Below are 57671 nucleotides of genomic sequence, written 5' to 3'. Positions count from 1 at the left end.
GCTTACAACAAAGGATACTTTATTTTTTACCAAACGTGAAAATAATTTTTACAAAGATGAAGAAGGAATTAAACGCATTTTAAAAAAATTAATTACTTATGAAACTCTAAAAGATATTGCTCTAATTAGTAAAAATAAAGATTCATTAAAAATGCATTTTATTGAGTTGTCGAACAAAGCAAAAATAAAAACGTTTGACACCTATAAATGTAAAATTCTAAATCTTTTAAAAGATGAAAAAGCATTTGAAGAGGAAATAAAGAATACTTTTTTTAAATCGTTTTGTAACTACTTTGATCCACATACAGATTATTTTTCTTATGATGACAAATCCAGTTTCCTTTCTAATGTAAGTTCTAATAACAGTTCCCTAGGTTTGCTATTTGATGCTAATGAAAATGATGAGATTTTTGTCAATGAGATTATTCCTGGTAGTTCGGCTTTTGAAAATGACAAAATTGAAACTGGTGATCAAGTACTTAAGATTAAATACAGAGAAGATGAGTTTTCTGTGAGTTGTAGTTCTATAGAACAAATATCAAATTATATAGCCTCTGATAATTACAAAGAACTTGAAATTACCTTTCGAAAAAAAAATGGAGAAATTTTCAGTGCTCTCATAGAGAAAAAAATAATGAAAGCTATTGAAAACTCTGCCTATAGTTATGTTTTAAATCAAGAAAATAATTTTGGATACATTAAAATTCCTAGCTTCTATTCTACTGAATTCAGTATAAACACATTATCAAATGATGTAGCCAAAGAAATTATAAAGCTAAAAGAAGATAAAGTAAAAGGATTAATAATTGACTTGCAATACAATGGTGGTGGAAATGTAGATGAAGCTATAAAATTAGCAGGAATGTTTATTGATGCTGGTCCAATAGCAGTTGCAATAGATAATGAAAAAAACCAAACTATTTTAAAAGACTATAATAGAGGTGCTATTTTTAATGAACCCATAGTTGTTTTAGTCAACGGAATGTCTGCATCAGCAAGTGAATTATTTGCAAATGCTTTACAAGACTATAAAAGAGCTATTATTATAGGAAATCCTACATATGGAAAAGCAACAATGCAAAGTATTATTCCTGTGGAAGACTCTAATTTAAATAAAGATTTTATAAACTTAACCATACAAAAATTCTATAGAATAACTGGAAAGAGCCATCAAGCAACAGGTATAATTCCTGATATAGAATTACCTTATTTATTTGAACATATTGTTCCGAAAGAAAGTAGATATAAAACTGTTTTAAATAATGATGAAATTATAACAAATACGCGTTACAAAGTATATAATAATGATTTTTCTGAAATTATAGCTTCGAGTAAAACTAGAATAAACACTAATTCTTATTTCAAAAAAATTCTAGCTATCAATAAAGACATTGATTCTTTTGTAAACAATAAAGAAGATAGAGTTGTAGTATTAACATTTGATGGAGTTTTTAAAGAAATTAATGAAACTTCCTTTATTTTTGACAAAGTAAACGAACTTACCAAAGAAAAATTTGATTTTTCAGTAGAAAAAAACACGTATGATATCGAGAATACTACCGTTAATGATTATTCAGAAAAGTATTTACAAAAACAAAAAGAAGAAATTCAATCAAGTGCAGTTGTATTTGAAGCATTAGAAATACTAAATAATTTAATCAAATAATTCATAAAAATAGAGTACGATTAAACAATTGAAATCTTTGTTAAAAAAGAAAGATTTAAAACAGATCAATTTACTTATAATCCTGATAATATAGCACTTATCAATTTTTCTGTATTTTACAAAGCTATTTTCAATAAATCTTCAAGAGAAATTGGTTTTGTCAAGTATCCTTTTATATCTGGATTATTATCTACTTTTATTTTATCCTCATGAGCAATAGAAGAACTTGACATAAAAATTTTTATATTTTTTTCTTCAATTTTTGGTTTTAAAGTATCTATTTCTGACATAAACTCCCAACCATCCATTAAAGGCATTTCAATATCTAGAAGAATTATATCTGGTAATTGAGTCATTAAATTCAGCTCATTTTTCAGTGCTATTGAAGCTTCTTCTCCATTTGAAAATGTTTTTACATTTTCAAATAAATCAGTTTTAGCTATTAACTTTTGAATAACAAATTTATAAATTGAATCATCATCAATTATCCATATTGATTTTTTTTTCATAAAATATAGATTTTAAAAGTTGTTCCAATATTAAGCTCACTTTCAACAGTAATACTTCCTCCCATAGCTTCAATTTGGTATTTAGTTATAAATAATCCAATTCCTTTTGAATCATTATTTGCACTAAAAGTTTTATACATCCCAAAAATTTTATCTTTATTTTTCTCTAAATCTATTCCAATACCATTGTCAGAAATCTCAATAAATTTTCTTTCTTTTTCAATCTGATATTTTATAGTTATGATTGATTTTCGTTCTTTGTGACTATACCTTATACCATTAGAAATAATATTAAAAAGTATACTTTCCATGTAAGCTGGATTATAATTTATTTCAATATCATTAGGAATTTCATTAATAATAGTTACATCATTGGATTTAATATTGTTCGACAAAACTTTTAATGTTACCTCAACATAATTTACTAAATTTATCTTTTCTATTGATAATGAAAGATTAGTTTGAATATTTACAACTTCATTTAAATTTGTCATAGTATCATTCAAAGAATTTGACACCGATTTTAACAAACCTAACATCTCTTCTCTTTCTTCCTTATTTTCAGTAGTTTCTATCAAACCAATTAATGAACTAATATTACTAGTATGAGATCGTAAATTATGTGAAACAATATAAGAAAAATTTAAAAGACGCTTATTTTGTTCAGAAACCAAGTTAAAAGAATTATTTAAATCTTTTTCGATTTCTTTATTTTTAGTTATATTAATCATAATTCCTCTTAAACTAACAGCTTTATTGTTATTACTAACAACATTTACAATATCTCTCAACCAAATTACTGAACCATCTTTAGCAATCATTCTGTATTCAAAATCATGATCTAAATTATTATTTGTTTTTTCAGAACAAAAATTAATAACATTTTCTCTGTCTTCATGATAAATGTGATCTTTCCAGAAAGTTCTATTAGACAACCACTCTTCTGCTGTATATCCTAAAATATTTTCAACTTTCTTGCTAATAAATGTAAATTCAAAAGTTATAGCATCACATTCCCAAACAATTCCATCAATTGTATTAATTAAAGATTCTATCCTTTTTTGTGAGTTTACTCTTATTTGTTCATTAATTTTCCGGTCTGTTATATCTTCATTAGAAACTATTACCCTACTTAAAGATTTTTCATATCCTCTAATTATATTCCATCTTAAATCAATATTTCTTAATTCGTCATCAGATGTTCTAATTACTGTATCAAGTGCATATTGTTTTTTTCCTTGAGTAATCGCAATTAGTTGATTTTTAAAATCTAAAAATGATTTCACGTTAAATAATGCAGACTTTGTTGGAATAAGATCATTTATAGAATCTACTTTATATAGATTTAAACATGCTTTATTTGCATTATTTAGTTTTATTAATGAATAAGCTTCTTCTACTTGACTTCTATTCTGATTTAAATAATTATTTACATAGTCAGAATCTTTATCCATTAAATTTAACTTTTCAAGATATAATTTTACCTTGGAAAAATCTTCTTCTCTTAGAGGTAAAGGAGAGTCTTCAAACAGGCTTTTAAAATGATTTTCACTCTTTTTTATTAACTTTTCCGTTTCCTTTTTCAATGTAATGTCCTCTACAATTGAAATTAATGTAAACTCTTTAGAATTATTAATTAATAAAGGTGCAACTGTTAAATTTACCCATATCAATTTCCCTTCCTTTGTAAAATATCTTTTTTCCATAGAGTATTGCTGAATAGCTCCATGGTTTATTTTTTCCAATAATTCCAAATCTTTATCTAAATCTTCAGGATGTGTAATAGATTGAAAGTCTTTGTCTTTCATTTCATTTTCGGTATACCCTAAAAGCTTACAAAATTTCTCATTAATTTCAATAAACTTTCCCGTTGAACTATCAACATTTGCTATTCCTATTGCTGCTTGTTCAAAAATAGTTTTGAATTTTAGCTCACTATTAATTAATTTATCCGCTTGATCATATACTAATTGTTGTAATTGTTCAGGTTTTCTTAATAACAAAACAATAAAAAAAGTAACTATAAATGCTGATAGAAATCCTAAAAAAACATTAAATAAAAAATTATTAGTTAAAGCACTTGCCTTTTTATCAATTACATATAAATTCCAATCACCATCTGGAATAAAACTACTTACGTAATTATCCTTTTTAAATTTCACCTTTTGAGGTAAAAAATAAACCTCTTTTGAAGTAGTTGGACTTATCTTTGATAATTGAAAACTAAAATTTTTATTATTTATAGCATTTATTCCAGAAGTTTCCAAAAGTCTATCCATTTTTATAATAACTGCAGAAAAGCCCCAAAATTCATTCTTTAAATAGACAGGAAGTCTTCCTACTATCGCTTGTCCACCTTGTTTTAATTCAAATGGTCCTGCAAAATACATTTTTTGAGTCTGAATAGATTTTAATGCTTCATCTTGAAGTAATTTAGAATTTAAAATATCCAATCCCATTGCTTCTTCATTACCAATCATAGGATAAGTATACTTAATGACTCCATTTGGCACCATTTGAACAGCATTTATACTACTATTAGATTCTAAAAGTTTTCTGCCTATTAAATTAAAATCTTGTGGAATACCTTCATTATCTATTGTTAAGGCTAAAGTAAGGACAGTTGTATAACAATTTTTAAGAGTTTGATCTATATTTTGAGAAATCGCATTTAACTTGTTAGTCATTTCTATCCTTCTATTTTCTTTATCAATCTTATATTGTTGAAAAGCAATATAAGTAAAAACTAAAAATAAGCTAACAAATACTATAATTCCTGAAGTTCTTGGTCTTTTAAAAAACCAATTAATTAAATTGTAACTATTTTTACCCATTCATTTTATATTTATAAAGATTTATCTGGTAATACTATAAAATTATTTAAAAAAAATGGATTATTTGCATTTAATCTTTTATACCTCTAATAATATAATTATTCAATATAAGTTTAAACTTATATATTCGTCGTTTATTCTTTAACTAATTTTGATATTGATTGTAAAAAAATTATTTTTGCTCAGATTAAAACAATTTAGAAATGGGAAGAGCATTTGAATTTAGAAAAGCACGCAAAATGAAACGTTGGTCTGCAATGGCAAAAACGTTTACAAGAATAGGAAAAGATATTGTTATTGCTGTTAAAGAAGGTGGTCCAAGTCCAGAATCTAATGCAAGATTAAGAGCTGTAATACAAAATGCAAAGGCTGCAAACATGCCTAAAGAAAATGTAGAACGAGCTATTAAGAAAGCATCAGACAAAGATACTGCAAACTATAAAGAAGTTTTATTTGAAGGATATGCTCCTCACGGAATAGCCATTCTTATTGAAACAGCTACAGATAACAACAATAGAACCGTTGCTAATATTAGGAGTTATTTTAATAAATGTAATGGTACTATGGGAACACAAGGTTCTGTAGAGTTTATGTTTGATCATACTTGTAATTTTAGAATTCCAGCTGAGGGTCAAGATGTAGAAGAATTAGAACTAGAAATGATTGACTTTGGTGTAGAAGAAATTTTTGCAGATGAAGATGGTATTTTAATGTATGCTCCTTTCGAAAGTTTTGGTGCTATTCAAAAAGAATTAGAAAACAGAGGATTAGAAATACTCTCATCTGGATTTGAAAGAATTCCTCAAGTAACCAAAGAACTAAATGAATCGGAAGCGGCTGACGTTGAAAAATTATTAGAAAAAATAGAAGAAGATGATGATGTGATGAATGTTTATCACACCATGCAAGAAAGTGCAGAATAAAATCAATTTATAACTACACAAAAACTCTGAGAATTTCTCAGAGTTTTTTTTATCTACTAAGTTTAATAATAATATTTAAGAATCATCTTAAAATAAATTAAAATAATTTTAGATGTATTTGGCATTTCAAGAGAGGATTTCACCTCATTCAAAAACAGTATAATAGCAAAAACCAATATTAAATTCATACATTTGCATATATCAATATAAAAACAGAGTGTTTTGGAATTAAAACAAGTAGAAAAAATAGCAAAGGCATTGAGTGATATTAACAGACTTAAAATTTTACAACATATGCAAAGACATCAAGGAAAGATGGAATGCAATGAAACTTGTTCACTCTTAAATCTTGCCCAACCATCTATTAGTCATCACATCAAAAAATTAGTTGAATCAGAATTAATAAACCAACATAAAGAAGGTCGTTATTATAACTATTCTTTAAATGATAAGGTTTGGGAAGCTTATTTAAATACATTAAAAAAGTTATGAGCTTTTTTATTTAAACAATACATTGAAACTTTTAAATATATAAATATATAAAAATGAAACAAACTGCATATTCAATTTTAGAACTTGCAATAGTTACTAAAGGACATACAATAAAAGAGGTTTTTGAAAATGCTACTATTTTGGCTCAAAAAGCTGAAAAATATGGCTACAAACGATTTTGGTTTGCAGAACATCACAATATGGCAAGTGTCTCTAGTAGTGCTCCATCAATATTAATTGGTCACATAGCACAAGCAACAACAAAAATAAGAGTTGGATCTGGAGGAATTATGCTTCCAAACCACTCTCCTCTCATTGTTTCTGAACAATTTGGAACATTAGGGAATTTATACCCGAACAGAATTGACTTAGGACTAGGAAGAGCTCCTGGTACAGATCAAGAAACTGCACATGCAATTAAATCAGATTTTTTTAAAGCTGCTCAATCATTTCCTGAAGAAATAAACAAAATTGAAGCTTATTTTTCAAACGAAAATAAAAATGAAAAAGTTAGAGCAACCGTTGCAGAAGGCGTTAATGTTCCTCTTTACATCTTAGGATCTAGCACAGATAGTGCTCATTTAGCCGCAAAAAAAGGATTACCTTATGCGTTTGCTAGTCATTTTGCAACAGCTCAACTATTTAATGCTCTTGACATTTATAGAAATGAGTTTAAACCATCTAAGAATATAGAAAAACCATATATAATTGCTGGAGTTAATATCTTTATTGCTGATACAGAAAAAGAAGCTCAAAAAATGGCTACCTCTTTTATAAAAATGATTGTTGGTTTATTAACTGGTAAAAGAAAAGATTACTTAGAAGAGCCATCTGAGATGAGTGCTGAATTGGAAGAAATATCACAACATCCTTCGGTACAACAAATGATTAAATATTCCTTCATTGGAAATAAAGAAAAAGTTAAGAAACAAATAAAAGATTTCATTGGGCAAACTAATATTGATGAACTTATTGCTGTTACTAATGTATATGAAAGTAATGATCGCTTAAAATCTTATAAATTGTTTGCAGAAATTATGAAAGAATTAAATGAAAATAATAAAGAGAACTACTTATAAAATTTATATTTTGTTTAACTATTTTTAATTAATTGATAAACAATATTTCCGTATCTTTGAGTTAAAATAAATTGCTATGGCAAAGAAAATAAACCTCAGTAAAGAACTAATCTTATCAGAATATTCAAAATTTATATTAACAGAGGGGGGAAAACCTAGCTCTATTTACCTTTTCTGTAAAGGACTCAAAATAGAAGAAAATGAATTTTATCAATTTTTTACTAGTTTTGAACAAATTGAAGAAACTGTATTCACTTCTTTTTTTGAAAATACAGTTAAATTACTCAACTCAAGTGAAGAATATGCCACTTACGATGCAAAAACGCAGTTGTTAAGTTTTTATTTTACTTATTTTGAACAAATGACTGCTAATAGAAGTTTTGTGATTCATTTGCTTCATGAAGACAAAAACCAACTTAAAAATCTTAAAAAACTAAGTAGTTTAAGAATTCTTTTCAAAGATTTTGTTGATTCATTAGAAATTGAACCTTTAAAAATTCCTCAAGAAACTATTGAAAAAATCCAGCAAAAAAGCATTTCTGAATTAGCTTGGGTTCAATTTTTAATGACGTTTAAGTTTTGGATAGATGATACTTCTTCTTCTTTTGAGAAAACAGACATATTCATTGAAAAATCAGTTCATGCTAGTTTCGATTTAATGGATATGACTCCTTTGAAAAACATTATTGATTTTGGTAAATTTCTTTGGAAAGAGAAAGTAAAAATGTAATATTATTAAATAAACACATATGAAATCACTTGATAGTATTCCTACATCAAAAATTCAACGCGCTTCAAAATTAATTCAAACGGGTGCAAAAGTAGGTGTAAATTATTTAAAATATTATGGTGACAAGCTTACCAAAACAGAAGAAGAAGCAAAAGAGAGTTTAAATCTCTCCAATGCTGAAGACATTTACGATGGTTTAAAACAAATGAAAGGTAGCGCTTTAAAAGTGGCTCAAATGCTTAGCATGGAGAAAAGCATTTTACCTAGAGCTTATGTTGAAAAATTTTCGTTATCGCAATTTTCAGTTCCACCACTTTCTGCTCCTTTAGTCTTAAAAACATTTAAAAAATATTTTGGAAAAAGTCCAAATGAGATATTTGATACATTTAATCTAGAATCTATTAATGCAGCTAGTATTGGTCAAGTCCATCAAGCAGAATTAAATGGTAAAAAATTAGCAGTTAAAATTCAATATCCTGGAGTTGCTGATAGTATTTCTTCAGATTTAGCTTTGGTTAAACCAATAGCCATTAAAATGTTTAACATAAAAGGAAAAGATTCCGATAAATATTTTAAAGAAGTCGAACATAAATTAATTGAAGAAACGGATTATTTAAATGAAGTAAAACAAAGCAAAGCAATCGTAGCAGCTTGTAAACATTTACCTCATTTAGTTTTTCCAAATTATTATGAAGAATGGTCTTCTGAAAGAATCATCACCATGGATTGGATGATTGGAAAACATTTATCTGAATTCACAGCAGTAAATACAAATCAGGAATTGGCAAACACAATCGGACAAGCTTTATGGGATTTTTATATGTACCAAATGCATGTCATTAAAAAAGTACATGCAGATCCACACCCAGGTAATTTTTTAGTTTCTGAAGAAGGCAATTTAATTGTTCTAGATTTTGGTTGTATGAAAGAAGTTCCAAATGACTTTTATGTACCTTATTTTGATTTAGCCAAAAAACAAAATATTGATAACCCAGTATTCTTTGAACAAAAACTATATGAATTAGAAATCCTTAAACCAGAAGATACAGCTACTGAAAAAGTGTTTTTCTCTAATTTATTTCACGAGATGTTAAGTTTGTTTACCCAACCCTTTCACAAAGAAACATTTGATTTTTCAGACGAAACTTTCTTTGGCAAAATAGCTGAATTAGGAGAGCGTTATTCTAAAAGTACAGAAATTAGAAATATGAATGGTAACAGAGGTTCTAAACACTTTATTTACATCAACAGAACCTTCTTCGGATTATATAATTTAATGCACGATATTAAAGCAAAAAACATAAAAATAAATAATTTCATTAATTATTAATCATGTTATTTAATACAACTTATGTAGACAATGAAGTTACCCGAAAGATTAATAGTCTTTTGGGCAAACCCTACTCTTTTATTAAAGCCATTCAAATGAACGGAACAGGTTCACATAGAATGATGATACAGGAGGTAAGTCCGCATTTTAGAAATGTGTTAAATACTAATTCTGATATTAATTATGCCAATATAGAATTGAGACCAAAAGGAATCATTTTCCATATTAATAAAGGGTTGCAAAATTATTCTTGGATTATTCCTTACTACAAATTAATAGTATTTCAATCAGAAACGCTATCTATTCATGCAAATGGAATGTTTATTAAATTGAGAAGAAATCAATATATTCAAAAGAATAATAAATTCATAGCTAAAGTATTAGCCTTAAAAGAAGAATTTCTAAATAGCAATTATGGACCACAATTTAACAGTTGAACAAATAAATAGAGTAATAGAAATGGCATGGGAAGATAGAACACCTTTTGAAGCCATTTTATTTCAATTTGGTCTTTCAGAAATGAATACGAAAGCTTTGATGCGAAAAGAATTAAAACGCTCTAGTTATAAATTATGGAGAAAAAGAGTTGCAAATCGGAAAACGAAACACGAAAAATTACGTTCTTTTTCAGAAGGAAGATTTAAGTGTAAATTACAAAGACAGATTACCAATAATAAAATTTCGAAAAGATAGCTTACTTTAAACTATCTTTTCTGCTTTTATAATTAAAGAGATAATCACCTTTTGGTTTACCCAAATCAAAGGAACTCCATTTTGTTAAAAAACGGGTATTCTGTCTAGCCTCGTTTGGATCCATTCCTTCATATTCGATTCTATATAAAGCCGAATACATTTCTGCTCTTCCTACACCATGATAACAATGAATCAAAACAGGATAATTATCAGGATTGTCCATAATCTCAAAAAACATCTTTAAATTATGTTCTTTTGGGACTTGATCGGAACCGTTATTAAAATAGTTTATACCATCCAATTTAGCAATAGCCTCTTTCTCTGCCGTTAATTCAGCAGGAATTTCAGGGTTATTTACATCGTCTCCAGTACCTGGAAAACGTAAATCAACTACACTTTTAATATTATGTTCTTTTATATATTTAGGTAATTCATCAGGAGGAATAACACCACTCTTGTATACTTTTCCTTCAGTAATCGTTTCAAAATTATGATTAAGGTTCATATCATAATAGTATTTACCTCCAAAAATGGCTCCTATTACTATTACAAGAATTAAAATTTTCTTTTTCATTTTCTTTATTTAACTGTTGAAAGGTTTTTATCTAAAATTCTATCAAAATAATCTTGAATAAACCCTTTACACTGAAGTTCAAGGTCATTCATTTTTTGATTTCTATTGGCTATTAAATTATTTGACAATGTTACATCTTTTACATCATAAAAGCCAATGGCATTAACACCATCAAACAAGCAAATATAACCTTCTTTCATGAAATAGTAGATGTTAGAATTATAATTAATCAAATAAGGTTCTATATCATTTTGTTTGGTTACTAAACTTCTTCCCCAACTCCTAAAAGGTTTATTATACCCAATCATGTCCATAACTGTAGGATAGATATCAATATGTTGAGCAATTTCATTGTTCTCACCTATTAAATTACTATTTGGTTTATAAATTAGAATAGGAACAGCATTTCTATTCATAATATTATCATAGAAATGTTCCTTATAACTTACCTGATTACAATGATCCGCTGTTATTATAAAAATAGTATTAGAGAACCAGGGCTCTTTCTTAGCTGCCTCAAAAAACTTCTTAAACGCAAAATCCGTATAACCTACACATTGATGCATTTGAACATTTCCTTTTGGAAACTTACCATCATATTTTTCAGGAATAACATAAGGTTCATGAGAAGTAACTGTAAAAACAGTACTAAAAAACGGTTGCTTTTTTTTACTTATTGTAGCATTCATAAATTGTAGAAATGGTTCATCCCAAATTCCCCATGAACCATCAAAATCAGCATCATTACCATATTCTGTCTTACCATAATAATGATCGAAACCTAATATATTACTATATCCTAAAAAGCCCATTGAACCATTTGGTGCACCATGAAAAAAAGAAGTATCGTAACCTTCACTATTTAAACAAGAAACCATAGATTCAATCTTTTGTTGTGCATAAGGAGAAGAAGTAAAAGCATCTTTAAAAGAAGGTATTCCTGAAATAATAGAAGACATTCCATGAATCGATTTATAACCATTTGAATAAGCATTAGTATAAATCATACTATGTTGTGCCAAAGAGTCTAAAAAAGGAGTATAACTTACATAGTCTTTTATACCTGCATTTTTATTAAATGCTCCAATATACTCTCTACCCATACTCTCTGTTATAACTAAAACAATATTAGGTTTAGAAGGATCATTTGAATTATAAAATTTAATAGGCTTAAAATTTTCCTCAATCACTTCTTTAGAAACATTGAAATTTTGTTTTTTAAAAGAATTTACTCGAATTGTTCTTAAAAAAGTAAACGGAGAATTTAAAACTAAATCAGCTTGTTTGATTTTTTTTACATGTCTATTGGCATCAACTAAATTAATAGGCCTAGTACTTTTTTTAAAGTCTCCCCTTATTCCTCCAACACTTAAAGTTGCAATTATCAAAACTCCTATTACTGATTTTATTATATATTTAAACCTAGAATCTTCTCTCAAGTTATGTTTAATTTTTACTTTTTTGTATAAAAATATCCATAGAGCAGCAACTATAACATAGATTACAAACACGTGCCAATAAGTCAATAAAAAACGAAAAAACATATCTCCTTTTGATTCTTCATGCTTAACAATATCCCAAGCAGCTAATGTTAATCTCGAAAAATTATATTTATAATATATAAAGTCTATATAATTTAATGCGTAAAAAATCAAATTACTTATGAAATACAACCAAAATAGTAAATTTTGATAAAATGGTTTCGTATTTATAAAAAATGGTAAAATTGATAATAAAATAAAAAGTCCGTTTATATATAAGATTGCAGTTGTATCAAATGCTAATCCATGATAGGTAATTTTTAGAAACTCAAAAATAGAACTTACTTCAACTATATCTGAATTATAAAAATAGAATAGTATTCTTGCTACAAAATAAAAAAAATAAACTAACAAAATTCTATACAATAAAACTTTATACTCTTCTAACCTAAAAAATGATTTCATCAATAACTCTTTAATAAAAATTTATTGCAAAAATAACAATAATATGGCGGAAGATAAACTTTTAACATTGTATTTGATTTTTTTAATAAATTTAGATTTGTGAATTCTAACCTATTTTTATATTTAGAAAAAAAATAGGTGTAAGACAGAGCAAATTTTTAAAAAAATTGCAAAAAAAAGTTATAAATAGATTAAAAAGAGTTTTCTTTAAGGCACTTAATAACAAAAATCAAAATCAAAACAATATATTATGCATGCATAATATATTAACTTTCAAATAATTAATTAAAAGATTTAACATATTCACAAATAATTGGTTAATTAATAATAATTTTATAATTTGCATACTATAAAAAAAGTAAATATATGTCTACAATTACTCGGCTTTTTGATTTCGCATATTATCAATTAGAAAAATATAATTTATCTGATGCTTTAGTTACTAAATATGATAATGAATGGATTAAGACTTCTACTAAAGAATATTTAGAGAAAGCCAATACCGTATCTAGAGCTTTAATTAGGTTAGGGGTTCAAAAAAACGATAAAATAGCTCTTATATCTTCAAATAATAGAACAGAATGGAATATTTGTGATATAGGTATTTTACAAACAGGTGCTCAGAATGTTCCTATTTATCCTACTATTACTGAAGAAGATTATGAGTATATTTTAAACCATTCAGGTTCCTCTTATTGTTTTGTTTCTGATCAAGAAGTTTTTGATAAACTAAATTCAATTAGAAAAAACGTTCCAACTTTAAAAGAAGTATATTCTTTTAATGATGTCAAAGGGTGTAAAAGTTGGAAAGAAATATTAGAATTAGGTACAGATGAATCCAATCAAGATGTTGTTGAAGATAGAAAAAACAATGTTTTAACTACAGATTTAGCAACTATAATCTATACATCTGGAACAACTGGTAGACCAAAAGGAGTTATGTTGTCTCATGAAAACATAGTAACAGACGTATTAATGAGTTCTCCGAGAGTTCCTCTTAGAGATGGAGACTCTATTGCTTTAAGTTTTTTACCAATTTGTCATATTTTTGAAAGAATGCTTTTGTATTTATACCAATATCATGGTATTTCAGTCTATTTTGCTGAAAGTATTGAAAAAATGAGTGATAACTTAAAAGAAGTTAAACCTCATGTCATGACAGTAGTACCAAGACTACTTGAAAAAGTATATGATAAAATATATGCTAAAGGAACAGATTTAACAGGAATAAAAAAGAAATTATTTTTCTGGGCATTAGATCTAGGAATGGATTACAAACCATACGGAGAAAACGGGTTTTGGTATGAACTCAAATTAAAAATGGCAAGAAAACTAATTTTTTCAAAATGGCAAGAAGGTTTAGGTGGTCAATTAGAATTATTAGTTTGTGGAAGTGCCGCTCTTCAAACAAGACTTACTAAAGTTTTTTGTGCTGCCAATATCCCCGTAATGGAAGGTTACGGCTTAACAGAAACTTCACCCGTAATTTCTGTTAATGTAATGAAAGGTTCTGGTTTTAGAATAGGTAGTGTTGGGAAAGTTCTTGAAGGCATAGATGTAAAGATTGCTGAAGATGGAGAAATTCTTTGTAAAGGGCCAAATGTCATGTTAGGCTATTATAAAGATGAAGAAAAAACTAAAGAAGTTTTAGAAAATGGTTATTTCCATACTGGAGATATTGGAGAAATAGATGCAGATGGCTTCTTAAAGATTACAGATCGAAAAAAAGAAATGTTTAAAACCTCTGGTGGAAAATATGTAGCTCCACAGATTTTAGAAAACACTTTTAAGCAATCTAGATTTATAGAACAAATAATGGTTATAGGTGATGGAGAAAAAATGCCTGCAGCTTTTATACAACCTAATTTTGATTTTATTAAAGATTGGGCAAATCGTAAAAATATTTCAATTGGAACAACAAATGAAGAAATCGTAGCTAATCAAAGTGTAATTGATAGAATTCAAGAAGAAGTTGATCATGCGAATGAAAAATTTGGAAACTGGGAAAAAGTAAAACGTTTTGAACTAACACCTGATATTTGGTCAATTGAAGGAGGTCACTTAACACCTACAATGAAATTAAAAAGAAAGATTATTATTGGGAATTATAGAAATTTATATACAAAAATTTATGGATAATATTAAGAAGCCTACTTAAATGTGGGCTTTTTTTATGCATCCACTATTTTACTCAAAAATAAAAAATAAAAAAAACACAAAATACTATGCATGCATAGTATTTTTTATTACCTTTGAAATTATATTCATTTTATGAAAGATAAAACAATAGATTATGTACTAAGGGCAACTTGGCAAGCTGTTGCTAGAATGTATAATGAAGAAGCTTCAAAATATGGAGCAACCATGGCTACAGGGTTTACATTGCTTAGTATTGAAAAAGATAAAGGTACTCCTTCTACCATGCTAGGCCCTAAGATGGGAATGGAAGCTACAAGCCTTACTAGAACATTAAAATCTATGGAAGAAAAAGGCTTAATAAGTCGAAAAAAAAATCCTTCTGATGGTAGAGGTGTTATTATTCAATTAACTAATGAAGGACAAGAAAAAAGAGAATTGTCCAAGAAAACTGTATTAAAATTTAATGAAACTATAAAAGAACATGTTTCTGAAGAGAAACTAATACACTTTATGGAAGTTGCTGAAATTATTAATGAGTTAATTGCTGATAAAAAAATTTACACAGAAAACGAATTTGAAAACAAATTATAACCAGGTATATGAAACGTAATATTAAAAAAGTTGCTGTTATTGGTTCTGGAATTATGGGAAGCGGAATTGCTTGTCATTTTGCTAACATTGGTGTGGAAGTTTTACTTCTAGACATTGTTCCAAGAGAATTAACAGATGCAGAACAAAAAAAAGGATTGACTTTAGAAAGTAAAGCAGTAAGAAATCGTTTAGTTAATGAACATTTAACCAATGCTTTAAAATCGAAGCCCTCACCTATTTATCATCCAAGTTTTGCCAATAGAATTACTACTGGTAATACAACGGATGATATGGATAAAATCGCAACTGCTGATTGGATTATAGAAGTAGTTGTAGAAAGACTAGATATTAAAAAATTAGTTTTTGAACAAGTTGAAAAATTCAGAAAACCAGGTACTTTAATTACTTCTAATACTTCTGGTATTCCAATTCATTTTATGAGTGAAGATAGAAGCGAAGATTTCCAGAAACATTTCTGCGGAACGCACTTCTTCAACCCTGCTCGTTATTTGAAATTATTTGAAATCATTCCTGGACCAAAAACATCACAAGAAGTATTGGATTTCTTAAATGGTTATGGAGAAAAGTTCTTAGGAAAAACTTCAGTTGTAGCTAAAGATACTCCTGCTTTTATTGGAAACAGAATTGGAATTTTTGGAATCCAAAGTTTATTTCATCAAGTAAAAGAAATGGGATTAACAGTTGAAGAAGTGGACAAATTAACTGGACCTGTAATTGGTAGACCCAAATCGGCTACTTTCAGAACTGTTGATGTGGTTGGTTTAGACACATTAGTTCACGTAGCCAACGGAATTTATGAAAATTGTCCAAATGACGAGTCTCATGAATTATTCAAATTACCTGCATTTGTGAACACGATGATGGAAAACAAATGGTTAGGTAGCAAAACAGGTCAAGGTTTTTACAAAAAAGAAGGGAAAGAAATTCTAACATTAGATTTAGATACTTTAGAATATAGAGCTGGTAAAAAAGCTTCTTTTGCTACATTAGAATTAACAAAACCAATTGATAAACCAATTGATAGATTCAAAGTTTTAGTAAAAGGAAAAGACAAAGCGGGTGAGTTTTATAGAAAAAACTTTTCTTCTATGTTCCAATACTGTTCAAACAGAATTCCTGAAATCACAGAAGATTTCTATAAAATCGATGATGCCATGAAAGCTGGTTTCGGTTGGGAAAATGGTCCATTCGAAATTTGGGATGCTATAGGTGTTGAAAAAGGAATCGAATTAATGAAAGCAGAAGGTTATGCACCAGCAACTTGGGTTACTGAAATGCTAACTTCTGGAATATCTTCTTTTTATTCTATAAAAGAGGGAGCAACTTACTACTACTCGATCACAAACAAAAAAGTAGAAAAAATTCCTGGTCAAGATGCCTTCATCCTCTTAAATAATATTCGTGAAAGTAAAAAAGTTTGGAACAACAGCGATTCTATCATTACAGATTTAGGCGACGGAATTATAAATTTAGAATTTACTTCAAAAATGAATTCTATCGGAGCTGGAGTTTTACAAGGGATTAACAAAGCAATTGATATTGCTGAAAAAGAATATAATGGATTAGTAATCGGAAATCAAGGAACAAATTTCTCTGTAGGAGCTAATTTAGGAATGATTTTCATGATGGCTGTTGAGCAAGAATATGATGAATTAAACATGGCTATCAAAATGTTTCAAGACACGATGATGCGTTGTCGTTATTCTGCAATTCCAGTTATTGCTGCTCCTCATGGAATGACACTTGGTGGTGGTTGTGAACTTACAATGCACGCTGACAGAGCTGTAGCTGCTGCTGAAACTTATATTGGTTTAGTAGAATTTGGAGTTGGTGTAATTCCTGGTGGTGGTGGTTCTAAAGAAATGGCTTTAAGAGCTTCTGACCTTTTCCGTAAAAATGATGTGGAATTAAACGTTTTACAAGAATACTTCTTAACAGTAGGTATGGCAAAAGTGGCAACTTCTGCTTACGAAGCATTTGATTTAGGTGTATTACAAAAAGGAAGAGATTTAGTAGTTGTAAATAAAGACCGTCAAATTGCAACAGCTAAGCAAGTAGCGTTACAAATGGCTGAATTAGGTTACACCCAAGCTCCAAAAAGAAAAGATGTTAGAGTTCTTGGTAAACAAGCTTTAGGTATGTTCTTAGTTGGAACAGATAGTATGGAAGCTGGTAAATATATTTCGGAACACGATAAGAAAATTGCAAATAAATTAGCTTATGTAATGGCTGGTGGCGATTTATCTGAACCAACAATGGTAACGGAACAATACTTATTAGACTTAGAAAGAGAAGCCTTTTTATCACTAACAGGTGAGAGAAAATCTTTAGAGAGAATCCAACACATGTTAACTAAAGGAAAACCATTAAGAAATTAATATTATGAAAACAGCATATATAGTAAAAGCATATAGAACGGCAGTTGGTAAAGCACCAAAAGGCGTTTTTCGTTTCAAAAGACCAGATGAATTGGCTGCTGAAACAATTGAATACATGATGAAAGAATTACCAAATTTTGATAAAACTCGCATTGACGATGTTATGGTTGGTAATGCAATGCCTGAAGCAGAACAAGGACTTAATGTAGCGCGTTTAATTTCATTAATGGGATTAAAAGTAGAAGATGTTCCTGGAGTTACAGTAAACAGATATTGTGCTTCTGGAATCGAAACTATCGGAATGGCTACAGCTAAAATTCAATCCGGAATGGCAGATTGTATCATCGCTGGTGGTGCAGAAAGTATGAGTTATATTCCAATGGGTGGTTACAAACCAACTCCAGATTATAAAGTATCTAAAGAAGGGCATGAAGATTACTACTGGGGAATGGGATTAACGGCTGAAGCTGTTGCAAAACAATTCAATGTTTCTCGTGAAGATCAAGATGAGTTTGCTTATCATTCTCATATGAAAGCTTTAAAAGCACAAGCGGAAGGTAGATTTGATGACCAAATTGTTCCTATCACAGTAGAAGAAACTTTCGTAAACGAAAACGGTAAAAAAGAAACGCGTTCTTACATAGTAAATAAAGATGAAGGACCAAGAGCTGGTACTTCTGTAGCAGCTTTAGCAAATTTACGACCTGTATTTGCTGCTGATGGTAGTGTAACTGCTGGTAACTCTTCACAAATGAGTGATGGTGCTGCATTTGTTTTAGTAATGAGCGAAGAAATGGTAAAAGAATTAAATCTTGAACCAATCGCAAGATTAGTAAACTTTGCTTCTGCAGGAGTTGAACCAAGAATCATGGGTATTGGACCAGTGAAAGCTATTCCAAAAGCCTTAAAACAAGCTGGCTTAAAACAGGCAGACATAGATTTAATTGAACTTAACGAAGCTTTCGCATCACAATCATTAGCTGTTGTTCGTGAATTAGGATTAAATCCAGATATCGTAAATGTAAATGGTGGAGCTATTGCTTTAGGACATCCTCTAGGTTGTACAGGAGCTAAATTATCAGTTCAATTGTTTGACGAAATGCGCAAGCGTGGGAATGCAAAATACGGAATGGTAACCATGTGTGTCGGAACCGGACAAGGAACAGCAGGAATTTATGAGTTTTTAAAGTAGAAGTTAGAAGAAACAGGCAAGAAGAGAGATAAAAGACTAATGAAGCATAACTTTAAGAATCTTAAAATTTGGACTTTAGCAATGGAAATTGCTTCCAATATTCATAATTTATGTTTAGATTTTCCTAAAAATGAAGTTTATGGTTTAGTTAGTCAAATGAATAGAGTAGCTGTTTCGATGCCTTCAAATATTGCAGAAGGTTCAAATAGAGAAAATACTCATTTTAAACATTATTTGAATATTAGCTTAGGTTCTTCTTTTGAATTACAAACACAATTATTAATTGCATTACAAAATAAATATATAACAATAGAAAAAACGATTGAAATAGAAAATAAGATTATTGAATTCCAAAAAATGACAACTGGTTTTATCAGTAAATTGGGCTAATCTTTTTTCTTGCTTCTTTCTTCTTTTCTCTAAAAAAAAATAAAAATGGCAGATATCATTAGAGGAGGACAATTCCTTGTAAAAGAAACAAAATGCGAAGACATCTTCACTCCAGAAGATTTCTCAGAGGAACAAATTATGATGCGTGATTCGGTTATCGAATTCGTAGATAAAGAATTGTGGCCGAACAAAGAACGCTTTGAAAAGAAAGATTATGCATTAACAGAAGAAGTAATGCGTAAAGCTGGAGAACTAGGATATTTAGGTATCTCGGTTCCTGAAGCTTATGGTGGAATGGGAATGGGGTTTGTAAATACAATGTTAGTTTGTGATTATATCTCAGGTGCTACTGGTTCGTTCTCAACAGCTTTTGGTGCTCACACAGGAATTGGAACAATGCCAATTACACTTTACGGTACTGAAGAACAAAAACAAAAATATGTATCAAAATTAGCAACAGGTGAATGGTTTGGTGCTTACTGTTTAACAGAACCAGGTGCAGGATCTGATGCAAACTCAGGAAAAACGAAAGCAGTTCTTTCTGAAGATGGAAAATACTATAGCATTACTGGTGGAAAAATGTGGATTTCAAACGCAGGTTTTTGTCAAGTATTCATTGTTTTTGCTCGTATTGAAGATGATAAAAACATTACAGGTTTCATCGTAGAGAATGACCCTGCTAACGGAATTTCTTTAGGTGATGAAGAACACAAATTAGGGATTCGCTCCTCTTCTACTCGTCAAGTTTTCTTTAACGAAACTAAAGTGCCTGTTGAAAACATGTTAGCTGGTCGTGGAGAAGGATTCAAAATTGCTATGAATGCATTGAATGTTGGTCGTATTAAATTGGCTGCAGCTTGTTTAGAAGCACAAAGAAGAACTATTACAGGTGCTGTTGTTTATGCTAATGAAAGACAACAATTTAAAACACCTATTTCTAGCTTTGGAGCTATACAATCTAAATTAGCTGAAATGGCTACCAATGCTTATGCAGGTGAAAGTGCTTCTTATAGAGCAGCACACAATATTGAAACAAGAATTCACATTAGAACAGAAGAAGGAAATTCGCACCAAGAAGCAGAATTAAAAGGTGTAGAAGAATTTGCTATTGAATGTTCTATCTTAAAAGTAGCCGTTTCTGAAGACGTACAATCTTGTACTGATGAAGGAATTCAAATTTTTGGAGGTATGGGATTCTCTGAAGATGCACCAATGGAAAGTGCTTGGAGAGATGCTCGTATTGCTCGTATCTATGAAGGAACTAATGAAATCAACAGAATGCTATCTGTAGGAATGTTAGTTAAGAAAGCAATGAAAGGTCATGTAGACTTATTAGGTCCTGCAATGGCTGTAGGAGAAGAATTAATGGGAATTCCTTCATTTGATGTTCCAGATTATTCTGAATTATTTGCAGAAGAAAAAGAATTAATTGGAAAATTGAAAAAAGTATTCTTAATGGTCGCTGGTTCTGCGGTTCAAAAATTCGGACCTCAATTAGAAGATCACCAACAGTTATTAATGGCTGCTTCTGATATTCTAATCGAAATCTATATGGCTGAAAGTACTATTCTTAGAACTGAAAAATTAGCTAAAAAAGAAGGTGCTGATAAAGTACAAGAACAAATTGCAATGGCTCAATTATATTTATATCACGCAGTTGATATTGTGAACCAAAAAGGAAAAGAAGGTATTATTTCTTTCTCTGAAGGTGATGAACAAAGAGCTATGTTAATGGGACTAAAAAGATTTACAAAATATACCAATATGCCAAATGTTATTGGTTTAAGAGAAAAAATTGCAGCAAAAATAATTAGCGAAAATAAATATTGCTTCTAAAAAACTGTGATTTTTTGGTTTAGTTTGTTTAAAAATCCACTTATATAAGTGGATTTTTTATTTATTTATTTTTTTTTGATGTAAGATAAAATTTGGAAATGAAGAGTAATAGATGTAAAAAAGTTTTGCTAAAAACAAGAAAATGATTAAACTTTTCGTGTAAATCTAAGATTACAAAAATAAGAATTAAGTTAATTCCTAAAAAGCAACAAAGACACCCAAGATTAAATGATAATTGCTAATGTATCTTAAGTATTACTTATCTTCCTCAATAATGAAAATGAATTATTAACCCAAAACCAATCTCTATATTTTGTATTTACTTACAACATTAGATAGATATTGTTTAAAACATAAAGCATTTCTTTTAATCAATAACTTATCTTATTAAATAGGAACATCTATATCAATGGTAAGGTTCTCCTCTCCCTTTTTCCCAACACTTTTTTTATCTTCTTGTTTATTAAAAATCAAACCAAACATCATTATTAAAGCTGTTAAAACAATAACTTGAATAATTAATGCTTTATTAACTAAAGGAATTTTGCTTTCCGTAGGAATACTTAAAAATAATAAAATTGTTATTAATCCTCTTGGAGCAATATACAACAAAGGCATTAGCTTTAATTTAAATACTTTTAACTGTAACGCCCTAACTGAATAAATTAAAACAACAATTCCTATTGCTAACTCAAAAGTATGAGGATTTAAAATATCTTCTGTTTTCATTAAGAAACCAAATAACAAGAAAAATAATGACCGTACTAGGAAAGCAGCTTCAATAATCAATTCTTTAAATTTTTTAACCTCTTTATCTAAAGACCTTGGTTTTAAAAATTGAATCACTTTAAAACGTTCTAGCTCATCAAAATTGCCAATAAATAATCCAAATAACATAATAAATATTAAAGCTGGTAAATGATAGATTTCTGAAATTGCAAATATTAAGATAATAAGAAGTATAATTGGTGCAAACTTAATGTGGTGATCTATTCTACTTAATAGAAAAGCTAAAAATGCTGAAGCAATAAAAGAGATTAATAACATTAATAAAATTTGCAAACCAAAATTTCCTAAAGTATCTAGATTAATGACCGAATTTAAAGCAATAAAATTAAAAAATAACACTCCTAATATATCAGATAAACTACTTTCATATATAGCAAATTCTTTATTAAAAGCATTTAAATGTCCAACACTAGATATTGCAATCGCACTACTGATAATACACAATGGAACCGCATTGATCAAACCATCTTTGTAACTAGAATCTAAAAAATAGTAAAAAAAATGTCCTATTACAAAAGCTGTTATAAATAAAGGAATTACAGCTGTAACAATTGTTTTACCGACAAATGGTAATTTTTTTCGATTTAATTCTAACTCAAGTGAACCTTCCAAAACAATTAAAACTAATCCAAGGGTTCCAAAAAAGGGCAACAACGAATTTAAATCCGGAATAACAATGTGTAAAACATCAGTAATTTGCTTTACAACCCAACCCAAAAGTAATAACAAAATTACTGAAGGTATTTTTGTTTTTGATGAACTTATGGTAAATGCATAAGCTAATAATAGTAATACACAAATAGTTATAATTATGGCAAAATTCATACAAGAATATTTTTTAGCAAGATATAAATACTTTATAAATTTAACATTATGGAAATAAGAATTTTTTAACTTTGTTGCAATATTTTTAAAATGATAAACCCTTCAATTAACGGTTGGATAGATAAATTTTTTCAAGAAAATCAGACTAATTTTAATAATTATTTTGATTATGAAACTTTTTACAAAGATCTCAGAAAATCTGGTTTTATTTATGGTCATCCCATAAGCATTAATTTAAAAAAAACTATTGATCTTTCTGGTTTATCTCTTGATGAAATTACTAAGATTTCCTTTTTAAATAATTTATATACTGTTTTTTGTATAAAAACAAAAAACAAGAATATTTCTGATTTTTTAGAGAGTATTAATTCTTTTTACAAATCCATTCAAAAAGAAAATTATACCTTCTTAACAAAACTTCTACCTTCTTCTTCAGATAGTGTACAACTAGAAAGTATTATAAATGATCGTATACAAACCAATCAAAATATAGTTACTAAAAGTTTTTCTCATATTGTTATTAATGCCATGCTTTTTTTAGATGTTTTGGGCTATGATAATTTTATCAATAATTCTGATTTTTCGGAGAAATATTTAAAGGAATTTGAATCCAATTGCATGAAAGTCGTTTCATTAGCTTTCAAAATAAAAAACAATAAATCTAAGTATGACGAATTATTAATTAAACTTTTTGAAAATTCACTTCGCTACTCAAAATTTCAAAATATAGACACATTAACCATTGATGAAATTAATTTTAAACAATTTGAATCAAAAATAGAAAAATTATATATTTTAGATTTAGTAGAGATGGCTATGTGGAATGATAAAAAATTAGAATTAAACGAATATAAATTTCTACAGTCAATTGGCTCAAAATTAAATTTAGAAAACAATTATTTAGAAAGCAGCATCATAACTATTGAAGATTTTATTACTACTCACAAGGGTGAAATTTCTTATTTTAATTACTCTAATCCAGTAAAACACTTTTACGATCAAACAAATAAAACCGTTTCAAAATTAATTACTAGAAACAAAAAAAGATTAATTAAAGAAATATCAGAAAGTAAAGAATTAATGATTTTGTTAGCACAATCTACCTCTAGAGAATTAGATAAAGACGAAAAAAAGAAAGTAAAAAAACAGTTACTTGACATTTGTAAAACTATACCGTCCTTAACTATTTTTTTACTTCCTGGAGGAGGAATTTTATTGCCTATTCTAGTAAAATATATTCCTCAATTATTACCTTCTGCTTTTAATGAAAATCTAGAAGAATAAGTTACAAAAAACAAATTGAAAATTTGAATTCTTTAACTATTCTGAAACATCTAACTAGCTTCTTCTTTCTCTATTTTAAAATTTTAATTTAAATACATCATCTAAATCTTGATTACTACTAAAATTTACTCCTAAATCTGTTACATATCCAGAATTTAGTCCATAAACCCATCCATGAATACTTAACTTTTGTCCACTTCTCCAAGCAGATTGAACTATAGATGTTTTTGCTAAATCAATAACTTGCTCTTTAACATTTAGCTCAACAAATTTATTAAAACGAGATTTCTCATCTTCTATTGCATCTAATTCTTTATGATGAAATCGATATACATCTTTAATATGCCTAATCCAGTTATCAATAATTCCTATCGAATCATTGCCCATTGCCGCTTTTACACCACCACAACCATAATGTCCACAAACAATTACATGTTGGACTTTTAAAGCATTTACTGCATAATCTAGTACACTTAACATATTCATATCACTATGTACAACCATATTGGCAATATTTCGATGTACAAAAACTTCTCCTGGCTCAGCTCCTATTATTTCATTTGCAGGCACACGACTATCAGAACAACCAATCCATAACAAAGGTGGTTGTTGACCCTCTGCTAAGTTATTAAAGAAATCTGGGTTTATTTTTAGTTTTTCTTCTACCCATTTTTTATTGTTTTCAATTATTTTTTTATAAAATTCTGCCATGATTAATTGATTTATAAATAATTATCTAGATTGTTTTTTTAGTTTAAAAAATTCAATAAAACTCGAAGGATTATCGACTATCCCTCTTTCTGATTTTAAATGTACAAAAATGTTTTTATTCTTGGCTTGTATTGCAAAATCTTCTAATATCTCAACAATATCATAATCCAAATAAGTAGTTTTTCTAATATCTAATTCCAAACGAGAATTTTCTGGTAAACTGAATAATTCCTTTTGAATCGATGCTTTATTTAAAAAAGTTATTTCCTCTGCAAAAGTCATTTCTATAACTTTATTATCACCAGATTCTTTTTTATGTAAAAATAAAGAGTTTTGATAACTTTTGACTAAAATTACAATTACACCAATAGCTAAACCTGTGAAAATTCCAATTAATAAATTGGTAAACACAATAACAACAACAGTTGCTATGAATGGTACAAATTGAGTCCAACCTAAATAAAACATCTTCTTAAATAAGGATGGTTTTGCCAATTTAAAACCTACGATTATTAATACAGCTGCTAAAACCGATTTAGGAATATGATTCAATAACATTGGAATTGCTAAAACCGAAATCAGCAATAATATACCATGTAAAATAGCTGATAATTTTGTTTTCGCATTAGATTGAACATTTGCAGAACTCCTTACAATAACTTGTGTTATAGGCAAACCACCTATTAAACCAGAAAAAATATTCCCTAATCCTTGAGCAAATAATTCTCTATTAGGAGGAGTTATGTTCTTCTCTGGATCTAGTTTATCAGTAGCTTCTACACTTAATAAAGTTTCTAAACTAGCAACCAAGGCTAATGTAAAAGCAATTATAAGAACATCCATTGTAAAAATTTCACTAAAATCTGGGAAACGTAAAAGTGAAGCAACCTCAGATATTTTTTCAGGAACAGGAATTTGAACTAAGTGCTTCCCTTCAATTATAAAATTTTCAGTTTTACTAAAAATAACTTGCAAAATAGTTCCCACAAATACTGCAACTAAAGAACCTTGAATAAGTTTAAAAAAAGAATGCTTTTTTGATAAAATATTATCCCAATACAAGATTAGTATTAATCCAAAAACACCTATAATTAAAGAACCTAAAGTTATATTATCAATTACATGTGCAATGGCGGAAAAAGTATTCTCTCCAGATTTTTCAAAAAAACTATCTGCACCTTCTGCTTCTAAATCATATCCGAAAAAATGTGGAATCTGTTTTAAAATAATAATGATACCAATACCTGTTAACATTCCTTTAATAACACTATTAGGGAAATAATATCCTATAACTCCCATTCTCAAAACACCAAAAAGAATTTGAATTACTCCAGCTAAAACAACTGCTGATAAAAACAACTCAAAACTACCTAAAGAACTTATTGCACTGGCAACTATAGCAGCTAAACCAGCTGCTGGACCACTAACTCCAATTTTTGATTTACTTAAACCTCCAACAAAGATACCTCCAATTATACCAGCAATCAATCCAGATAAAGGAGGGGCGTCACTGGCTAAAGCAATTCCTAAACAAAGTGGTAATGCAACAAAAAACACAACAATACTCGCAGGAATATCGTTTTTTAAATATTTAAACATAGAAAAAATTAATTTAAAAAATAGTACTTAAAATAAACTGATTTTTTAAATTAAATCTGGAGGTGGAATAAATATTGAAGCTTTATAATTACAAATAATTAAATCATCATGTAAATCAAAAATTTTTGCTTCTCTAAATACAAAAGAAAATATAAAATAAGAAATTGTTTCTGATATTAATTGTATTTCATGAAAAGCTATATCATTTTCATTTTCTTCCTCTTCAGAAAAATTATAAAAAGAAGAAACATCTACATCCTTGTCAAGAAAACTAATTATAGTTGGTGTTGACAAAAATGTAATGAAAAATAATAAAACTATTTTACACAAAAATTTCATAAAACAAATATAAAATGAATTTATCTATGATTGCTTAAAAAAAAAATAATTTTTAATTTATTCTTCCATCCATGCGTGCATCATCCAAATCGTTTTCTCTTGCTCTTTTATAAAATCACTCATCATAGCATTTGTTCCTTCATCATTATTTTCTGAAGTCTCATTTAAAATTACTCTTTCAATTTTTAATAATTCAGTTAGTGAATCTATTATTAATTGAATTGCTTCGGTATCTTTTGAAATATTTTTACCAATTTTTAAACTATTATTTTCAAGGTATTCTGTAAAAGTATGGATTGGAATACCTCCTAAAGTGAGTACTCTTTCAGCTATTAAATCTATCTTTAATTGGCTATCATTATATAATTCTTCAAATTTCACATGTAAATCAAAAAAACGCTTTCCTCTAATATTCCAATGCAGACCTCTTAAATTTTGATAATATGTTTGAAAATTAGATAATAGTATATTTAATTTTTTAATACTTTTTTCTGATTCTTTTTTTGAAAGCCCTAACGCATTGATTTCCATAATTATAATTTTAATTGTTTATTATCAACAAATTTATTTCAAAAAAAATCAAATTTATCATAAATCAAATTGATAGTTTTTATATTTTTATCGAAAATATTTATACAATGACAATTACACAATTATATTATGTTTTAGCTGTTGCTGAACATAAAAATTTTACACTAGCAGCTGAAAAGTGTTTTGTAACACAACCTACATTAAGCATGCAAATTCAAAAATTAGAAGATGAATTAGACATTTTAATTTTTGATAGAAGTAAAAAACCAATTTTATTAACAGAAATAGGTCAAAAAATTGTTAATCAAGCCAAAAATATAGTAAATGAAGCTGGTAGAATAAAAGATATTGTTGACCAACAAAAAGGGTATGTAGGAGGAGAATTCAAAGTAGGAATTATTCCAACTATAATGCCTACTCTGTTACCTATGTTTCTCAATAACTTTATATCTAGATATCCAAAAGTAAATCTTATCATAGAAGAAAGCACAACAGAAGACATTATTAAAAAGCTAAAAAATGGGCATCTAGATTGTGCTATTGCTGCTACACCATTAGAGGAAGAAAACATTAAAGAAATTGTTTTATACTATGAACCTTTTGTAGCTTATATTCCTGATAATCATAAAAGTTTTGACAAAAAAGAAATTGAGATTAGCGATTTAGATTTAGACAATATTCTTTTACTTCAAGACGGTCATTGTTTTAGAAATGGAATACTGAACCTTTGTAAAAACAATGCTTATTTAAATGAAAATCATTTTCAAATTGAAAGTGGTAGTTTCGAAACATTAATCAAATTAGCAGATGAAGGATTAGGTACTACTTTATTACCTTACTTACACAGTCTAGATTTAAATGACAAGAACAAAGTAAAACTTAGACAATTTAAGAACCCTAAACCTTCAAGAGAAGTTAGTTTAATTTATCCAAAAAATGAATTAAAAATACATATCATTAATGCCCTTAGAGATACTATTACCGCTGTTGTAAGAGGTGCTATTGCTTTTCATGATGTAGAAATAATAAGTCCGATAGCTAAAAAATAAAAAAAGGAGCAGTTATGCTCCTTTTATTTTAGTTTATGTAAATTAAGCATTGCCTTAATTCTGGTTTTTCTTTAGTAAATTGTAATAACCAATCTCTTAATTGGTCAATTTCATAAGGCAATAATATTTTTATTGCTTTTTCTAACTCTTTACAAAATAGTTTTGGATCAAAACTTACTCTTTCAAGTATAGATTTTGAATAGGAATACATAGATCTAGTCATTCTAATTCAATTAATATTTGTTAGACTTTGGGATAAGAACTTATTGTAAATATACCTTTTTTTTCAACATTAGAACGTTTGGAAATGTGAAAATATTGCTAATATTATGCTAAATTTTAAAACAAATAATACAAAATACTGAATATCAGTAATTTAAAAATCAATAGGTTTTTTTGCACGCAACATTTCTCGTTTCCCTGGAGCTCCAGGTAATTTTTCAATTGTAAAACCAACTGCTAGCATGGCATTCTTTATAACAGTTCTACAAGCATAGGTTACTAATATTCCTCCTGGATTTAATGCATTAAACATTTTTTGAAATATTTTTTCTGTCCATAACTCAGGCTGAACCCGAAATCCAAAAGCGTCAAAATAAATTAATTCAAATGTATTTTCATCTGTTATAGTATCAAAAAACTGCTTCCTTTTATTTATTGCAAAATAATCTGATATCGTATATATTTCTTCCCATTCTGTTTGATGCATTTTCAAAAACAAATCCTTTTCTTCTATAACTCCTAACTGTTCAGGATAATTCAATAATTCAATTTCTTCTAACGGAACTGGATAAGCTTCTACTCCAATATAATTTATTTTTTGTTTCCTTTTTTTTGCTTCTATTAAAGTGATAAAAGCATTTAAACCCGTACCAAAACCAATTTCTAATATTGATACTTCTTTGTCTTGAATCAAATCTAAACCATTTTTAATAAAAACATGTTTGGCTTCTTGAATTGCTCCAAATTTGGAGTGATAACTCTCGTTCCATTCTGGTAAGAAAATGCTAGAAGAACCATCATTTGTAGTAATAATTTCTCTTTTCATAGTAGAATTACTTTAACCAAAAAGAGTTTAAGAAAATCCTAAACTCTTTATTCTATTTATTTAATATATAGTTTCTTTATTCTTGGAATTGGACCTAAACATTTTTGCTGATGACATTGAATACAAGCATCAATTGCTAGATTAAAATGATCCTTAACATTTTCATCGTTTTCATAAATTAGTTGTTGTGCTTCGATGAAAATTCTAGCTTGTTGATTAAAGAAAGAATCTCTATCCTTTTTATCAGTTAGCTCTGCTTCATAAATAGTTGAAAAGTATTCAGGAAATTCTCCAATTGATTCTCCTTTTTCAATGCTTTCCTTTATTTTTTTGTTTTCAGCATACATTTGCTCCATTAATCCTGCCATTTGAGAAAATTCATACATGTCAAATGCTTCCTTTTCATTTGGCATATCATTATTTTCATTTTTTTGGTTACAACCAATGTAAAATGTAATAACAACTAGTAAAAGATATTTTTTCATTATTTCGCAATTAAAACACCATCAGCTAGAAAAGAATAAGTCACTTTAGGTTCTATAATACTATCAATTGCTTCTTGCGATTTTCCTGCATCTTTAGCATAATGCTGTAAATCTTCTATACTTTCTACACTTACAAAAGCTTTTCCGTTTACAATAACTTCTTTTTCTTCGGCATTTTTAGGTACAAAAAAAGCATAGTCTTTGAATTTTACAAAAGTTTCTTTCTCATTTGTTAAGTCTAAAGTCATCCAACAGCCTTTTTTCTTACATACATTATTAATAGAAGATTTAAATTTAACGTTTAAAGTGTCTCCTTCTTTTAAAGATTCAAATTTTTGCATCATCTCTGCTGAAGACAAAGCTCCATCTGAAGCAATTGAATCACCAAAAGAGGCATAAGGGCTTTCATTTTGAGTCTCTTCAACTGTAATTTCTGCTTGTTTTTTATCTTGACAACTTGCTAATAATGCAGTAAATGCAGCAACAAAAAATATTTTTTTCATCATAATTATGTTTTATTTATTACAAAAATAATTTAATTGTTTAAAAATAAAATTTTTTTGCTGATAATATGATTATTTATTTTATTTAACAATGTTAAAGAACAAATCTTTTTTTGTTAAATTTGCAATGAAAATCTATGAGGAGCAACTTCTTTTGATTTTTCTTTAATAAAACGAAATAAACAACTAAAAAATGGAAATTAAAACTACAGCAGATATTGATATAAAACTAGCTTCTACATCAAAGATTAATGAAGTCGATTTTGAAAAGTTGAGTTTTGGAAATATTTTTACAGATCACATGCTAGTTTGTGATTATGAAAATGGTGTTTGGAAAAAACCCTCAATAGAACCTTATGCTCCATTTACAATAGATCCTTCTGCTAAAGTTTTTCATTATGGCCAAGCTATTTTTGAAGGAATGAAAGCTTTCAAAGATGAAAATGATGCTGTTTGGCTTTTTAGACCTGATCAAAACTATGAGCGTTTTAACAAAAGTGCTGTTAGAATGGCTATGCCAGAAGTTCCTGAAGAAGTTTTCTTAGGTGGTTTAAAACAATTATTAGACATTGAAAAAGAATGGGTTAAAAAAGGGAAAGGTAATTCTTTATACATAAGACCTTTTATGATTGCAACTGGTAAAGGAGTTGTGGCTGCTCCTGCTGTCTATTATCGTTTTATGATTATACTTTCTCCAGCAAAGTCATATTATTCTGGTGAAGTTAAAGTCTTAATTGCAGAGCATTTTAGTAGAGCTGCTAATGGAGGAATTGGTGCAGCAAAAGCGGCTGGAAATTATTCAGCTCAATTTTACCCAACAAAATTAGCAAATGACAAAGGCTACCAACAAATTATTTGGACTGACGATGCTACTCATACCAAATTAGAAGAAGCTGGAACCATGAATGTTTTCTTTAGAATTAATAACACGCTATACACAGCACCTACAAGTGAACGAATTTTAGATGGAATTACACGAAAAAGCATCATTGACTTAGCGAAAAGAGAAAATGTAAATGTAGAAGTAAGACCAGTCCTTGTTGATGAACTTGTAGCAGCTACAGAAAATGGTACTTTGCAAGAAATTTTTGGAGCTGGAACTGCTGCAGTAATTAATCCAATTGTAGGTTTTGAGTACAAAGAAACATATTATGAATTACCTAAATTAGATAATCCATTAGCTTTAGAATTAAAAGAAAAACTAAACAATATTCAGTATAAAATTGACGAAGATACTTTTGGTTGGACGGTTAAAATTTAATCATCTATTCAGTTAAAATATTTTAAAGATAAAAGCGGTTGTCAAATTAACAACCGCTTTTTTGTTTATTTTCTTTCTGCCAACTAAGCGCTGATAACTATTTAAGTATTAGTTCAAAATTAGGTTTAAAGTAATTAGGCCCTTTCATTACTTTTCCGTCTTCTCTGTAAATTGGTTTTCCATCCTCACCTAGTTTACTCATGTTACTTCTTTGAATTTCATCAAATACTTCTTCAATTTTATGTTGTAAACCATGTTCTAAAATAGTACCACATAAAATATATAACATATCGCCTAAAGCATCGGCTATTTCAATAATATCATTATTTTGAACGGCTTCTAAATATTCTTCATTTTCCTCTTTCATTAATTCAAAACGAAGTTGTTTTTTTTGTTCACTGATATTTGCTTTTACCTCATTGCTAATTCCTAAGCCATACGTTTTATGAAATAAAGCAACTGCTTCTAATTGTTTTTTCATTTTTACACTATTTTATTCATGTAAATTTATTTAAATGCCTACTTCATTTCTTACTTTTGTAAAAAATTTATAATCATGTTTTCAACAGGTCAATGGTATTTTGCTTTATTTTTTGTTATTACCTTTATTTTTGTAATGATATATGTGTATCGCAGAGATCTAAAAGAGCTAAAATCTCAATATAAAGGCATTTATTGGATATTATTCGGCTTTCTTCTATTTATAGGCTTATTATTTTTTATAAAATTCTATTTAAAGGATTAATTTTATATATTTGGAAAACCCTAAATTTCCAAAAAAAATGAGAATAGCAAAATATATTTTTCTACTTTTATTACTACTATCTATTGCTTTCATTGTATTTATTGCTACCCAACCTAATGAATTTAATTACAAAAGTGAAAAAACAATAGCTAGTCCGAAAAACACTATTTTTCAATATATTAATGACTATAAAAATTGGAATAGTTGGTATCCTGAATTAAATTTTAGTACAAAAACTTCACATTCTGAAATTACTAACGGTGAAGGAGCGTTTATAAAATGGGATGAAACTAAAATAACAACCACACACCTTTTTAGTAATGATTCTATTTACCAATTAGAACAAGAAGGCGACAAAAAATACAGTTTATATTGGAAGTTTCAAGAAGAAAAAGGAGAAACAAAAGTAATTTGGGGAATAAAAGGGAACTTAACCTTTAATGAGAAATTATTTGCATTCTTAAAAGGTGGAAACGAATTCATATACACTTCAAAAATAGAAGAAGGACTTGAAAAAATTAATGACTATTTAGTTAACGAAATAAGTAATTTCAATATTTTAATTAATGGAGTGGTTAATAACCATGCCAGTTATAATATACAACAAAAAGATTCTTGTAGTTTGGCTGAATTTCCATTAAGAAGTAACAAAGCTTTACAAAACTTACAAAAATTTGTAAAACAAAATGATATTATTATTAATGGTGATGCTTTTATCCAATTTTCGACTTGGAACATTAATAATGAACCTTTATATTTTGCAGCTTGTATACCAATAGAAGAAGAGATTTTAACTACACCTTTGAGTGATATAACGGGTCATTACCAAGAAGAATATAGTGCCTTAAAAATAACTTTAAAAGGAAGTTATAGTCATAGGAAAGAAGCTTGGAAGAAAGCCTTAGCTTTTATAAAGCAAAATGAAGAATATATTTTAGACCAAGATTATAAAATTACTGAAATTCATAAAAAAGACCGTTCTAATACCACAAAACCCTCTGAATTTATTACAGAAATTTTAATTCCTGTTAAAGCTAAAAATAGCAAACCCAAAACAACAACCTCTCCTTTATCTGTTACCAAACCAGTAGTAAATCAAAAAATAGATTCTATTCGCTAAAAGAATAAACCTAAATTTTTCACAAACAAAGTATAAATAGCTTTTTTAAAGTCTACCTTGTATAAAAAATATGTCGATAGAAAAGCGAGTATTACAAGTGGAAGCATTATTTTATAAACTTGAATTAGAAATTACAGAATTTCAATCACATACAAAACTAAGTTGTTTAACAGGTTGTGGAAAATGTTGTACCAATCCCGAAATCGATGCTTCACCTCTTGAATTCTTACCTTGGGCTTTTCATATTTACTTAAATGGCAATGCAGAGAAAATATTGCGAGATTTAAATAATAGAGCAACATCTACTTGTTATATTTACAATCCTCTTTCCTTACTAGATAAAAACAATGGTAATTGTAGTGAGTATAAATACAGAGGTTTGATATGTCGATTATTTGGTTTTGGTGCAAATAAAGACAAATATGGTCAATATCGTTTAGCAACTTGTAAAATAATTAAAGAAGGACAAAAAGAAAATTTTGAAAAATCTAGTGAAGCAATAAATAACGGTCTTTCAGTTCCAATTTTTACAGATTATTACATGAATCTTTCACAAATAGACTTTAGGTTAGGCAATCAAATAGTACCTATAAACAAAGCATTACAATTTGCTATTGAAGAAGTATTACAGTATTATTCATACAGACCTATGCCAAATGGTTTTCATAATTGTGCTTAAACTAAAAAAGTCTCAAGAAAAAACTTGAGACTTAAATTTATTTAGCTAAAAGAACTATTCGACATCACCAAAATTATCTTCATGATCCATTTTCATATCACTTGGCCACATTCCCATCCAAGGTAAACCTTGTGGATGACTAGATTTCGCCCATGTCCATTTTTTGTCATTTGCATGAATTTGAATTTGTGATTGAGGATGATTAATATTTAATTTATTTCCCTCAACTAAATACGCACAGTCATTTGCAGCTTCGCCGTTAACTATTAAAGTACAAAATCCTCTTAGACTTTCGTCAGGCATTATGATTTCAACCGTAAATATTCCTCCTAGTCTAATCTCTCCTGATAACTTCACTCTTAATGTTTCAATAACTTCAGCTTTTCCATTTCCTACACGAGGCCATCTATTAGTGTAATAATCAACTTTCATACCTGATTGAAGACCTTCCCAAAAGAATTTTCTTAAATTTGCCATTATATTTTTATTTGTTTGTTTTACCTACTCATATAGCTTTTCGGATTCCGCTTCGTTTATTTAGTAGTTTCTGAACTCTACTTTTAATTTTTAGGTGGCCTACCTACTTATAAATTAAAGACTTATTAATAAGAATTTCATACTTCAAAGGAACAAACTAAACTCCAAAAATGAAATAGGTATTCCTACTCATTCTTTAGATTTTACGAGACTTTTTTATAAAAAAAAAGTACAACTATATCTTATAATTGTACTTTTAAATTTATTCTATTTCACTTATAATTTATTACCAGCCAAAACTATGGTCAACAGTATCATTATCTGTTTTACTGGTTAATAAAGGTTCTTCTTTTAATAGATTCTTCTTTAAATCTATTATCAAATTGTCGATCATCTCTTCAGTTACATGTCTCATAATGAAAATATGAGAAAAATTACCTGAAGATGCAAGAGAATACTTCTTAATGATGTCAATTTTTGTTGGTTTTGGGAAAATAACAACTAACGAGCCTGGTACATGTAAAACTTTTCTTGGATATATTTTTTCTAATTCTCCTTTAGTATATTCTACAGTTTTCAATGCATTTAGCACCTCTGCTTTTAAATCATCTTTAGATCTTTTAGATAAATAATCCCACATTAATAACGCAGAAAATCCATTACGCGATCCTGCGAGTGTAGAATCTAGCGAACCCACATAATCTGGCACATCATTTGAAATTAAATATTTATTTTTTGTCATATAGATACCACATGGCCATGGCATTCCTACCCACTTGTGACCACTTGTAGAGATGGAATGAACATGCAGTTTAAAATCAAAATCTGGAAACTCTTTTGAGATTTCATCACCATCTTCAACATCATTTTTTATAAAAGGGACAAATGCTGCACCAAGAGCACCATCAACATGATACCAAAAGCCATTTCTTTCATATTCTTTTCCTCTAATTCTGATTTTTCTATCAAACATTCCAAATCTATCTAAAACTGGCTTTAATTTCGCAACAGCTTCTCCTACATCATCATAAGCTCCTGTCCAAGTTGTTCCATAATTAAAATTCACTAGAATAGGAAAACCTTTTTGTATAAAAAATGTAGCATATTTAACCAATTCATCAACCTTAATAGCTCCCGTTTTATCTATTGGAATTGTATTAGGCCATTTTCTATCTTCTGTGAAAGGGTTTTCAAATCCTCTTTCTATAGCAATTTGCGCAAAGGTTTTTATTTGTAAAACTTGAGCTAACTTTTTTATAGAGTAATGAGTGGCTTCTGAATAAAAAAGTACTGGAGTAAGTGCGTTTAGATTTGTTTCGTCTTGAACTGCTTGAACATAGCCTACTTCTTCAAGTGATTTATTTACAAAAGTATTATTTGTATTTGTTTGAGGTTTAGGATCATATTGCAATAAAGTACCATTGAGATAATCTCTACCATTTCTCATAGCGAGAAGATTACCTTCTGTACTTCCCATAGTCAAAATATATCCCCAATAAGTTTCAAGCCAACCTTCTTCTTTATCTTCTTCTACAAGTCTTGGGCTTTTTGCATTCCATAATTTTGCATAATAGTCTAATACGGCTCGCTCAATCCACTTATCGTTCATTCTAAAATAACCATCAGGAGGTACTTGATTACTATCCCATTTAGGACTTGAAAAGGAATCACCTAGATTATTTATAGATACATCTAAGTATTTAGAAAATTCTGAAAAATCCATCCTTTGGGTAGCTTGATAGCCTAAAAAATTTTCTTGAGAATCTTTAACATATTCTGAAAGTTGATTTAACGCTCTTTTTCTTTGATCAGGACTTATTCCATTGTCAGACAATTGTACATCTTCGAATGTAATACTTTTAGGTGTCCAATAACTTTTTCTTTGTTCGTTTAAATTTTCTTCTTGTTGAAGTAAAATTTGATTTTCATCTTTGTTTTTCATTCTTAAATTTGTTTAATAATTATTTTGAAATAATTACATTATTGAGGAATGGAAAAAAAATAAACAAATACTATTAATATAAGGTACACTTTGTAAATCTTCTATTTCGCATCCGTTTATAACGTTATTTCATTACAATTGGTTACTAATACTGGTTAATAGACTTACAAGACAAAATAAAAGAATGTATGGATAAATTAAAATAGGTATTCCTACTCATTCTTTAGATTTTATGTGACTTTTTTAAATAAAAAAAGTACAACTATATCTTATAATTGTACTTTTTCATTTTGAAGTATACCACTTCTTCTTTTAAAATCTATAGTAAAACCTAATTTTCTAGTAAACCATGCTTACTATTGCTTTTTTAACATTACTAATTTAAAGCATCTAATTTTGAAAAATATTTATTCCCTTTTAGCACTTCTTTTATGGCAATTACTAATTCATCAAGAATATTATCTTTAAAAACAAAACCTTCAAGTCCTTTTTCAAAAACTGATTGCAAAATATCTTGTTCTTTGTGTAAAGTTAAAAGTATCGATAGTATTTCAGGATTTAGTAACTTTAGCTCTTTATGAAATGAAATACCATTAATTTCAGCCATTTCTAGATCAAAAATGGCTAAGTCATATTTGTTTTCTTTTGCACTATACAAGGCTTCCTCAGATGAGGAAAAAGAAAATAAATTAAAAAACACAAACTCCTCTTGAATCACTTCCATAAGCCCTTTTAAAAAAGCGGAATGATTATCTACCAGTAAAACTTTTTTTTCATTCTTCATACATAAATATTTTTTTTTAAGGTTTTAATATTATCATAGATTTAATTTGCCTAATTACAATCTAAAACCATCTTAGTGCAACTATTTGAATGAATTTTATTTTTGTTAGTTCTATAAACGCATAAAAGAATATGCCCTTATCATTTAGTCATATCCTTTTATGGTTTTTAAATTTTGATTATAAAAGACTCTTGCTTTTTTTATACTTTTATTCTTTAAAAAATTTAATATTTTGTGTATTATTTACTTTAAAAAAATACATCCCCTTTGCTAATTCTTGAATATTAATCATTTTATTTTCAGTACAAAAGCCTTTCATTATCTCTAGTCCTAGCATATTATATATACTATATTTTTCATCTTCAGAAAAGCCCTTTATCTGAATAAAATCAGTTGAAAGATTTGGAAATACTTTAATTTTGTTAATTATATTTTCATTTGAGTCAATTGATAAGGTTTCACTTAAGCCAAACGTTGTACTCATATATCCAGTAGTTGCAGAAATGACTGATACGTTTAAAGTTGTAATAGGATTAGTAAATTCAATTATTCCTGAACCAGCAGAAGAAACTACTATAGTATTTCCCAGAGTACTCTGTATATCATTTCCAGATAAAATAGTAAAAGGTTGGTCAAATGCATATTCACCAGCTCGCCAATAGACAAAATACAACCTCAAATTGGGTGAGTATTGAAAGTTACAGCTATATTATCTGTTGAAAGATATTGTAGAGTAGGTGAATTAGGTAATGGAGCTACCGCATAAGCATTCCAAGACATATTTGCAGTATAATTTCCAATTGTATTTATATTTGTCACTGCAAAAGGAACACCCGATAAAGTTCCAAAAGTATTAGAATTATAAGTTGCCGCTATCTGAGCATAATTTTTCAGTGAAAAATTAAAAAGAAAAACTAATAGAATAAGGATTTTGTAATTTTTTTTCATGATTTAAATTTATATTCGTTCTATTCTTTTCAAGTAAACCCTTGGTAAATACTTACATAATTTAAAGCAAAACTAATACAAACCTTACACCAAAAAAATAGGTAGTCTTACTCATATTAGCATAATATATTAAAGTAGGTTTTTATTGTTTATAGCAAATTTCAAAAGACTATTACTTCCTTTTAATCGTAATTTTCTGGAAATGTTATTACGATGATTTTCAATTGTTTTTAAACTCACAAAGAGATCATTGGCTATTTCTTTACTAGTTTTATTATCTGAAATCCCTTTTAAAACCAATAATTCTGTTTTAGTTAATGATTTTAATTCTTCAATTTGTTCATCTTGTTCATTTATAACCTCTAATTCTGAAATATACTTGTTCCCTTTTAATACTTCTTCTATAGCTATAACTAGTTCATCTACAACATCATCTTTTAATACATAGCCATCTATTCCATTTACTAATGCAGAACGCATTATATCTTGTTCTTTATGCATGGTTAAAAGTATCGTTAAAATCTCTGGATATAAAATTTTTAATTCAGTAATTAATGATATCCCATTCATTTTTGGCATATCTAAATCTGAAATAGCTAAGTTATATTTTAGACTTTTAGCACTATCAAAAGCAAGTTCAGGAGATGAAAAAGAATGTATTACAAAATCATGAAATTCATCTTGAATCACTTCTACTAGTCCTTTTAAAAAAATAGGATGATCGTCTACTAATAGCACATTTAGCTTATCCATAATAATTGTTGTTTTATTTCATTTATTCACTGGAATCAAAATAGTTACTTTTGTTCCATTATTTTTTACACTATCGATATTTAATTTCCCATTAAGAATATTTGTTCGCTCTTTTATAGATGATAGACCGTTCTTTGGATTTATATAGTCTTTAAAATTAATATCAAACCCAATTCCGTCATCTGTGACACTAATCAAAAGTATGTCATTTTCTTTAGATATAGCAATAGTTACATTTTGAGCTTTAGCGTGTTTTATACTATTGTTTGTTAGTTCTTGAAGTATTCGATAGATATTAATTTCTAACTCGCTTTGCACTACATTATCAACAGATTCAGGGCAATCTAAAATAAAATTTATTTCTACAACTTCGTTTAACTTACGAATCATACTTTCTATTGAAGCCGTTAACCCAATCGAATCAAGCATAGTAGGTCTCAAATTTTGAGAAATCATTCTGATTTCATCTAAAGTATCCGAAGTAATATACATTAATTCATTTAACTTTTCACGATGCTTATCTTCAATATTATCTTTTCGAATTCGAAGCATACCATTTCTAATGACTAATAAATTTTGACCTATACTATCATGAAAATCTTTTGAAAGCCTTCTTCTCTCTTCTTCAATGGTATTAATTAAGGAACGAGAATAAACTTGTGCCGATTCTTGAAGCGACTTACGCATTATTGTTTGTTGCTTTATTAAAATAGAGAATCGCTTCCCTAGGGCAAAGGCTTGAATCAATATTTGTGGTAAAATCACAAAATGTACAGAATGATTTGTCAAAAAATTAATTGGTAGTAAACCTGAAAAAGTACATTGAGAAATTGTTCCAAATACATTAAGACAAATCACACTAAGAAGTTGTATCAAAAAGTAATCTTTTTCTTTTTTTCGAATGTAAAGAATACTGTAAGACAACACAATTACCTCTACAGTAGTGAGTACTAAATTACCCTTTAAATACCAATTAAATCCTGTTGGGTGCCAGAAAGACACTCCTAAAATAAGTAAGAAAGCACTATTTACCATAAGAAAATATGTACTTAATCTCTTTTTATGTTGCCTTAAATTTAAAAATTCAACAATATAATAGTTTGTAAAAATAAAACTCCCACAAAATGCAATCGCAATAAATTGATTATTCCAATACAATGAATTAGGAAAAAAATAGAGTTTAATTATGCCATCAAAATAAAAAAGTACTCCTAAAGAAAACACATTAAAAAACATACTATATACGTAAATACGTTCTAAAGTATTTATATATAAGACCAAATTTAATAGTAGAATTAGAAAAACGACACCATAAATAATACCCAGAAGTACTAATTCACTCAAATCTGATTTTTCTGTATCTTCTAATTTAAAAACTTCAAATGGGAAAAATAAAGGTTGATCTCTTCCTATAACCTTAAAATAAATGGTACAATTTTCTTTTTCTGGTATAAAAGAGTAAGTAGAATATCTACTCTTTGATGAAAAAGCTTCTCCTAGAAATATTTTTTTTAAAGTGTTTAATTCTTTTGTATAAACTTCAATTGAGTCATTTATAATCGTATTTAGTAAAATTTTATATTTAGAATTAGGTACCAATTTTTCAAAATCTAATTTTACCCAAATATTAGATTTGGTAAACCCAAAATTCAACATGCTCTTATCAGCTAGAGTAATAAACTTTAACTGAATTACATCTTCAATAGCAAGAATACGTTTTGAATCCTCTAAATAAGAAACCTGAAATGATATAGGATCTTCTTTTGAAAAACCAAAATAAACAACAAAGAATAAACATATATAAGTAAAAGCAACCTTTAACATCTAAAAATCAATTACAATAATAAGCACCAATAACTTTTCGTATAGAAGTGAAACCAATTTTTTCCAAATCTATTTCAGAGCGTTTTACCCAAAGTAATTCTTGAATTTCATCCTTTGCTGCAACTGAAACAATATCTGTTTGCAAATTACATTCGTAAAAAACATCCATAGTTCGGTAGGGTACATTTTTGTACAAATAATTGTTAGGTGATGTTGTAATGTATTTCAAATCTTTAGGCAATAAATCCAAACCTAATTCTTCTTTGATTTCTCTACAAACAGTTTCTTCTGCTGTTTCATTTGGATCTACAAAACCACCTGGTAAATCTAACTTTCCTTTATCTGGATCCACATTACGAACAGTAAATAAAATCTTATCTTCATAAGTAAAAACTACAGCAACTGCAGCTGCAATATTATGGTAATAGGTAAAATCACAAGCTAAACAATGGAAACGAAAATTATTTTCAAAAGTAAAATTAGTAGATTTACAGTTCGGACAATAGTTAAAGAAAGATTTCATTATAGTTTTTTTGTAAATATAAAGCTATTTCAAAAATCAATGACAACTTCAAAAATCAAAAAAATTGAAGATTTCTCTAATTTCTTTTAATCACTGTTCCAAAAAAACATCCATTTCATTCTAAAATCTAAGTTCTAAATTCTAAATTTGCCTCATGCAAAACCATTTAGTAATTATTGGAAGTGTTTGGCCTGAACCAACTTCAACCGCAGCAGGAACTAGAATGCTTCAACTAATTGCGATGTTCCAAAAAGAACAATATCAAATTACGTTTTTATCTTCTGCATCTAAATCCGATTATTCTTATCCGTTAGAAAACCTAAATATTACAACGCATCCTATAAAGTTAAATGATACTAGCTTTGATAGTTTACTATCTGTATTAAACCCAAACATTGTATTATTTGATCGATTCATGATAGAAGAACAATTTGGTTGGAGAGTAGCTAAAAATTGTCCGAATGCTTTACGAATTTTGGACACTGAAGATTTACACTTTCTTAGAAAAGCTAGAGAAACTGCATTTAAACAAGATAGAATAGTACAGCCAGAAGATTATTTATCGGATATTTTCAAAAGAGAATTAGCTTCCATATATCGTTGTGATCTAAGTTTGATTATTTCCGAACACGAAATGGAATTGTTAACCCAAACTTTCAAAGTAGATACATCTATTTTACATTATATTCCATTTTTGGTTGACCCAATTTCAAAATCGCTCTTAAACAGCATTCCTGCTTTTTCAGAAAGAAAACATTTTGTAAGCATAGGTAACTTTTTACACGAACCGAATTGGCAAACAGTATTACAGCTAAAAAAACTCTGGAAATCGATTAAAAAAGTCCTTCCTGAGGCAGAATTACATGTTTATGGTTCGTATGCAACTGAAAAAGCCAAGCAATTGCATAATGTAAAAGAAGGTTTTCTTGTGAGAGGTCGTGCTGAAAGTGTGGAAGCAGTCTTTCATTCAGTAAAAGTATTACTTGCTCCTATTCCTTATGGTGCTGGTTTAAAAGGAAAATTATTAGAAAGTATGCTTTTTGGTTTACCCAATGTTACTACTGAAATAGGTTCAGAAGGCATGCAAGGTGATCTAGAATGGAATGGATTTATTTCTACAACTGATGAAGATTTTATTGAAAAAGCAATTGAATTGTATCAAGATAATACACTTTGGCAACAATCTCAAAAAAATGGAATTGAATTAATCAATAAACGTTTTGAAAAATCTTTATTTGAAAACAAATTTTTCACTAAAATAAATCATTTATTGGCAAACCTAAACCAACACCGAAATCAAAATTTTCTTGGACAAGTTTTCCAACATCAAACCTTGCAAAGTACAAAATTCATGAGCAAGTGGATTGAGTTGAAGAATAGTGTTCAGTAAGGAGTGTTCAACTCTCAGTGCTCAGTTTCTATACTCAGTTCTATAAACTGCCAACTAAACCTGAATACTGAACACTATCCATGTATCGCTTCGCTATTTCCATAACTAGCAATTACTTTAGCTTCGTGTTCCAACCATTCTTCCCATCTTTTCTTTACATCATAGCCTTTTTCAGCTAAATCATGAGCAAATTGTAAAAATGCAGTATAATGATTGGCTTCTGAAATCATTAATTCGCGATAAAAAGTGGCTAAATCTTGATCTTTTATATTATCTGATAATACTTTAAAACGTTCACAACTTCTAGCTTCTATCATGGCTGCAAAAAGCATGCGCTCCACAATAATATGTTTGCGATTACCTGGTTTCATGAATTTAAACAAGTCATTTACATAACTATCTTTTCGTTCACGACCTAAAACCCAACCTCTAGCTTTTATAATTTCGTGTACTTGTTCGAAATGATCTAATTCTTCCTTTGCTATTTTAATTAATTCAGTAGTAATTTCAGTGAATTCAGGTAACATCGTAATTAACATAATAGCATTTGAAGCAGCTTTTTGTTCACACCAAGCGTGGTCCGTTAGAATTTCTTCTAAATTGCCCTCTGCAATATTCGCCCATCTTGGATCTGTTGGTAATTTTAATCGGAACATAATAGAATATCATTTTACAACAGCAAATTTAAACATTTACTATCACATTCAAGTACTCTTGTACTTCAAATGGTAATTATATAAGAATCTTAATAAATGTCATAAGACCAACTACTGAAAGTCGACCTAAATTGCACTTATAATTTTAAACACAAATAATATGAAAAAAGTAACAGTAATTATAGCTACCCTAGTGATTTTAGCTAGTGTAAGTTGTAAAGAGCAAAAAGAAGAGCCAACAGTAGTTGAAAAGACGGAAACAGTTGTAATAGAAAAAGAAAAACAACCTGAAGAAAACGATGGAACTTCATTAAGCATCAGTAATGATGGTGTTGAGTTCTCTACTAAAGATGGAGATAAGAAAACAGAAGTTGACATCGACACGGATAAATAAATAATAGTAACCTATTACAATGCGAAATAATAAAAAGAGCCAGCAAACTGTTGGCTCTTTTTATTGCTATTTATTCTAATAATTTTATGTTCCAATCTAAAGAATTAGTATACCAAATATGTCCCTTTTTAATCTCCAGAGGACAGTCAAAATTATTGGTATACAAACCTCCAGTTCCCAAACCTTGAGGCAATGAATTTTGAAGTATGTAAGTGAATTGCGTAATAGCATTTAAACCTATATTGCTTTCTAAAGCAGAAGTAATCCACCATTGAATTTTTAGTTTTTTAGCAATTGAAATCCATTCTAAAGTACCTCTAAAACCACCAACTAAACTAGGCTTCAAAATAATGTATTGTGGTTGAATTTTTTTTAGTAAATTAGTTTTATTTTCTATTCCAAAAACACCAATTAGTTCTTCGTCTAATGCAATTGGAAAAGGTGTTGTTTTACAGAGTACTGCCATACTGTCAGTATTGTTTTTTTGAATAGGTTGCTCAATACTATGTATTTTATATTCAGACAATTGATTTATCTTACTTAAAGCTTCATTTAAACCAAATGCACCGTTAGCATCCACTCGAATTTCGATAGTATCTTCATCAAAATTTTGTCTAATAAAGCTTAATAATTCCAATTCTTTTTCAAAATCAATAGCTCCTATTTTCAGTTTAATACAACGAAAACCTTGGGCTAATTTTTCTTCAATTTGTTCCTTCATAAATGAGGGTTCACCCATCCAAACTAAGCCATTTATTTCCATACTTTTTTTACCCAAAGTAAACTCAGACGGAAACAACTCAAAAGGTGTTATTGAAGCTAAAGAAAGGAAGGCCATTTCTACTCCAAATTGGATAGAAGGAAATTCTAAAAGTTCATCCCAAAGTGTTTCTTTTCCTAAATGAATATTGTTACAAACCCATTGTAATTTTTCTTCATAATCAGGTCGGTCATCTATGGAAAGTGTTCTCAAAATACCACACTCACCTATTCCTTTTTTTCCGTCCTCTTCAAGTAGTATAAACCAAGTTTCTTTATCCGTTAAAACACCTCTTGAGGTTCCACTTGGACGTTTGAAATTGAGAATGTATTTTTTGTAAGTTGCTTTCAATTGAAGTTTAAAAGTTTAAGGATCTATAAACATGAAAAAATTAAACATGAAACCTATTTATAATTCTATTGATTCACCAATTTCCAATAACATCAAATCTTTATTTTTGTCGAAAAATTTACGTTTGGCTTCATCATGATTGATTTCAATATAACCAAAAGTATCATAGTGATACCCTAAAATTTTATCACATTGCACAAAATCAGAAGCGATGATAGCATCCTCTACATCCATTGTAAAATTGCTTCCAATTGGTAAAATCGCTAAATCTAATTTGGTACGCATTGGAATCAATTTCATATCCATGGTTAAAGCAGTATCACCAGCGATATAAATATTCTTTCTTTCTCCTTCAATTACAAATCCACCAGGTTGACCACCATAAGTTCCATCTGGAAAAGAAGACGTATGAATAGCATTTACATATTTTACTGTTCCAAATTCAAAATCCCAACTTCCTCCGTGATTCATGGGATGAAATGAGTATCCTTTATTTCCATAATATTCTGCAACCTCATAATTTGAAACAATGATTGCATCTGTTCTTTTCGCAATCGCTTCCACATCTAAAGTATGATCTTGATGTGCATGCGTTAGTAATATAAAATCTGCTTTAAGCGAGTTTAAATCAATGTGAGCTGCTTTTGGATTACCCGAAATAAAAGGATCTACTAGAATTGAAACGTCATTTACTTCTATTCCTAAACATGCGTGACCGTAAAATGTTATTTTCATAATTTTTAGAAATTAGTTGTTAGTTTTGAAAAAAAAAAAGTTAACCAAAATAATACACTTAATGCAAAAGTACTTAGAGCTACTTTTTTTAATTCTGGATCGAAATCTTCATAGGATATTGATTTTTTAATCTTACTAATATGTATAATTAGGAATATATTTACAACAATAATTGGTACAAATGAAGTTTTCGTTACTATATTAAATATCAGAAAAATCAAAGAAGCAATTACTAACAAAGATTGATGGTAAATTTTAGCTTTCTCTAACCCCATTTTAACTACCAAAGTCATTTTACCAGCCATTTTATCATTTTCAATGTCTCTCATATTGTTTAAGTTTAAAACGGCTACACTTAATAAACCGATAGTGATAGCTGGCAGAAACAATTTCCAGTCAATCATTTTGGTAAACAAAAAATTAGATCCGATTACAGAAACTAAACCAAAAAATATAAAGACAAACAAATCTCCTAAACCATTGTATCCATAGGCATTACTACCGACAGTATATTTTATGGCTGCTCCAATTGAACCAATTCCTAATAAAATGAAAATTAAACTTAAGGCAAAATTTTCTTTTCCAAAAGCAACATAGATAAGTAATAAAGCTAACAGGAAAGTAATAATCATTACACTAATTACAGCTGTTTTCATTTGCTTTGCAGAAATAACTCCAGCAGCAACCATGCGCTTCTCTCCTATTCTATTCGCATCTGTGCCTTTTACTCCATCTCCATAATCATTTGCATAATTAGAAAGGATTTGAAGTCCTAAAGTGGTTAAAAAAGCTAAAATAAGAATTTTGTAATTTGAAAACCCTTGATAATAGGCATAGCCACTACCTACAATTATTCCTGATAACGATAAAGGCAGAGTTCTTAATCTTGCCGCTTGAATCCAGTGTTTCATTATATAATTAAAATTTAAAAGCCATTAGTATTAGTATTCCACAAAAAAGTGAGAAAGGTGCGCAACATTTAAGATAAATAGGTTTCAATTTATCAGCAGCCTTTTTAGAAAATGCATTATGTTTTTTAATAGGTACACACATTAAAACTAAAGCAGATACTATTAAAAAATAACCTGCTATTTTAAAAGGTACTTCATATAAAGCGATACCTGAAGAAACTACAAATGCTACTCCAATTAAAAGCCTTATGCCTAATTCTGTATAATTAATTAAATAAGTACTTCCAGCTTTTCCAATTATTTCTTTTGTTTTAAAAGGGCTAAAAAAAAATAAAAAACTTGAAAAAATCAAAAACATTCCAAAAAAGATAACAATATATTTTGCAAGGTAAATCATTTCATTAAAATTTTAAATTACATCCAATTTTCTTTAGAAACCTCTACTTGATATAACCACTTATTCACTTGCTCTTTTATTTCTTCAAAATTTGCAGTCGAAAATGAAATTCTCCCTCCAGCTGTGTATAATTCAATAGAACCTATATTTGTTAGTTTTTGCCAAAAAAATTGTTGGGTTTTTATGGCTTGTATTTTATAAGGCATAATAATTTTATGATCAATATCCCAAGCACCACTTTGTTGGACTATAAATTCATCAGAGATAAATAATCGGTAATTTTTGTATGATATAAACAAAATTAATCCCATTATTAAAGAATACAAACTTATCATCAATCCTATAGCATTTACAGGAAATCGATTAGTAGTATAATTTATTACTATTCCAATTGAAACAGGTAAAATAATAAAAAATAGGATTCCTATAAGTAGTTTACGAATATTAGGATATAAAGTTACTTCCTTAGCAGGTAACCTATTGATTATTAATTTAACTATTTGTTCTTTTTCAGTAGTATTACAACCTGGAATTTTTGTTCTATCTTTCACACTAGCCCTTTTCATATCACTAGAAGCTTGAAAAATTTCAATGGTATTGATATTGAGTTTCTTCTGAAAAAAGTTTTGCGTTATTTTTATTATTTGAACTTTTTCGGGATTTATTATAGTGTTTTTTATATTCAGTAAACCATAAGTTAAAACAAATGATTTACCATCTTTCTTAATAGTGAAATTAAAATACTTCAGTACCGTAATTACCAAATTAGTGATTATAATAGCCGTAAAAGAAAAGATTAAAAAACCTAATAATAAACTGACAATTGGTAATCTTTCTAACTGATTAATATTCTCATCAATTAAATTTTCTTTTCCTATTTGCTTTAAATTTTCTGAAATTGTTGAAAAAATACCAATCAAATAAATAAAGCTTATCAAATAATTGGATGTAATTCCTATTTTTAACAAACTAGGTAAACTAATTGTAATAAAAGATTCATCTTGCCTTTCAACTAGTTCTGTTTCTGGAACTAATAAGGCTTTTTCTTTTGTATTCTCTAATAAGCTTCTTTTTAATTCCACTGCCATTTGTTGAGAAATAGCTTTAATAGAAGCTTCTTTTTTATCGCTTCCTGCGGTATCTAATTCTAATTTATGGACACTAAATATACGTTGAATTAAACTTTGGTCAATCGTTACTTTCTGAATTTTATGAAATGGAATAGTAGTTTTTGTTTTATTGAAAATACCGCTTTCAATTACAAACTCTTCCAATTGATAGTCAATATAAAATTTAAAAAACCAATACCTCAAAAATGCAATAATGGTTATCAATACTACTATTCCAAAAATAGTCAGATAAATAAAAAAAGGCTTATATTCTTTGTTATTGAATACAAAAACAAGAATTATAGGCCATAATGCTCTAATTGATTTTTGCAGTGTATTAGCAAATAACACAAAAATACCTATTAAAGATTGTCTTTGAGGAATAGAAAAATCGAAATTAGATTGTATCATCAGGTTCGTTATTTTCATTAGGAATTACTTGGTAGTCACTTTGATGCTCTGTTTCCAATGTTACTGATTGTTCTTTCGCTTCTTCAGTAATTTCAATAATTCTTTCCGAAACACTTTCTTTTATTTTTTTAGCATCTTCAAACAATAAACCATTAATTTTTAAATCACTAGCACTTCCTCCAGCGGTAAATAACTCTATAGAAGCTAAACCAAAAATTCTAGATAGCATACCTTGATGTAAAGCCACATGTTGTACTCTATTATTGGTAACTATTGTTGTTGTTTCACTAATAACACCCGATTTAAAAATCACATCATGTTCACGTAGGGCAAATCCTTTTTTTCTAAAACTAAGTTTTAAATAAAAAAAATTAAGAAGTACTAAAACAAACCAAAACAATAATCCATAAATTAATTTTCCTTCAAAAAAATCATTGGTATCAATAAAAAATAAAGCAATAATAGGAATTAAAAATATGGTATAAAATACGCTACGCTGTATTAGCATTACCTTGAAATACTCTTTTTGAAGCGGTTGCAATTTGACATCTTCAAATTTTGGTAAGGTAGATATATCTATAATTTCGTTTTTAAACTCTTGCATTGTTTCTTTATTTTCTAAATTCTAATTTCTGACATTCAAAAATTCTTATGGCAAATACTTCTTCTCAAAATTAGGTTTACGTTTTTCTAAAAAAGCATCTCTACCTTCTTTAGCTTCGTCTGTCATATAGGCTAATCGAGTTGCTTCACCTGCAAATACTTGTTGTCCTACCATTCCATCATCCGTTAAATTCATCGCGAATTTTAGCATCTTTATAGATGTTGGAGATTTAGCTAATATTTCTTGGGCCCATTCAAAAGCCGTATCTTCTAATTCAGCATGAGGTATTACTGCGTTTACCATTCCCATTTCAAAAGCATCTTGAGCTGAATAGTTTCTTCCTAAGAAGAAAATTTCACGAGCTTTCTTTTGTCCCACCATTTTAGCTAAATAAGCAGAACCATATCCTCCGTCAAAACTCGTTACATCAGCATCAGTTTGCTTAAAAATAGCATGTTCTTTACTGGCTAAAGTTAAATCACAAACTACATGTAAGGAATGACCACCTCCAACTGCCCATCCAGGAACTACACAAATAACCGCTTTTGGCATAAAACGAATCATACGTTGCACTTCTAAAATATTCAAACGATGATAGCCATCTTCACCCACATAACCTTGATGACCACGTGCTTTCTGATCTCCACCACTACAAAAAGACCAAATACCATCTTTCGAAGAAGGTCCTTCAGCAGAAAGTAACACCACTCCTATCGAAGTATCTTCTTGAGCATCATAAAAAGCTTCAATTAACTCTTTTGTAGTATGAGGACGAAAAGCATTTCGAACATCTGGTCTATTAAAAGCAATGCGTGCCACTCCATCACATTTTTTATAGGTAATATCATCAAATTCTTTAGCTGTTTTCCAATTAATCATATCTATATGTTTTATTTTTTTGTTTATTTTATTTCAAGTTTAACTTTTGATGTTAAAATTGATTCATTTTAAAATTTCTCTAATTTCAGGTAAAAATAATTCATTTTTTGCATTATATTGCACAAACAAAACAAATACTATTATGAAAAAACTATATTTAGGATTCCTTTTCACAATTGGAATCTTATCTTCTTTTGGTCAAAATTATGAATTTCAAGAAGTTATAAACCTAGAAAGTTTACCTGTTATTTCTCAAGACAAAACAGGAACTTGTTGGAGTTTTTCAACATCATCATTTCTAGAATCAGAAATCATTCGCTTGACTGGAAAAAAAATTGATTTATCAGAAATGTATCAAGTAAGAACCACTTATCCAAAGAAAGCTGAGAACTTTGTTATGCGTCAAGGAAAAGCACAATTTAGTGAAGGTGGTTTAAGTCATGATGTAATCAATAGTGCAGCAGTCTATGGATTGGTTCCAATTTCAACTTACACTGGTTTATCTGAAGATGAAAAAAAACACAATCACGCTGAATTAGTTGCAGTTTTAGAAGCCATGGTTAAAACCTATGTAGACAATCCTGGCAAACAATTATCTCCAAAATGGAAAACTGCTATTTCAAAAGTTTTGGACACTTATTTAGGAGAAATCCCAACTGAATTTACTTTCGAAGGAAAAAAATATAGTCCAAAAAGTTTTATGGAAATGACTAAGATTAAACCATCTGATTATTTAACTTTGACTTCATTTACACATCAACCTTTATACTCGAATTTTATTTTAAACATTCCTGATAATTTTTCTAATGGAAGTATGTATAACTTACCTTTAGATGAATTTATTGCTTCCATTGATTATGCTTTAGAAAAAGGGTACACACTAGCCCTAGATTGTGATGTTTCTGAAATTACATTCTCTGCTAAATATGGTATTGCTTTTATTCCAGAAAATAAAGAAGATGAAAAAACGGGCCTTGGAGAAATTATTATTGAGAAAAAAATCACTCCTTCTTATCGTCAGCAAGAATTTGAGAATTACAATACAACCGATGATCATCTAATGCATATTGTTGGGAAAGTAAAAGATCAAAAAGGAAATAGTTATTATAAGATTAAAAACTCTTGGGGTACTGATGAAAGCAGAGTTAAAAATGGGGGATTTGTTTACATGAGTGTTCCTTATATGAGCTTAAAAGCAATATCTGTTTTACTTCACAAAGATGGAATCGATAAAACAACTAAAAAGAATTTAGGATTATAAGATGATTTATAAATCTTCTATAAGCAAATCTAATAAAATAGTATTTAGTTTTATCTTTTTAATAATCATCTTAGCCACTATTCCTGTTTTTTATTGCAATAACTTAATTCCATTTATAATAGTAGTTTCAATAAACCTTGTGGCTTTATTCTTTTTAGTATGGATATTAGTTGATACCGAATATCGAACTGATAAAACGAATTTATATTGTAAATCAGGACCGTTTCAAAAAACTATTCCTATAGCTAGTATAAAAAAAATAAAGCATCATAATGGATTCATAATTCCTGTAGCCTTTAAACCAGCTTTAAACCACATTGGGTTGATTATTAATTATAATCAGCATGATCAGATTTATATTTCTCCAGAAAATGAAAGTGAATTTATTGATATTATAATAAGAACTAATTCAAATATCAAAGTAATACCCAAAAAAGATGAATTATAAACTCCTACTATTTCTAATTCTATTTTCTCATTTTTCTTGTAAGCAAGAAGTTGTAACTCCAATTAAAGAAAGAGTAGAGGATATTAAAAAAAGTATCTCTCTTCCTAAATTTATAACTCTTGATGAAAATTATAAGAAAAAGAAAAGAAAAGAAATTGATAAATTTTATACTGATAAAATAAATTTAGATGATTTTAGTGGTAGTTTTTTAGTTGCCAAAAATGGTCAGATACTATTAGAAAAATATTCAGGATATTCAAATTATAATAAAAAAGAACGATTAACATCATCAACTCCTATTCATTTGGCTTCGATAAGTAAAGTAATGACAGGAACATTGATACTAAGACTAATTGATAAAAAAAAAATAGCTTTAGAGACATCTTTACAAACATTTTTTCCTGAATTTCCCTATTCAAAAGTTACAATACAAACTTTATTGACTCATAGAAGTGGTTTGCCAAATTATCTCTATTTTACAGATAACGATACTATTTGGGATAAATCTAAAATCCTAACTAATAAAGATATTTTACGTTTAATTTCTTCTAATAAAGTAGAATTGGATTTTATTCCTAATTCTAAATTTAGTTACAATAATACCAACTATGCTCTTTTAGCTTTGGTAATTGAAAAAGTAACCCAACTTCCCTTTCCTAAAGCAATGAAAAAGCTACTTTTTGACCCACTAGATATGAAAAGTACTTTTGTATTCGAAATAGAAAAACAAAAAGATACAGTAAGTAAAAACTACAAAAGCACTTGGGAAGAAATTCCATTTAATTTTCAGGACGGAGTTTATGGAGACAAAAATATTTATTCAACTGCAAGAGATCTTCTAAAACTAGATTTGGCTACTTATTCTGATGAATTTTTAAGTAAAAAAATTAAAGAAAAAGCCTATAAAGGATATAGTTATGAAAAAAAAGGAGTAAATAATTATGGATTAGGCATTCGATTAAGAGAATGGGATGATGGAACAATTATGTTTTATCATAACGGCTGGTGGCATGGTAACAAAACTTCCTATGTTACCTTAAAAAAAGATACTGTTGCTCTTATTGCTTTATCCAATAAATACACTAGTAAAGTATATCAAATAAAGCGTTTGTCTAGTTTATTTGGTAATTATCCATTTACTATTGAAGATGAAGAATAAATTGTGGAACAAATTTTGATACTAAGAAATCAACTAAAATTCCAATCCGATGAAACTTATAGTAATCTTATTATTCTTTTTCTCCAATTCATTTCATGTTTATGTACAGTCTGAAAATTATGTAGGTAATTATACAAAAACTATGGATTCTACAAACGGAGATCATACTATTCGATATACCTTAGAGTTACATAATGATGGTACTTTTGAATTTCATTCCTATAACAAGCTCATAAATGGAATACCTCAGGAAAGAAACACCTTCGGAAGAGGTACTTGGACTGTAATAAAAAATATTGTTCATTTTCATACAGAGACAGAAAAAGATTTTGATGAAAAATATACTTTAGATTTCAACAATTCTACAGCACGTTTCGATCATAAAGACAAAACTATTTTCAGGTTCTATAAATCTAAAATATCTTGGATGGAGCTTATTGCACTTAAAAAGGAATAAACTAAAATTTATTTTTATTCCATTCTATTCTTGGAATTAACAGAATAAAACTCAAAAAGTAGAATTAATGATTGATAAAAATAATCAACCAAATGAAAACCAATTTTACCGTACTTAGTTTATTTCTTCTTACTATAGGCTTTTCTCAAAATGAAATAACTAAACGAAAAGCATTTACTTTAGAAATAGTAGCTGATACTGAACATAATTATGAAATGGACGTAAAAGAAACTCCTTACTTTGTAAAAGAAAAAGCACTCCAAATATACCCTTCTGAAACCTTGTTAATTCAAACTGAAATTAAAGCAGATACTATTTATAGTATGAAAATAGTTGATAAAATTACTATTCCAGAACAAACCATCTCTATCAAACTTTCTCTAAACGCAGAAGATCGAAGTAATGTTGTCACTTCATTAGTTATTAAAAATCCATTTTCAAAGAAATTGTTTTATAACGCTATGATATACAGTCCTATTAGTCAAAAATGGGAAAAGACAAACATTATTCCAATAGCACCTAAATTGATGTCAATAGAAACCTGGCCATATTCAATTATTACTATTGTTTTGGATAATTGGAGCTTAGAATAAATATTCCAATTTTTAGTTGATTTTCTCCTAAACGATAATTCTCTCTTTTTAGTTCAATTACTTAGTAATTAAAGTAATGTTAATTTTTATCTATGTCTAATAAATTTGAAGGAAATTTACATCATATTAAATTCCTTATTAAAATAAGCAAGATATTTTTATAAAATAAAGTCATTAAATTAGTTTATGAAAAAAATATTAAAAATAATAGTTCTTTTATCACATTATATTGGGATACTATTTTTTTTAATTATTTCAAATCAAACTTTTAATTTAGCATATCACAATAACTTTTCCAAACATGACTCCTCAATAAATCAACATTTTTGTTTAAAGCACAAGGCTAATAATAAAAGAAATTCTAGAAGACGAAATCACAATAAAAATAATTTTAGAGTCCTTAATAAAATTTCAAAAAAATTATTAAATAATTTCAAGCTAAATAGCAATGAAATAATATTAAATTCAAAATACTTTAAAATAATAAATTACAAAGATTTTTTATACAACTTCAAATGTATTACAGCTATTTTTCATCCTCCTAAAATCTGTTTTTCTTATTAAAACTATCTATTTAAAAAATGAGTTAAAGTGTTTTTATATTTAATACTGAGAAAATATTATAAACAATATCTACACTCTAAATAGTTATTTTAATTTACCAAATAACTTCACCTATTTTATAACTTTTACAGAAGAGTTTACAAAAAGTGTAATTATACTATTAGAACACTTTTAGTAAATGTGAAATATTTCTATGATATGTAATTAAAGTTATAGTAATTAGATTAAACCAAAATAATAAAAATAAAAATTTTAGATAAAATGAAAATAAATTTCAACAAAATAAGTCTTTTAGTGTTCTCGTCAATAATCATGTTTTCTTGTAATGATGATGATACTAATTCATTAAAAATAGATGAAACTACAGATTTTCCAGAAAGTATAATAAGTTACAACTTTCCACTTGGTACAACTAACTTAGAAGGCCAATCACCAATTAGCATCAATACATCTGCAACCGAAAAAATGAATACAGTAGATCCAGTTATTCATTATAATGCCATCACTTTGAATAGTGTAGAACATACTCCTGATAACTTAAAAGTAAATCTATCAACAACAGATAAAGCTAATAATTACATTACTATAAAAGGTTATAAATATGAGTTACAACAGTTTCATTTTCATCGTCATAGTGAACATGATATAAATGGCGAATATCAAACAATGGAAATTCATTTTGTAAATAAATCAGATTCAGGTGCATATGCTGTCTTAGGAGTTCTTATTAAAACAGGAAGTGTAAACGACGCTTTACAAACATTATTTGATGCATCACCAACTTCAACAGGAACTAACGCATTAACAGATACTTTTTATTTAAATTCTATTTTACCATCAGACACTGGTAAATATTATTCATATAGTGGGTCATTAACAACACCTAATTTAGATTTAACACCTAATCAAGGACCTTTAACATGGATAGTTTTCAAAAATGAAATCGAATTAACTACTCCTCAATTAGATGACTATGCAACTAAATATTCCGAAGAGAATTTCCGAGTTATTCAACCTTTAAACAACAGAAAAGTATACGAAAATATTAGATAACTGTTTTTATTAGAAGAGGCTGTCCAAAAAGCACAGACAGTCTCTTCTAATAAAAACACTACCCTATCTTAACTGAAGTCATTGTTAAAGAACCACCCACAGCCTTATCGTTGAAAAAGGCTACTTCATCATTTTCTGATTGCAAAGCTAAAATATATAATAATGGATAATAATGATCCGGAGTAGGAATGGCTAGTTTTGCTGCTTTGTTTAGTTTTTCATAATTAATAAGGTCTTTGTGAAAACCATTGGAAATCTTATCCTTAAAAATAGCATTCATTTCTAAAGCCCAATCAAAACCATATTCAGCTTCGTTTAATTTATTCCAAGCTACCATTCCTAAATTATGTACCATATTACCACTTCCAATTATTAATACTCCTTTTTTACGAAGTAACTGTAATTGTTTAGCCAATTCATAATGATACAAAGCTGGTTTATAATAATCTATACTCAATTGCAATACAGGAATATCAGCATTCGGATACATATGTTTTACAACAGACCAGGTACCATGATCTAAACCCCATTCATGATCTAGTTCTATAGCAGGATTAGTTACTATTTTTTGAATAGCAAGAGCCAATTCAGGATCCCCTGGAGCTGGATACTGTACATCAAATAAAGTCTGAGGAAAACCACCAAAATCATGTATGGTTTTAGGATTTGGCATTGCGGTTACTGCCGTTCCTTTGGTTAACCAATGAGCTGAAACTACAAGAACAGCTTTGGGAACTGGAATTTCCATTCCTATTTCATGCCATTTTTTTGAAAATACATTATCTTCAATAGCATTCATTGGAGAACCATGACCTATAAATAATACAGGCATTTTTTTATCTACCTCTAATAAGTCATTAGCCCAATTGTAAAACGAATTGATACTTCCCATAATAATACCTCCTGTAATTAATTTGATAAACTTTTCTCTTTCCATTAAAACACCAAACATTTGTATATACAAATAAAGCCTATTTAGATAACAAAAAAACTTATCTTTTTAAAGTAAAATGGCCTTTCTTTTCAATCATTTCACCATTAAATGAAGTTAAAGTTACTTTAAACCAATAATCAGATGATGGTAACTTTAGATTATTATATAGACCATTCCAACTCGATTGATTATCTAATAAGTTTAAAGCATAGATAAATTTACCATACCTATCAAAAATTTCTACTTTTGCACTTGAATAATTAGATTGAAAAGGGCCGTAAACCCTCCATTCATCATTAATACCATCATTATTAGGTGTGAAAAACTTAGGGAATTTTAGCAATAGAACATTTTCAATAATTATATTTTCACATCCATTTTCATCTTTTATATAAACTTTATAATTATTTGGTTCAAGATAAGTAAACGTATGAGAAGTTCCGTTACCATAATAATCAAATCCATCTAAAGAATACATATAATTACCCATACCAAGAATCGAAATAGATATTTCACCATTATCGGCATTTATAGAATTTAAAACTGGTATAGGTGCTTTTATAACACGGAAGTTTTTTTCCTGATTGCATACTATGCCGTTTTCTTCTTTAGAAACAGTTAATATAAAATTACCAACTTCTGATAATTCAAAAAATCTATTTGTAGATAATATACCTCCATTTAATTTTTCCCATTGCCAAGAGTCATTACTATATCCGCCATCAATAATAATAGGAGAATCTGTATTTTCGCAAATAGTATAAACTTCTTCAATATCTAAATTTAACTCAGGATTTACCACTCCGCTAAAAGGTATAATTCCAAAACAATTAAAATTTTCATCTTCTATTCTAACCCAAATTGTCATTGAAGGCAAAATAGGATACCTATCTAACATGTTTAATTTTGTTTGTGCATCTAATAAATTTCTGTAAAAACTGATTCTATAATTAGCGGGAATAGCAAGCTCATTAATTATTTCTTGTTTTTTAACTACGAGATTAAATTTTCCTAAAGAGTTCCCAATAGCATTATCAGAATTTTCACATACATAAATGGTTTC

At 28.4% G+C, this 57671-nt stretch carries 59 protein-coding genes (2 of these 59 only partly in view); 27 read left to right on the top strand and 32 right to left on the bottom strand.

What is annotated here, in order from left to right:
* Window positions 1-1666, top strand: partial view of a S41 family peptidase gene (locus tag FIA58_RS01050; protein ID WP_140959129.1) — the 3' portion only. The gene continues 362 nt to the left of window position 1, outside the view; 1666 of the gene's 2028 nt are visible here — the last part of the coding sequence; its start codon lies off the left edge, out of view; its stop codon occupies window positions 1664-1666.
* A gap of 116 nt (window positions 1667-1782) precedes the next feature.
* On the opposite strand, the gene FIA58_RS01045 is transcribed toward FIA58_RS01050, so the two are convergent.
* Together FIA58_RS01045 and FIA58_RS01040 are read right to left on the bottom strand one after the other, a co-directional pair.
* Window positions 1783-2175 carry a response regulator gene (locus FIA58_RS01045; protein ID WP_140959127.1) on the bottom strand — a complete coding sequence of 131 codons (393 nt, stop codon included), beginning with the start codon at window positions 2173-2175 and terminating at the stop codon, window positions 1783-1785.
* Window positions 2172-5009 (bottom strand): PAS domain S-box protein, encoded by a 2838-nt coding sequence (locus tag FIA58_RS01040; protein ID WP_140959125.1) that lies wholly within the window; start codon window positions 5007-5009, stop codon window positions 2172-2174. The genes FIA58_RS01045 and FIA58_RS01040 overlap by 4 nt, the downstream gene beginning before the upstream one ends.
* Window positions 5010-5212: 203 nt before the next feature.
* Between FIA58_RS01040 and FIA58_RS01035 the strand changes: the two genes are divergently transcribed.
* From FIA58_RS01035 to FIA58_RS01005, 7 genes are all read left to right on the top strand, one after another.
* Window positions 5213-5932 (top strand): YebC/PmpR family DNA-binding transcriptional regulator, encoded by a 720-nt coding sequence (locus FIA58_RS01035; RefSeq protein ID WP_140959123.1) that lies wholly within the window; start codon window positions 5213-5215, stop codon window positions 5930-5932.
* A gap of 222 nt (window positions 5933-6154) precedes the next feature.
* A complete protein-coding gene (locus FIA58_RS01030; RefSeq protein WP_140959121.1) occupies window positions 6155-6424 on the top strand; it encodes an ArsR/SmtB family transcription factor in 270 nt (89 codons plus the stop codon).
* A gap of 47 nt (window positions 6425-6471) precedes the next feature.
* The gene (locus FIA58_RS01025; protein WP_140959119.1) at window positions 6472-7503 is read left to right on the top strand and encodes an LLM class flavin-dependent oxidoreductase; all 1032 of its coding nucleotides are present in this window, start codon (window positions 6472-6474) and stop codon (window positions 7501-7503) included.
* 76 nt (window positions 7504-7579) lie between these two features.
* A complete protein-coding gene (locus FIA58_RS01020) occupies window positions 7580-8233 on the top strand; it encodes a TetR family transcriptional regulator C-terminal domain-containing protein (protein WP_140959117.1) in 654 nt (217 codons plus the stop codon).
* 19 nt (window positions 8234-8252) lie between these two features.
* Window positions 8253-9563, top strand: a complete 1311-nt coding sequence (locus tag FIA58_RS01015; protein ID WP_140959115.1) for an ABC1 kinase family protein — start codon at window positions 8253-8255, stop codon at window positions 9561-9563.
* Window positions 9564-9565: 2 nt separating this feature from the next.
* Window positions 9566-10000, top strand: a complete 435-nt coding sequence (locus tag FIA58_RS01010; RefSeq protein ID WP_140959113.1) for a hypothetical protein — start codon at window positions 9566-9568, stop codon at window positions 9998-10000.
* Complete coding sequence (locus FIA58_RS01005) at window positions 9978-10256, top strand: TIGR03643 family protein (protein ID WP_140959111.1); 279 nt, start codon at window positions 9978-9980, stop codon at window positions 10254-10256. The genes FIA58_RS01010 and FIA58_RS01005 overlap by 23 nt, the downstream gene beginning before the upstream one ends.
* A gap of 1 nt (window position 10257) precedes the next feature.
* Here FIA58_RS01005 and FIA58_RS01000 read toward each other — a convergent pair whose 3' ends face one another.
* Both FIA58_RS01000 and FIA58_RS00995 read right to left on the bottom strand, forming a co-directional pair.
* The gene (locus FIA58_RS01000) at window positions 10258-10830 is read right to left on the bottom strand and encodes a dual specificity protein phosphatase family protein (RefSeq protein ID WP_140959109.1); all 573 of its coding nucleotides are present in this window, start codon (window positions 10828-10830) and stop codon (window positions 10258-10260) included.
* A gap of 5 nt (window positions 10831-10835) precedes the next feature.
* Window positions 10836-12776: an LTA synthase family protein gene (locus FIA58_RS00995; RefSeq protein ID WP_140959107.1), complete on the bottom strand. Its 1941-nt coding sequence runs from the start codon at window positions 12774-12776 to the stop codon at window positions 10836-10838.
* Between the two features lie 366 nt (window positions 12777-13142).
* Here FIA58_RS00995 and FIA58_RS00990 point away from each other — a divergent pair, with 366 nt between their 5' ends.
* The 6 genes from FIA58_RS00990 to FIA58_RS00965 all read left to right on the top strand — a co-directional run bounded on the left by FIA58_RS00990 (window position 13143) and on the right by FIA58_RS00965 (window position 21323).
* The gene (locus FIA58_RS00990; protein ID WP_140959105.1) at window positions 13143-14915 is read left to right on the top strand and encodes an AMP-dependent synthetase/ligase; all 1773 of its coding nucleotides are present in this window, start codon (window positions 13143-13145) and stop codon (window positions 14913-14915) included.
* A 132-nt stretch (window positions 14916-15047) separates the two neighbouring features.
* On the top strand, window positions 15048-15506 hold the full coding sequence (locus tag FIA58_RS00985) for a MarR family winged helix-turn-helix transcriptional regulator (protein ID WP_140959103.1): 459 nt from the start codon (window positions 15048-15050) through the stop codon (window positions 15504-15506).
* An 8-nt stretch (window positions 15507-15514) separates the two neighbouring features.
* Entirely contained in the window at window positions 15515-17905 is a 2391-nt protein-coding gene (locus tag FIA58_RS00980; protein ID WP_140959101.1) for a 3-hydroxyacyl-CoA dehydrogenase/enoyl-CoA hydratase family protein, read from the top strand.
* A gap of 4 nt (window positions 17906-17909) precedes the next feature.
* Complete coding sequence (locus tag FIA58_RS00975; RefSeq protein WP_140959099.1) at window positions 17910-19097, top strand: acetyl-CoA C-acyltransferase; 1188 nt, start codon at window positions 17910-17912, stop codon at window positions 19095-19097.
* Between the two features lie 39 nt (window positions 19098-19136).
* On the top strand, window positions 19137-19487 hold the full coding sequence (locus FIA58_RS00970; protein WP_140959097.1) for a four helix bundle protein: 351 nt from the start codon (window positions 19137-19139) through the stop codon (window positions 19485-19487).
* A gap of 45 nt (window positions 19488-19532) precedes the next feature.
* Window positions 19533-21323 carry an acyl-CoA dehydrogenase family protein gene (locus FIA58_RS00965; RefSeq protein WP_140959095.1) on the top strand — a complete coding sequence of 597 codons (1791 nt, stop codon included), beginning with the start codon at window positions 19533-19535 and terminating at the stop codon, window positions 21321-21323.
* A gap of 387 nt (window positions 21324-21710) precedes the next feature.
* On the opposite strand, the gene FIA58_RS00960 is transcribed toward FIA58_RS00965, so the two are convergent.
* A complete protein-coding gene (locus FIA58_RS00960) occupies window positions 21711-22937 on the bottom strand; it encodes a cation:proton antiporter (RefSeq protein WP_140959093.1) in 1227 nt (408 codons plus the stop codon).
* Window positions 22938-23027: 90 nt separating this feature from the next.
* Between FIA58_RS00960 and FIA58_RS00955 the strand changes: the two genes are divergently transcribed.
* On the top strand, window positions 23028-24221 hold the full coding sequence (locus FIA58_RS00955) for an LETM1-related biofilm-associated protein (RefSeq protein ID WP_140959091.1): 1194 nt from the start codon (window positions 23028-23030) through the stop codon (window positions 24219-24221).
* A gap of 75 nt (window positions 24222-24296) precedes the next feature.
* Here the strand turns inward: FIA58_RS00955 and can are convergent, their stop codons facing one another.
* The 4 genes from can to FIA58_RS00935 form a co-directional block, all read right to left on the bottom strand.
* Window positions 24297-24932: a carbonate dehydratase gene (can, locus tag FIA58_RS00950; protein ID WP_140959089.1), complete on the bottom strand. Its 636-nt coding sequence runs from the start codon at window positions 24930-24932 to the stop codon at window positions 24297-24299.
* 21 nt (window positions 24933-24953) lie between these two features.
* Window positions 24954-26531: a SulP family inorganic anion transporter gene (locus FIA58_RS00945; protein ID WP_140959087.1), complete on the bottom strand. Its 1578-nt coding sequence runs from the start codon at window positions 26529-26531 to the stop codon at window positions 24954-24956.
* A gap of 45 nt (window positions 26532-26576) precedes the next feature.
* Window positions 26577-26825 (bottom strand): hypothetical protein, encoded by a 249-nt coding sequence (locus FIA58_RS00940; RefSeq protein ID WP_140959085.1) that lies wholly within the window; start codon window positions 26823-26825, stop codon window positions 26577-26579.
* Window positions 26826-26927: 102 nt separating this feature from the next.
* Window positions 26928-27401: a Dps family protein gene (locus FIA58_RS00935; RefSeq protein ID WP_140959083.1), complete on the bottom strand. Its 474-nt coding sequence runs from the start codon at window positions 27399-27401 to the stop codon at window positions 26928-26930.
* Window positions 27402-27508: 107 nt separating this feature from the next.
* On the opposite strand from FIA58_RS00935, the gene FIA58_RS00930 reads away from it, so the two are divergent.
* Window positions 27509-28450: a LysR substrate-binding domain-containing protein gene (locus FIA58_RS00930; RefSeq protein WP_140959081.1), complete on the top strand. Its 942-nt coding sequence runs from the start codon at window positions 27509-27511 to the stop codon at window positions 28448-28450.
* A 28-nt stretch (window positions 28451-28478) separates the two neighbouring features.
* Here FIA58_RS00930 and FIA58_RS00925 read toward each other — a convergent pair whose 3' ends face one another.
* The 4 genes from FIA58_RS00925 to FIA58_RS00910 all read right to left on the bottom strand — a co-directional run bounded on the left by FIA58_RS00925 (window position 28479) and on the right by FIA58_RS00910 (window position 30486).
* Window positions 28479-28673, bottom strand: coding sequence for a hypothetical protein (locus tag FIA58_RS00925; protein ID WP_140959079.1), 195 nt, complete (start codon window positions 28671-28673; stop codon window positions 28479-28481).
* A 153-nt stretch (window positions 28674-28826) separates the two neighbouring features.
* The gene (gene mnmD / locus FIA58_RS00920; protein ID WP_140959077.1) at window positions 28827-29498 is read right to left on the bottom strand and encodes a tRNA (5-methylaminomethyl-2-thiouridine)(34)-methyltransferase MnmD; all 672 of its coding nucleotides are present in this window, start codon (window positions 29496-29498) and stop codon (window positions 28827-28829) included.
* 56 nt (window positions 29499-29554) lie between these two features.
* A complete protein-coding gene (locus FIA58_RS00915; RefSeq protein ID WP_140959075.1) occupies window positions 29555-29983 on the bottom strand; it encodes a hypothetical protein in 429 nt (142 codons plus the stop codon).
* On the bottom strand, window positions 29983-30486 hold the full coding sequence (locus FIA58_RS00910; protein WP_140959073.1) for a DUF4920 domain-containing protein: 504 nt from the start codon (window positions 30484-30486) through the stop codon (window positions 29983-29985). The genes FIA58_RS00915 and FIA58_RS00910 overlap by 1 nt, the downstream gene beginning before the upstream one ends.
* Before the next feature lie 193 nt (window positions 30487-30679).
* Here FIA58_RS00910 and FIA58_RS00905 point away from each other — a divergent pair, with 193 nt between their 5' ends.
* The gene (locus FIA58_RS00905) at window positions 30680-31747 is read left to right on the top strand and encodes a branched-chain amino acid aminotransferase (RefSeq protein WP_140959071.1); all 1068 of its coding nucleotides are present in this window, start codon (window positions 30680-30682) and stop codon (window positions 31745-31747) included.
* A 97-nt stretch (window positions 31748-31844) separates the two neighbouring features.
* On the opposite strand, the gene FIA58_RS00900 is transcribed toward FIA58_RS00905, so the two are convergent.
* On the bottom strand, window positions 31845-32228 hold the full coding sequence (locus FIA58_RS00900; protein WP_140959069.1) for a pyrophosphohydrolase domain-containing protein: 384 nt from the start codon (window positions 32226-32228) through the stop codon (window positions 31845-31847).
* A gap of 301 nt (window positions 32229-32529) precedes the next feature.
* Here FIA58_RS00900 and FIA58_RS00895 point away from each other — a divergent pair, with 301 nt between their 5' ends.
* Window positions 32530-33612 (top strand): SRPBCC family protein, encoded by a 1083-nt coding sequence (locus FIA58_RS00895; protein ID WP_140959065.1) that lies wholly within the window; start codon window positions 32530-32532, stop codon window positions 33610-33612.
* A 70-nt stretch (window positions 33613-33682) separates the two neighbouring features.
* The gene (locus FIA58_RS00890; RefSeq protein ID WP_140959063.1) at window positions 33683-34291 is read left to right on the top strand and encodes a YkgJ family cysteine cluster protein; all 609 of its coding nucleotides are present in this window, start codon (window positions 33683-33685) and stop codon (window positions 34289-34291) included.
* Between the two features lie 54 nt (window positions 34292-34345).
* Here the strand turns inward: FIA58_RS00890 and FIA58_RS00885 are convergent, their stop codons facing one another.
* The 8 genes from FIA58_RS00885 to FIA58_RS00850 form a co-directional block, all read right to left on the bottom strand.
* Window positions 34346-34768 (bottom strand): hypothetical protein, encoded by a 423-nt coding sequence (locus tag FIA58_RS00885; protein ID WP_140959061.1) that lies wholly within the window; start codon window positions 34766-34768, stop codon window positions 34346-34348.
* A gap of 286 nt (window positions 34769-35054) precedes the next feature.
* On the bottom strand, window positions 35055-36710 hold the full coding sequence (locus FIA58_RS00880) for a pyridoxal-dependent decarboxylase (RefSeq protein WP_140959059.1): 1656 nt from the start codon (window positions 36708-36710) through the stop codon (window positions 35055-35057).
* Window positions 36711-37086: 376 nt separating this feature from the next.
* A complete protein-coding gene (locus FIA58_RS00875; RefSeq protein WP_140959057.1) occupies window positions 37087-37494 on the bottom strand; it encodes a response regulator in 408 nt (135 codons plus the stop codon).
* A gap of 208 nt (window positions 37495-37702) precedes the next feature.
* Window positions 37703-38173: a T9SS type A sorting domain-containing protein gene (locus FIA58_RS00870; RefSeq protein WP_140959055.1), complete on the bottom strand. Its 471-nt coding sequence runs from the start codon at window positions 38171-38173 to the stop codon at window positions 37703-37705.
* A complete protein-coding gene (locus FIA58_RS00865) occupies window positions 38170-38442 on the bottom strand; it encodes a hypothetical protein (RefSeq protein ID WP_140959053.1) in 273 nt (90 codons plus the stop codon). Before FIA58_RS00865 ends, FIA58_RS00870 begins: the two co-directional genes overlap by 4 nt.
* A gap of 129 nt (window positions 38443-38571) precedes the next feature.
* A complete protein-coding gene (locus FIA58_RS00860) occupies window positions 38572-39195 on the bottom strand; it encodes a response regulator transcription factor (protein ID WP_140959051.1) in 624 nt (207 codons plus the stop codon).
* 18 nt (window positions 39196-39213) lie between these two features.
* On the bottom strand, window positions 39214-41019 hold the full coding sequence (locus FIA58_RS00855; protein WP_140959049.1) for a sensor histidine kinase: 1806 nt from the start codon (window positions 41017-41019) through the stop codon (window positions 39214-39216).
* Window positions 41020-41026: 7 nt separating this feature from the next.
* Window positions 41027-41542, bottom strand: a complete 516-nt coding sequence (locus FIA58_RS00850; RefSeq protein WP_140959047.1) for an NUDIX hydrolase — start codon at window positions 41540-41542, stop codon at window positions 41027-41029.
* Window positions 41543-41696: 154 nt separating this feature from the next.
* Here FIA58_RS00850 and FIA58_RS00845 point away from each other — a divergent pair, with 154 nt between their 5' ends.
* On the top strand, window positions 41697-42932 hold the full coding sequence (locus FIA58_RS00845; RefSeq protein ID WP_140959045.1) for a glycosyltransferase family 4 protein: 1236 nt from the start codon (window positions 41697-41699) through the stop codon (window positions 42930-42932).
* Window positions 42933-43006: 74 nt separating this feature from the next.
* On the opposite strand, the gene miaE is transcribed toward FIA58_RS00845, so the two are convergent.
* A complete protein-coding gene (gene miaE / locus FIA58_RS00840) occupies window positions 43007-43588 on the bottom strand; it encodes a tRNA-(ms[2]io[6]A)-hydroxylase (RefSeq protein ID WP_140959043.1) in 582 nt (193 codons plus the stop codon).
* A gap of 160 nt (window positions 43589-43748) precedes the next feature.
* On the opposite strand from miaE, the gene FIA58_RS00835 reads away from it, so the two are divergent.
* Window positions 43749-43982, top strand: coding sequence for a hypothetical protein (locus tag FIA58_RS00835; RefSeq protein ID WP_140959041.1), 234 nt, complete (start codon window positions 43749-43751; stop codon window positions 43980-43982).
* 70 nt (window positions 43983-44052) lie between these two features.
* Here FIA58_RS00835 and FIA58_RS00830 read toward each other — a convergent pair whose 3' ends face one another.
* The 7 genes from FIA58_RS00830 to FIA58_RS00800 are packed head-to-tail and all read right to left on the bottom strand — an operon-like array spanning window position 44053 to window position 50139.
* On the bottom strand, window positions 44053-45093 hold the full coding sequence (locus FIA58_RS00830; protein WP_140959039.1) for an o-succinylbenzoate synthase: 1041 nt from the start codon (window positions 45091-45093) through the stop codon (window positions 44053-44055).
* 57 nt (window positions 45094-45150) lie between these two features.
* Window positions 45151-45828, bottom strand: a complete 678-nt coding sequence (locus tag FIA58_RS00825) for a metal-dependent hydrolase (RefSeq protein ID WP_140959037.1) — start codon at window positions 45826-45828, stop codon at window positions 45151-45153.
* A 5-nt stretch (window positions 45829-45833) separates the two neighbouring features.
* A complete protein-coding gene (menA, locus tag FIA58_RS00820; protein WP_140959035.1) occupies window positions 45834-46739 on the bottom strand; it encodes a 1,4-dihydroxy-2-naphthoate octaprenyltransferase in 906 nt (301 codons plus the stop codon).
* Between the two features lie 7 nt (window positions 46740-46746).
* Window positions 46747-47136, bottom strand: a complete 390-nt coding sequence (locus tag FIA58_RS00815) for a hypothetical protein (protein WP_140959033.1) — start codon at window positions 47134-47136, stop codon at window positions 46747-46749.
* Between the two features lie 17 nt (window positions 47137-47153).
* On the bottom strand, window positions 47154-48656 hold the full coding sequence (locus FIA58_RS00810) for a PH domain-containing protein (protein WP_165928825.1): 1503 nt from the start codon (window positions 48654-48656) through the stop codon (window positions 47154-47156).
* Window positions 48643-49260, bottom strand: a complete 618-nt coding sequence (locus FIA58_RS00805) for a PH domain-containing protein (protein ID WP_140959029.1) — start codon at window positions 49258-49260, stop codon at window positions 48643-48645. Before FIA58_RS00805 ends, FIA58_RS00810 begins: the two co-directional genes overlap by 14 nt.
* A gap of 45 nt (window positions 49261-49305) precedes the next feature.
* Window positions 49306-50139 (bottom strand): 1,4-dihydroxy-2-naphthoyl-CoA synthase, encoded by an 834-nt coding sequence (locus FIA58_RS00800; protein ID WP_208022732.1) that lies wholly within the window; start codon window positions 50137-50139, stop codon window positions 49306-49308.
* A 142-nt stretch (window positions 50140-50281) separates the two neighbouring features.
* Between FIA58_RS00800 and FIA58_RS00795 the strand changes: the two genes are divergently transcribed.
* From FIA58_RS00795 to FIA58_RS00770, 6 genes are all read left to right on the top strand, one after another.
* Window positions 50282-51400 carry a C1 family peptidase gene (locus tag FIA58_RS00795; protein WP_140959024.1) on the top strand — a complete coding sequence of 373 codons (1119 nt, stop codon included), beginning with the start codon at window positions 50282-50284 and terminating at the stop codon, window positions 51398-51400.
* Between the two features lies 1 nt (window position 51401).
* Window positions 51402-51848 carry a PH domain-containing protein gene (locus FIA58_RS00790; protein WP_140959022.1) on the top strand — a complete coding sequence of 149 codons (447 nt, stop codon included), beginning with the start codon at window positions 51402-51404 and terminating at the stop codon, window positions 51846-51848.
* Window positions 51838-53007 carry a serine hydrolase domain-containing protein gene (locus FIA58_RS00785; RefSeq protein WP_140959020.1) on the top strand — a complete coding sequence of 390 codons (1170 nt, stop codon included), beginning with the start codon at window positions 51838-51840 and terminating at the stop codon, window positions 53005-53007. Before FIA58_RS00790 ends, FIA58_RS00785 begins: the two co-directional genes overlap by 11 nt.
* A 49-nt stretch (window positions 53008-53056) precedes the next feature.
* On the top strand, window positions 53057-53464 hold the full coding sequence (locus FIA58_RS00780) for a hypothetical protein (protein ID WP_140959018.1): 408 nt from the start codon (window positions 53057-53059) through the stop codon (window positions 53462-53464).
* 92 nt (window positions 53465-53556) lie between these two features.
* Window positions 53557-54057 carry a hypothetical protein gene (locus FIA58_RS00775; protein ID WP_140959016.1) on the top strand — a complete coding sequence of 167 codons (501 nt, stop codon included), beginning with the start codon at window positions 53557-53559 and terminating at the stop codon, window positions 54055-54057.
* Between the two features lie 825 nt (window positions 54058-54882).
* Window positions 54883-55674, top strand: coding sequence for a carbonic anhydrase family protein (locus tag FIA58_RS00770; protein WP_140959014.1), 792 nt, complete (start codon window positions 54883-54885; stop codon window positions 55672-55674).
* Between the two features lie 58 nt (window positions 55675-55732).
* Here the strand turns inward: FIA58_RS00770 and ygiD are convergent, their stop codons facing one another.
* Window positions 55733-56566, bottom strand: a complete 834-nt coding sequence (ygiD, locus tag FIA58_RS00765; protein ID WP_140959796.1) for a 4,5-DOPA-extradiol-dioxygenase — start codon at window positions 56564-56566, stop codon at window positions 55733-55735.
* Window positions 56567-56666: 100 nt separating this feature from the next.
* On the bottom strand, window positions 56667-57671 hold the 3' end of the coding sequence (locus FIA58_RS00760; protein ID WP_165928824.1) for a T9SS type B sorting domain-containing protein. 1590 nt of this gene lie beyond the right edge of the window; 1005 of the gene's 2595 nt are visible here — the last part of the coding sequence; the start codon falls outside the window, past its right edge; it ends in the stop codon at window positions 56667-56669.

The organism is Flavobacterium jejuense, assembly GCF_006491595.2.
Lineage (GTDB): Bacteria > Bacteroidota > Bacteroidia > Flavobacteriales > Flavobacteriaceae > Flavobacterium > Flavobacterium jejuense.
Note: the sequence above shows the minus strand (reverse complement) of the source record. Positions and strands in the feature narration are given on the sequence as shown.

Excerpts from the sequence above, each read along its gene's own strand:
- FIA58_RS00780 (WP_140959018.1), top strand. The coding sequence starts at position 53,057 with ATGAAACTTATAGTAATCTTATTATTCTTTTTCTCCAATTCATTTCAT.
- FIA58_RS00795 (WP_140959024.1), top strand. The coding sequence starts at position 50,282 with ATGAAAAAACTATATTTAGGATTCCTTTTCACAATTGGAATCTTATCT.
- menA (WP_140959035.1), bottom strand. The coding sequence starts at position 46,739 with ATGAAACACTGGATTCAAGCGGCAAGATTAAGAACTCTGCCTTTATCG.
- FIA58_RS00770 (WP_140959014.1), top strand. The coding sequence starts at position 54,883 with ATGAAAATAAATTTCAACAAAATAAGTCTTTTAGTGTTCTCGTCAATA.
- FIA58_RS00970 (WP_140959097.1), top strand. The coding sequence starts at position 19,137 with ATGAAGCATAACTTTAAGAATCTTAAAATTTGGACTTTAGCAATGGAA.
- FIA58_RS00985 (WP_140959103.1), top strand. The coding sequence starts at position 15,048 with ATGAAAGATAAAACAATAGATTATGTACTAAGGGCAACTTGGCAAGCT.
- FIA58_RS00955 (WP_140959091.1), top strand. The coding sequence starts at position 23,028 with ATGATAAACCCTTCAATTAACGGTTGGATAGATAAATTTTTTCAAGAA.
- FIA58_RS00890 (WP_140959063.1), top strand. The coding sequence starts at position 33,683 with ATGTCGATAGAAAAGCGAGTATTACAAGTGGAAGCATTATTTTATAAA.
- FIA58_RS01005 (WP_140959111.1), top strand. The coding sequence starts at position 9,978 with ATGGACCACAATTTAACAGTTGAACAAATAAATAGAGTAATAGAAATG.
- FIA58_RS00935 (WP_140959083.1), bottom strand. The coding sequence starts at position 27,401 with ATGGAAATCAATGCGTTAGGGCTTTCAAAAAAAGAATCAGAAAAAAGT.
- FIA58_RS00855 (WP_140959049.1), bottom strand. The coding sequence starts at position 41,019 with ATGTTAAAGGTTGCTTTTACTTATATATGTTTATTCTTTGTTGTTTAT.
- FIA58_RS01010 (WP_140959113.1), top strand. The coding sequence starts at position 9,566 with ATGTTATTTAATACAACTTATGTAGACAATGAAGTTACCCGAAAGATT.
- FIA58_RS00975 (WP_140959099.1), top strand. The coding sequence starts at position 17,910 with ATGAAAACAGCATATATAGTAAAAGCATATAGAACGGCAGTTGGTAAA.
- FIA58_RS00910 (WP_140959073.1), bottom strand. The coding sequence starts at position 30,486 with ATGAAAAAAATATTTTTTGTTGCTGCATTTACTGCATTATTAGCAAGT.
- FIA58_RS00990 (WP_140959105.1), top strand. The coding sequence starts at position 13,143 with ATGTCTACAATTACTCGGCTTTTTGATTTCGCATATTATCAATTAGAA.
- FIA58_RS00805 (WP_140959029.1), bottom strand. The coding sequence starts at position 49,260 with ATGCAAGAGTTTAAAAACGAAATTATAGATATATCTACCTTACCAAAA.
- FIA58_RS00945 (WP_140959087.1), bottom strand. The coding sequence starts at position 26,531 with ATGTTTAAATATTTAAAAAACGATATTCCTGCGAGTATTGTTGTGTTT.
- ygiD (WP_140959796.1), bottom strand. The coding sequence starts at position 56,566 with ATGGGAAGTATCAATTCGTTTTACAATTGGGCTAATGACTTATTAGAG.
- FIA58_RS00825 (WP_140959037.1), bottom strand. The coding sequence starts at position 45,828 with ATGAAAATAACATTTTACGGTCACGCATGTTTAGGAATAGAAGTAAAT.
- FIA58_RS01035 (WP_140959123.1), top strand. The coding sequence starts at position 5,213 with ATGGGAAGAGCATTTGAATTTAGAAAAGCACGCAAAATGAAACGTTGG.
- FIA58_RS00815 (WP_140959033.1), bottom strand. The coding sequence starts at position 47,136 with ATGATTTACCTTGCAAAATATATTGTTATCTTTTTTGGAATGTTTTTG.
- FIA58_RS00905 (WP_140959071.1), top strand. The coding sequence starts at position 30,680 with ATGGAAATTAAAACTACAGCAGATATTGATATAAAACTAGCTTCTACA.
- FIA58_RS00895 (WP_140959065.1), top strand. The coding sequence starts at position 32,530 with ATGAGAATAGCAAAATATATTTTTCTACTTTTATTACTACTATCTATT.
- FIA58_RS00960 (WP_140959093.1), bottom strand. The coding sequence starts at position 22,937 with ATGAATTTTGCCATAATTATAACTATTTGTGTATTACTATTATTAGCT.
- FIA58_RS00980 (WP_140959101.1), top strand. The coding sequence starts at position 15,515 with ATGAAACGTAATATTAAAAAAGTTGCTGTTATTGGTTCTGGAATTATG.
- FIA58_RS00915 (WP_140959075.1), bottom strand. The coding sequence starts at position 29,983 with ATGAAAAAATATCTTTTACTAGTTGTTATTACATTTTACATTGGTTGT.
- FIA58_RS00880 (WP_140959059.1), bottom strand. The coding sequence starts at position 36,710 with ATGAAAAACAAAGATGAAAATCAAATTTTACTTCAACAAGAAGAAAAT.
- FIA58_RS00900 (WP_140959069.1), bottom strand. The coding sequence starts at position 32,228 with ATGAAAAAACAATTAGAAGCAGTTGCTTTATTTCATAAAACGTATGGC.
- FIA58_RS00885 (WP_140959061.1), bottom strand. The coding sequence starts at position 34,768 with ATGGCAAATTTAAGAAAATTCTTTTGGGAAGGTCTTCAATCAGGTATG.
- FIA58_RS00865 (WP_140959053.1), bottom strand. The coding sequence starts at position 38,442 with ATGAAAAAAAATTACAAAATCCTTATTCTATTAGTTTTTCTTTTTAAT.
- FIA58_RS01000 (WP_140959109.1), bottom strand. The coding sequence starts at position 10,830 with ATGAAAAAGAAAATTTTAATTCTTGTAATAGTAATAGGAGCCATTTTT.
- FIA58_RS00850 (WP_140959047.1), bottom strand. The coding sequence starts at position 41,542 with ATGAAATCTTTCTTTAACTATTGTCCGAACTGTAAATCTACTAATTTT.
- FIA58_RS00930 (WP_140959081.1), top strand. The coding sequence starts at position 27,509 with ATGACAATTACACAATTATATTATGTTTTAGCTGTTGCTGAACATAAA.
- mnmD (WP_140959077.1), bottom strand. The coding sequence starts at position 29,498 with ATGAAAAGAGAAATTATTACTACAAATGATGGTTCTTCTAGCATTTTC.
- FIA58_RS00835 (WP_140959041.1), top strand. The coding sequence starts at position 43,749 with ATGAAAAAAGTAACAGTAATTATAGCTACCCTAGTGATTTTAGCTAGT.
- FIA58_RS00790 (WP_140959022.1), top strand. The coding sequence starts at position 51,402 with ATGATTTATAAATCTTCTATAAGCAAATCTAATAAAATAGTATTTAGT.
- FIA58_RS00775 (WP_140959016.1), top strand. The coding sequence starts at position 53,557 with ATGAAAACCAATTTTACCGTACTTAGTTTATTTCTTCTTACTATAGGC.
- FIA58_RS00810 (WP_165928825.1), bottom strand. The coding sequence starts at position 48,656 with ATGATACAATCTAATTTCGATTTTTCTATTCCTCAAAGACAATCTTTA.
- FIA58_RS00925 (WP_140959079.1), bottom strand. The coding sequence starts at position 28,673 with ATGACTAGATCTATGTATTCCTATTCAAAATCTATACTTGAAAGAGTA.
- FIA58_RS00785 (WP_140959020.1), top strand. The coding sequence starts at position 51,838 with ATGAATTATAAACTCCTACTATTTCTAATTCTATTTTCTCATTTTTCT.
- FIA58_RS00845 (WP_140959045.1), top strand. The coding sequence starts at position 41,697 with ATGCAAAACCATTTAGTAATTATTGGAAGTGTTTGGCCTGAACCAACT.
- FIA58_RS01015 (WP_140959115.1), top strand. The coding sequence starts at position 8,253 with ATGAAATCACTTGATAGTATTCCTACATCAAAAATTCAACGCGCTTCA.
- FIA58_RS01040 (WP_140959125.1), bottom strand. The coding sequence starts at position 5,009 with ATGGGTAAAAATAGTTACAATTTAATTAATTGGTTTTTTAAAAGACCA.
- FIA58_RS00800 (WP_208022732.1), bottom strand. The coding sequence starts at position 50,139 with ATGATTAATTGGAAAACAGCTAAAGAATTTGATGATATTACCTATAAA.
- FIA58_RS00995 (WP_140959107.1), bottom strand. The coding sequence starts at position 12,776 with ATGAAATCATTTTTTAGGTTAGAAGAGTATAAAGTTTTATTGTATAGA.
- FIA58_RS01020 (WP_140959117.1), top strand. The coding sequence starts at position 7,580 with ATGGCAAAGAAAATAAACCTCAGTAAAGAACTAATCTTATCAGAATAT.
- can (WP_140959089.1), bottom strand. The coding sequence starts at position 24,932 with ATGGCAGAATTTTATAAAAAAATAATTGAAAACAATAAAAAATGGGTA.
- FIA58_RS00875 (WP_140959057.1), bottom strand. The coding sequence starts at position 37,494 with ATGAAGAATGAAAAAAAAGTTTTACTGGTAGATAATCATTCCGCTTTT.
- miaE (WP_140959043.1), bottom strand. The coding sequence starts at position 43,588 with ATGTTCCGATTAAAATTACCAACAGATCCAAGATGGGCGAATATTGCA.
- FIA58_RS00965 (WP_140959095.1), top strand. The coding sequence starts at position 19,533 with ATGGCAGATATCATTAGAGGAGGACAATTCCTTGTAAAAGAAACAAAA.
- FIA58_RS01045 (WP_140959127.1), bottom strand. The coding sequence starts at position 2,175 with ATGAAAAAAAAATCAATATGGATAATTGATGATGATTCAATTTATAAA.
- FIA58_RS00860 (WP_140959051.1), bottom strand. The coding sequence starts at position 39,195 with ATGGATAAGCTAAATGTGCTATTAGTAGACGATCATCCTATTTTTTTA.